Origin of the sequence: Proteus sp. G3927, from assembly GCF_963894685.1 — a bacterium.
In the GTDB taxonomy this organism is placed as follows: Bacteria; Pseudomonadota; Gammaproteobacteria; order Enterobacterales; family Enterobacteriaceae; genus Proteus; species Proteus mirabilis.
Map to the genome: position 1 here is coordinate 1 of NZ_CAWQGX010000027.1, position 57,671 is coordinate 57,671.

General features: G+C 39.1%; 49 protein-coding genes and 1 riboswitch (1 of these 50 running past the window's edge). Of the genes, 27 read left to right on the forward strand and 22 right to left on the reverse strand.

Features of this window, described 5'->3' with window-relative positions; all coding sequences use genetic code 11:
• Positions 1 to 381: RNA-guided endonuclease InsQ/TnpB family protein (locus AACV00_RS09500; protein WP_161680441.1), on the forward strand; the 381-nt coding region annotated here is incomplete at its 5' end.
• Between the two features lie 48 nt (positions 382 to 429).
• On the opposite strand, the gene AACV00_RS09505 is transcribed toward AACV00_RS09500, so the two are convergent.
• Entirely contained in the window at positions 430 to 804 is a 375-nt protein-coding gene (locus AACV00_RS09505; protein ID WP_004248280.1) for a DUF454 family protein, read from the reverse strand.
• 97 nt (positions 805 to 901) lie between these two features.
• Here AACV00_RS09505 and AACV00_RS09510 point away from each other — a divergent pair, with 97 nt between their 5' ends.
• Positions 902 to 1,099, forward strand: coding sequence for a YpfN family protein (locus tag AACV00_RS09510; protein ID WP_004243408.1), 198 nt, complete (start codon positions 902 to 904; stop codon positions 1,097 to 1,099).
• Here AACV00_RS09510 and AACV00_RS09515 read toward each other — a convergent pair.
• The 6 genes from AACV00_RS09515 to dapA form a co-directional block, all read right to left on the reverse strand.
• Positions 1,041 to 3,092 (reverse strand): tRNA(Met) cytidine acetyltransferase TmcA, encoded by a 2,052-nt coding sequence (locus AACV00_RS09515; RefSeq protein ID WP_161680439.1) that lies wholly within the window; start codon positions 3,090 to 3,092, stop codon positions 1,041 to 1,043. The two genes, AACV00_RS09510 and AACV00_RS09515, sit on opposite strands and share 59 nt — an antisense overlap.
• A gap of 2 nt (positions 3,093 to 3,094) precedes the next feature.
• Positions 3,095 to 3,547, reverse strand: a complete 453-nt coding sequence (locus tag AACV00_RS09520) for a DUF441 domain-containing protein (RefSeq protein WP_004243411.1) — start codon at positions 3,545 to 3,547, stop codon at positions 3,095 to 3,097.
• A 62-nt stretch (positions 3,548 to 3,609) separates the two neighbouring features.
• Complete coding sequence (gene ypfJ, locus AACV00_RS09525; protein WP_004243412.1) at positions 3,610 to 4,494, reverse strand: KPN_02809 family neutral zinc metallopeptidase; 885 nt, start codon at positions 4,492 to 4,494, stop codon at positions 3,610 to 3,612.
• Between the two features lie 246 nt (positions 4,495 to 4,740).
• Positions 4,741 to 5,454: a phosphoribosylaminoimidazolesuccinocarboxamide synthase gene (purC, locus tag AACV00_RS09530; protein ID WP_004243413.1), complete on the reverse strand. Its 714-nt coding sequence runs from the start codon at positions 5,452 to 5,454 to the stop codon at positions 4,741 to 4,743.
• Between the two features lie 223 nt (positions 5,455 to 5,677).
• Positions 5,678 to 6,724, reverse strand: coding sequence for an outer membrane protein assembly factor BamC (bamC, locus tag AACV00_RS09535; RefSeq protein WP_004243414.1), 1,047 nt, complete (start codon positions 6,722 to 6,724; stop codon positions 5,678 to 5,680).
• A 16-nt stretch (positions 6,725 to 6,740) separates the two neighbouring features.
• Complete coding sequence (gene dapA / locus AACV00_RS09540) at positions 6,741 to 7,640, reverse strand: 4-hydroxy-tetrahydrodipicolinate synthase (protein ID WP_161680437.1); 900 nt, start codon at positions 7,638 to 7,640, stop codon at positions 6,741 to 6,743.
• A 216-nt stretch (positions 7,641 to 7,856) separates the two neighbouring features.
• Here dapA and AACV00_RS09545 point away from each other — a divergent pair, with 216 nt between their 5' ends.
• On the forward strand, positions 7,857 to 8,414 hold the full coding sequence (locus tag AACV00_RS09545) for a glycine cleavage system transcriptional repressor (protein WP_004248283.1): 558 nt from the start codon (positions 7,857 to 7,859) through the stop codon (positions 8,412 to 8,414).
• A 19-nt stretch (positions 8,415 to 8,433) separates the two neighbouring features.
• Positions 8,434 to 8,904 carry a thioredoxin-dependent thiol peroxidase gene (bcp, locus tag AACV00_RS09550; RefSeq protein ID WP_004243417.1) on the forward strand — a complete coding sequence of 157 codons (471 nt, stop codon included), beginning with the start codon at positions 8,434 to 8,436 and terminating at the stop codon, positions 8,902 to 8,904.
• Positions 8,905 to 9,044: 140 nt separating this feature from the next.
• Here bcp and AACV00_RS09555 read toward each other — a convergent pair whose 3' ends face one another.
• Positions 9,045 to 10,121 (reverse strand): AI-2E family transporter, encoded by a 1,077-nt coding sequence (locus AACV00_RS09555; protein ID WP_113977075.1) that lies wholly within the window; start codon positions 10,119 to 10,121, stop codon positions 9,045 to 9,047.
• Between the two features lie 154 nt (positions 10,122 to 10,275).
• Between AACV00_RS09555 and AACV00_RS09560 the strand changes: the two genes are divergently transcribed.
• From AACV00_RS09560 to AACV00_RS09570, 3 genes are all read left to right on the forward strand, one after another.
• Positions 10,276 to 11,748 carry a beta-barrel assembly-enhancing protease gene (locus AACV00_RS09560; protein WP_004243422.1) on the forward strand — a complete coding sequence of 491 codons (1,473 nt, stop codon included), beginning with the start codon at positions 10,276 to 10,278 and terminating at the stop codon, positions 11,746 to 11,748.
• Between the two features lie 8 nt (positions 11,749 to 11,756).
• On the forward strand, positions 11,757 to 12,113 hold the full coding sequence (arsC, locus tag AACV00_RS09565; RefSeq protein WP_004243423.1) for an arsenate reductase (glutaredoxin): 357 nt from the start codon (positions 11,757 to 11,759) through the stop codon (positions 12,111 to 12,113).
• 846 nt (positions 12,114 to 12,959) lie between these two features.
• Positions 12,960 to 14,210: an MFS transporter gene (locus AACV00_RS09570; protein ID WP_004248286.1), complete on the forward strand. Its 1,251-nt coding sequence runs from the start codon at positions 12,960 to 12,962 to the stop codon at positions 14,208 to 14,210.
• 109 nt (positions 14,211 to 14,319) lie between these two features.
• Here the strand turns inward: AACV00_RS09570 and hda are convergent, their stop codons facing one another.
• From hda to upp, 4 genes are all read right to left on the reverse strand, one after another.
• Positions 14,320 to 15,027 carry a DnaA inactivator Hda gene (gene hda, locus AACV00_RS09575; protein ID WP_036896130.1) on the reverse strand — a complete coding sequence of 236 codons (708 nt, stop codon included), beginning with the start codon at positions 15,025 to 15,027 and terminating at the stop codon, positions 14,320 to 14,322.
• Between the two features lie 162 nt (positions 15,028 to 15,189).
• Positions 15,190 to 16,395 (reverse strand): mechanosensitive ion channel family protein, encoded by a 1,206-nt coding sequence (locus AACV00_RS09580; protein WP_004243426.1) that lies wholly within the window; start codon positions 16,393 to 16,395, stop codon positions 15,190 to 15,192.
• Between the two features lie 295 nt (positions 16,396 to 16,690).
• Positions 16,691 to 17,992: a uracil permease gene (gene uraA, locus AACV00_RS09585; protein WP_004243429.1), complete on the reverse strand. Its 1,302-nt coding sequence runs from the start codon at positions 17,990 to 17,992 to the stop codon at positions 16,691 to 16,693.
• A 108-nt stretch (positions 17,993 to 18,100) separates the two neighbouring features.
• The gene (gene upp, locus AACV00_RS09590; RefSeq protein ID WP_004248287.1) at positions 18,101 to 18,727 is read right to left on the reverse strand and encodes a uracil phosphoribosyltransferase; all 627 of its coding nucleotides are present in this window, start codon (positions 18,725 to 18,727) and stop codon (positions 18,101 to 18,103) included.
• A gap of 231 nt (positions 18,728 to 18,958) precedes the next feature.
• Here upp and purM point away from each other — a divergent pair, with 231 nt between their 5' ends.
• The 6 genes from purM (at position 18,959) to mgtE (ending at position 26,705) form a co-directional block, all read left to right on the forward strand.
• On the forward strand, positions 18,959 to 19,999 hold the full coding sequence (gene purM, locus AACV00_RS09595) for a phosphoribosylformylglycinamidine cyclo-ligase (protein WP_143475612.1): 1,041 nt from the start codon (positions 18,959 to 18,961) through the stop codon (positions 19,997 to 19,999).
• Between the two features lie 12 nt (positions 20,000 to 20,011).
• Entirely contained in the window at positions 20,012 to 20,641 is a 630-nt protein-coding gene (purN, locus tag AACV00_RS09600; protein ID WP_049210118.1) for a phosphoribosylglycinamide formyltransferase, read from the forward strand.
• Positions 20,642 to 20,750: 109 nt separating this feature from the next.
• Positions 20,751 to 21,341 carry a spermidine N1-acetyltransferase gene (gene speG / locus AACV00_RS09605; protein WP_004243436.1) on the forward strand — a complete coding sequence of 197 codons (591 nt, stop codon included), beginning with the start codon at positions 20,751 to 20,753 and terminating at the stop codon, positions 21,339 to 21,341.
• 46 nt (positions 21,342 to 21,387) lie between these two features.
• Complete coding sequence (ppk1, locus tag AACV00_RS09610) at positions 21,388 to 23,469, forward strand: polyphosphate kinase 1 (protein WP_004243437.1); 2,082 nt, start codon at positions 21,388 to 21,390, stop codon at positions 23,467 to 23,469.
• Between the two features lie 3 nt (positions 23,470 to 23,472).
• The gene (gene ppx / locus AACV00_RS09615; protein ID WP_004243438.1) at positions 23,473 to 25,008 is read left to right on the forward strand and encodes an exopolyphosphatase; all 1,536 of its coding nucleotides are present in this window, start codon (positions 23,473 to 23,475) and stop codon (positions 25,006 to 25,008) included.
• A gap of 233 nt (positions 25,009 to 25,241) precedes the next feature.
• On the forward strand, positions 25,242 to 26,705 hold the full coding sequence (mgtE, locus tag AACV00_RS09620; protein WP_012368037.1) for a magnesium transporter: 1,464 nt from the start codon (positions 25,242 to 25,244) through the stop codon (positions 26,703 to 26,705).
• A 64-nt stretch (positions 26,706 to 26,769) separates the two neighbouring features.
• Here the strand turns inward: mgtE and AACV00_RS09625 are convergent, their stop codons facing one another.
• The gene (locus AACV00_RS09625; protein ID WP_232504911.1) at positions 26,770 to 26,994 is read right to left on the reverse strand and encodes a hypothetical protein; all 225 of its coding nucleotides are present in this window, start codon (positions 26,992 to 26,994) and stop codon (positions 26,770 to 26,772) included.
• A gap of 764 nt (positions 26,995 to 27,758) precedes the next feature.
• On the opposite strand from AACV00_RS09625, the gene AACV00_RS09630 reads away from it, so the two are divergent.
• Positions 27,759 to 29,132, forward strand: coding sequence for an MFS transporter (locus tag AACV00_RS09630; protein ID WP_004248292.1), 1,374 nt, complete (start codon positions 27,759 to 27,761; stop codon positions 29,130 to 29,132).
• A 262-nt stretch (positions 29,133 to 29,394) separates the two neighbouring features.
• On the opposite strand, the gene AACV00_RS09635 is transcribed toward AACV00_RS09630, so the two are convergent.
• Positions 29,395 to 30,024, reverse strand: a complete 630-nt coding sequence (locus AACV00_RS09635; protein WP_004248294.1) for a helix-turn-helix domain-containing protein — start codon at positions 30,022 to 30,024, stop codon at positions 29,395 to 29,397.
• A 184-nt stretch (positions 30,025 to 30,208) separates the two neighbouring features.
• Entirely contained in the window at positions 30,209 to 31,675 is a 1,467-nt protein-coding gene (gene dtpA / locus AACV00_RS09640; RefSeq protein WP_004243443.1) for a dipeptide/tripeptide permease DtpA, read from the reverse strand.
• Positions 31,676 to 32,239: 564 nt separating this feature from the next.
• On the opposite strand from dtpA, the gene AACV00_RS09645 reads away from it, so the two are divergent.
• The 8 genes from AACV00_RS09645 to fbaB all read left to right on the forward strand — a co-directional run bounded on the left by AACV00_RS09645 (position 32,240) and on the right by fbaB (position 45,631).
• Positions 32,240 to 33,475 (forward strand): MdtA/MuxA family multidrug efflux RND transporter periplasmic adaptor subunit, encoded by a 1,236-nt coding sequence (locus AACV00_RS09645; RefSeq protein ID WP_063108388.1) that lies wholly within the window; start codon positions 32,240 to 32,242, stop codon positions 33,473 to 33,475.
• The gene (locus AACV00_RS09650) at positions 33,475 to 36,606 is read left to right on the forward strand and encodes an MdtB/MuxB family multidrug efflux RND transporter permease subunit (protein ID WP_004243446.1); all 3,132 of its coding nucleotides are present in this window, start codon (positions 33,475 to 33,477) and stop codon (positions 36,604 to 36,606) included. Before AACV00_RS09645 ends, AACV00_RS09650 begins: the two co-directional genes overlap by 1 nt.
• Positions 36,603 to 39,686 carry a multidrug efflux RND transporter permease subunit MdtC gene (mdtC, locus tag AACV00_RS09655; protein WP_104459745.1) on the forward strand — a complete coding sequence of 1,028 codons (3,084 nt, stop codon included), beginning with the start codon at positions 36,603 to 36,605 and terminating at the stop codon, positions 39,684 to 39,686. Before AACV00_RS09650 ends, mdtC begins: the two co-directional genes overlap by 4 nt.
• A complete protein-coding gene (gene baeS / locus AACV00_RS09660) occupies positions 39,683 to 41,059 on the forward strand; it encodes a two-component system sensor histidine kinase BaeS (protein ID WP_004243448.1) in 1,377 nt (458 codons plus the stop codon). The genes mdtC and baeS overlap by 4 nt, the downstream gene beginning before the upstream one ends.
• Positions 41,060 to 41,124: 65 nt before the next feature.
• Positions 41,125 to 41,832: a two-component system response regulator BaeR gene (gene baeR, locus AACV00_RS09665; RefSeq protein WP_004243449.1), complete on the forward strand. Its 708-nt coding sequence runs from the start codon at positions 41,125 to 41,127 to the stop codon at positions 41,830 to 41,832.
• A 119-nt stretch (positions 41,833 to 41,951) separates the two neighbouring features.
• Complete coding sequence (gene trhP, locus AACV00_RS09670; RefSeq protein ID WP_004243450.1) at positions 41,952 to 43,331, forward strand: prephenate-dependent tRNA uridine(34) hydroxylase TrhP; 1,380 nt, start codon at positions 41,952 to 41,954, stop codon at positions 43,329 to 43,331.
• Positions 43,332 to 43,638: 307 nt separating this feature from the next.
• The gene (yegS, locus tag AACV00_RS09675; protein WP_004243451.1) at positions 43,639 to 44,532 is read left to right on the forward strand and encodes a lipid kinase YegS; all 894 of its coding nucleotides are present in this window, start codon (positions 43,639 to 43,641) and stop codon (positions 44,530 to 44,532) included.
• 49 nt (positions 44,533 to 44,581) lie between these two features.
• Positions 44,582 to 45,631, forward strand: coding sequence for a class I fructose-bisphosphate aldolase (gene fbaB / locus AACV00_RS09680; protein WP_004243453.1), 1,050 nt, complete (start codon positions 44,582 to 44,584; stop codon positions 45,629 to 45,631).
• Between the two features lie 53 nt (positions 45,632 to 45,684).
• On the opposite strand, the gene thiD is transcribed toward fbaB, so the two are convergent.
• A complete protein-coding gene (gene thiD, locus AACV00_RS09685; protein WP_004248297.1) occupies positions 45,685 to 46,482 on the reverse strand; it encodes a bifunctional hydroxymethylpyrimidine kinase/phosphomethylpyrimidine kinase in 798 nt (265 codons plus the stop codon).
• A gap of 50 nt (positions 46,483 to 46,532) precedes the next feature.
• Positions 46,533 to 46,621, reverse strand: a riboswitch (TPP riboswitch).
• 519 nt (positions 46,622 to 47,140) lie between these two features.
• Between thiD and pagP the strand changes: the two genes are divergently transcribed.
• Positions 47,141 to 47,779: a lipid IV(A) palmitoyltransferase PagP gene (gene pagP / locus AACV00_RS09690; protein WP_004243456.1), complete on the forward strand. Its 639-nt coding sequence runs from the start codon at positions 47,141 to 47,143 to the stop codon at positions 47,777 to 47,779.
• 101 nt (positions 47,780 to 47,880) lie between these two features.
• On the opposite strand, the gene AACV00_RS09695 is transcribed toward pagP, so the two are convergent.
• A complete protein-coding gene (locus tag AACV00_RS09695) occupies positions 47,881 to 49,263 on the reverse strand; it encodes an amino acid permease (RefSeq protein WP_004248300.1) in 1,383 nt (460 codons plus the stop codon).
• Between the two features lie 146 nt (positions 49,264 to 49,409).
• Positions 49,410 to 49,706, reverse strand: coding sequence for a PhoP/PhoQ regulator MgrB (gene mgrB / locus AACV00_RS09700; RefSeq protein ID WP_004243459.1), 297 nt, complete (start codon positions 49,704 to 49,706; stop codon positions 49,410 to 49,412).
• A 217-nt stretch (positions 49,707 to 49,923) separates the two neighbouring features.
• On the opposite strand from mgrB, the gene AACV00_RS09705 reads away from it, so the two are divergent.
• The 3 genes from AACV00_RS09705 to brnQ all read left to right on the forward strand — a co-directional run bounded on the left by AACV00_RS09705 (position 49,924) and on the right by brnQ (position 52,894).
• Positions 49,924 to 50,310, forward strand: a complete 387-nt coding sequence (locus AACV00_RS09705) for a helix-turn-helix domain-containing protein (protein WP_020945857.1) — start codon at positions 49,924 to 49,926, stop codon at positions 50,308 to 50,310.
• A 123-nt stretch (positions 50,311 to 50,433) separates the two neighbouring features.
• Positions 50,434 to 51,240: a sugar-phosphatase gene (gene yidA / locus AACV00_RS09710; RefSeq protein ID WP_004248301.1), complete on the forward strand. Its 807-nt coding sequence runs from the start codon at positions 50,434 to 50,436 to the stop codon at positions 51,238 to 51,240.
• 301 nt (positions 51,241 to 51,541) lie between these two features.
• The gene (gene brnQ / locus AACV00_RS09715) at positions 51,542 to 52,894 is read left to right on the forward strand and encodes a branched-chain amino acid transport system II carrier protein (RefSeq protein ID WP_004243464.1); all 1,353 of its coding nucleotides are present in this window, start codon (positions 51,542 to 51,544) and stop codon (positions 52,892 to 52,894) included.
• 67 nt (positions 52,895 to 52,961) lie between these two features.
• Here the strand turns inward: brnQ and AACV00_RS09720 are convergent, their stop codons facing one another.
• On the reverse strand, positions 52,962 to 53,846 hold the full coding sequence (locus AACV00_RS09720; RefSeq protein ID WP_004250813.1) for a peptidoglycan recognition protein family protein: 885 nt from the start codon (positions 53,844 to 53,846) through the stop codon (positions 52,962 to 52,964).
• A 130-nt stretch (positions 53,847 to 53,976) separates the two neighbouring features.
• On the reverse strand, positions 53,977 to 55,446 hold the full coding sequence (locus AACV00_RS09725; RefSeq protein WP_004243466.1) for an alanine/glycine:cation symporter family protein: 1,470 nt from the start codon (positions 55,444 to 55,446) through the stop codon (positions 53,977 to 53,979).
• 1,356 nt (positions 55,447 to 56,802) lie between these two features.
• On the opposite strand from AACV00_RS09725, the gene AACV00_RS09730 reads away from it, so the two are divergent.
• Complete coding sequence (locus tag AACV00_RS09730; RefSeq protein WP_004243467.1) at positions 56,803 to 57,027, forward strand: DNA polymerase III subunit theta; 225 nt, start codon at positions 56,803 to 56,805, stop codon at positions 57,025 to 57,027.
• Between the two features lie 116 nt (positions 57,028 to 57,143).
• Here AACV00_RS09730 and yebF read toward each other — a convergent pair whose 3' ends face one another.
• Both yebF and AACV00_RS09740 read right to left on the reverse strand, forming a co-directional pair.
• A complete protein-coding gene (gene yebF / locus AACV00_RS09735; RefSeq protein WP_004248304.1) occupies positions 57,144 to 57,539 on the reverse strand; it encodes a protein YebF in 396 nt (131 codons plus the stop codon).
• 97 nt (positions 57,540 to 57,636) lie between these two features.
• Positions 57,637 to 57,671: the 3' end of a YoaH family protein gene (locus tag AACV00_RS09740; protein WP_004243469.1), read on the reverse strand. Its footprint extends 148 nt past the window's final position; 35 of the gene's 183 nt are visible here — the last part of the coding sequence; the start codon falls outside the window, past its right edge — the gene reads right to left on this strand; its stop codon occupies positions 57,637 to 57,639.

Consider the following 57,671-nt stretch of genomic DNA (forward strand, 5'->3'; position numbering starts at 1 on the left):
TCGGCAAAAGGTACGACAGAACGGCATGGACGGAACGTAAAAGCTAAATCTGGTTTAAACCGCGCAATACTGGAGCAGGGCTGGTATGAAATGCGCCGTCAGCTTGAGTACAAGCAGCTCTGGCGAGGTGGTCAGGTACTGGCAATACCCCCTGCCTACACCAGTCAGAAGTGCGCTTACTGTGGTCATACAGCAAAGGAAAACCGACAGTCACAAAGTCAATTCGAGTGCCTTGAATGTGGATATACAGCGAATGCTGATATCAACGGGGCACGTAACATTTTAGCGGCAGGACATGCCGTGCTTGCCTGTGGAGGGAGGGTGCAGTCAGACCGCCCGTCGAATCAGGAACCCGCCGAGGTGATTCAGACATCAGTCTGAACGCAGTAGGGATCCACGTCCTTTAGGGCGTGGAGGATGTCAATTATCTCAGGAGACATCTTGTTTATCTATTACAGGAAGTCTCCACATAAATATCAACAGACAGGCTAAAATTATCAGCAATAAAATTCTCACCCACCACATTGAGACCAACCACAGCGAGATAGCAAAAGTTACTAAAATGACTAAAATAGCTTTCGGCTTAGCCCCCTTAGGCATGGCGCGATAAGTTTGCCAATAACGCAAATAACCACCAAACCAAGAGCGATATAGCAACCAGTGATGAAAGCGTGTTGATGAGCGAGAAAAACACCATGCCGCTAATAACAAAAATGGTGTAGTGGGTAACACGGGTAAAACAACACCTAATGTGGCTAATCCAACACATAACCACCCTGCTATAATCAATAATATCCGTTTCATGTTATGCTTTCCAAATTATGCTTGGTCGCTCTAGGGTAAAGAGTAAATAAAAAAGCTCCTCATTCTCAATAACAATTTTAAAACATAAGGCGGGTTTATGCACTGGATCACTGACTATTGGTGGGTTATTTTAATTCTTTTAGTTGGAATAATTATTAATGCCATAAAAGATATGAATAAAATAGATCCAAAACAGTTTCTAAAAAATAAACGGAAACTGCCTCCCCATCGCGATTTTAATGATAAATGGGATGATGAGGACGATTGGCCCAACAAAAATGACCAGAAGAAGTAGTCGTTAACCAATGTTGGTAAGCCTGTGCTAATTGCTCATCTTTTTCTGCCATCAGTTGTTGGCATTGCCGACGTAGTGTCGTGACAAGGGCTTTCTTGCCCGATAACGAAAATTGTTTTACACAGGCCTCTACAGATTGCTTATCAATAAAAAATGCCACTAATAACGGGTAGCGTGATCTATCACCTTGCAGAAAATAACCAACACTTTGATATACCGTTAATATAGAGCGATGGGCGAAAGCAAAACCTGCCATCATCAGCCAGTGATCTGCTTCACTGGCGCTAGGCAATGCAGTAGCAAGAGAGATACCTGTTTGCTGAGTGATATAATCACTTTGTAATGCGAGTGATTGTTGTGCAACTTGTAATAATTGCTGCCCCTGAGCACTGATTGGGTAAATAGCCATAGCAGTATAACAGCCACTACTGGCTTCTTTATGAACGCCTAATCTCACCAGATAAAAACCACATTGTTGCCAAAAATTGGCTAATGCGTCGGTATAGCCAAAACTGACAGAAAGGTAATCAATATTCTGTTTCTGGCACTGCTTAGCAATATCCGCAACTAATTTTGCAGCGACTTTTTGACGTCGATATGCTGGCAATACCGCAATTCGGCTGATGCGTAATGAAGTTAAACACATTGCCTCAATGGATAAGCCGTAAGTGACTAACGATTGGGCAACAAGATTACCTCTTGGTCGACGTATACCTCGCCAAACATCTTGTGCTAAGGCTTTCGCTAGTCCCCCTTCTTCAATACACCACACCGCCCCAACAAGATGCCGATGAATAAATGCAGACCAATAGTGCTGTTTTTGTCCATCGAATAAACGTCGAAGATCTAAAGGCGTGGTTCGATAATGAGCACTGGTTAAAAGTTGATAAAAATTGGCTCGTTGTTCACTATCGAAATGCTGGCATGAGGTGATCACCACCTCGCCAGATTGGTTAGCATGATGAAAAGAAGGCTCATCAAGTAACAACAGTTGATTAAGCCAATTTTCGAGTGGATCGTCCTGCGCCCAGCGAATAGGTACGGTAAGTTGATAATTTTGTAACGTTGGAATGCTATCACCCAGTTTTAAAATAAAGCCGCGCCCTGTTCCTTCATAGCCTTGTACCGTGGTAGTCATTAACACTCGAGGGAAGTGCTGACAAAGAGCTATCAGTTGAGCAATGGGTATAGTCGCCGCTTCATCAATAATTAACCAATCTCGACACAAATGCTCTGTATGACAAAGGGCTAACAAATTATCCGGTGAGTAGAACTCGATGGTTTTATGTGTATGAGATAATAGCACTTCAATACTGTTTCTCGCAGGGGCACAAACCGTCACTGAGCCAGGCCACTGCTCTATCAACATTCCTGCTAACGCTGATTTTCCTCTGCCTCGTGGTGCCGTGATACTCCATACGCCAGATTTTGCCTGTAAAAGATGCGCTAATAACTGTTGCTGTTGTATGGTTGGCATCCCTTGAGGCAACGCCCACTGTTGGCCTGTATTTTTTATTTCAGGTAGAACAAGGGGCTGCGATGCTTGCCAAATAATGGCCTGTTTATCTGCTAGTGTAATTTTTGCTAACCAAGCCATAAAATGGGGAGTAGATATAACCCCTTGCGCATCATTCCAGCGCTGACTATCGTTATCAATATAATGTTGCCACTGAACAATATCGGGTAAACATAAGATAAGCCAACTTCCGGCTTTCAACGTTCCCGTTAGCATCGCTAGTGCATCAGCATTAAAAGCATGGTTAGCGTCAAATACAGCGTGAAGATATTCACGGCCTAATAGTTGATGAGCATGTTCTGGTTTTATCGCCTCAGACATCTCTGACGAGAGTATTAGCCAATCGCCTTTACACTGCTGTTGGATAGCTCGAAGTTGTTCCCTTTGCCATGTATAGCTCCCCGCTAAAAGGAGTAATCGCCGCTGGCCTAGTCGAGCGAAGGCTTGTTGATAGCGCAATAAATCTAAAGATGGCACTACTATGACTTACCTATCAATAACGAAAGGATCCCCGCAGCAATCAGTGGACCTACTGGAACCCCCCTAAATAGGGCGACGCCAATAACGGTTCCTACGAGTAAACCCGCTACCGTTGACGGTTGGTTATTCATAAGTGACACCCCTCGTGCCCCTAACCAAGAGACGATGATACCAATTGCAATCGCTAGTAATGATTTCCAATTTAAAAAAGAATTGAAAACTTCTTGTGCGGAAATGCGGCCTGTGGCAATCGGTGTCATAACACCTACGGTGAGGATCAAGATCCCAATGGTCATACCGTATTTTTCGACTAATGGAAAATATTGGTTTAACGGTGTGATTTTAATAACCAATAAAAAGATCATTGCTAAAGTGACAGTCATATTATGACTAATAATGCCCAGGCCTGCGAGTACCAGCAAAATTAGCAATGAGGGATCAACATTACTCATCTATTTTTATAATCCTTCTCTTTCTCTGAATCATTCTAATATCATTTAAGCGTGAGATGGTATTAGTTCAATGACGAAGAAGCAAATGTATCACAAGATTTAATATCGCCACTATTGTAGCCGCGCATAAACCATGTCTTACGTTGTTCTGCAGTGCCGTGAGTAAAGCTATCCGGTACAGCGTAACCCTGTTGTTGGCGTTGCAGCCTATCATCACCGATAGCTTGTGCGGTTTTAATGGCCGTCAGTAAGTCCGCTTCATCAACACGGCCTTCACCGGCAATAAAGCGCCCCCACATACCCGCAAAACAATCAGCTTGCAGTTCTAGTCTTACTGATAAGCGATTTGCTTCCACTTTTGAACGTGCCATTTGCTGTTTTTCACGCATTTGTGTGGTGATACCAAGTAGATGCTGAACATGATGTCCCACTTCATGAGAAATCACATAACCTTGAGCAAACTCTCCACCCCCACCAAGGCTGTTTTTCATTTCATTATAAAAAGAGAGATCGAGATAAATTTTTTGATCTGCAGGGCAATAAAAAGGCCCCATCATTTTAGTGCCGGTACCGCATTGCGTTGTGGTACTGTTGGTATATAGCACTAATTTAGGATCACGATATTGTTCGCCGGCTTTGGCAAACATCCCTTGCCAAAAATCTTCCGTACTGGCTAATACAACACTGCTAAAATCTGCCGCTTCATTATAAAGGGCGGATTGTTGTTGGCTATTTTGTGTTGGTTGTGATGTTTGCCCTGTAAGCGAATTAAAATCAAACCCCATAAAGCTTGCGATCACCAAAATAATAATGATCACAAAGCCATATTTTGTACGCAATAATAGTGCAATTAATCCTAATGGGAGATTACCACCACCGGATGCAGAAGAAGGCTGCCCTCTTCTATCTTCAACATTATTGCTTCTTCGGCGATCATTCCAACGCATAACCCTTCCCCATTATGTAATTCACTTAATTTTAATTGCTAGGTCATTTTGATGACAACTTATCTTAGATAATAACAAAAATTATCTCATCGCTATTGCCTATTTTTTAAGAGCAAAATAATAGCACCCATTAGTCACTTTCAATTCATCTTAGTTAATTTTTCTTTATAGCATATTAAAAAGGTCAGTTTTTAAGCTGACCTTTTTCTTTTATGGATAATATTGCTGACGTAATCGATTGCGCAGTTAGTCTAAAGAAACACCAATTCGACGTGCAACTTCTTCATAAGCTTCAATTAATCCACCTAAACTTTGACGGAAGCGATCTTTATCCATTTTATCTAAGGTGTTTTTATCCCATAAACGGCTACCATCTGGTGAGAATTCATCCCCCAGCACAACTTTACCGTTAAAGAGGCCAAACTCTAATTTAAAGTCAACGAGGATCAGACCGGCTTTATCAAATAGTTCACTGAGGACATCGTTTGCTTTATAACTAAGACGTTTCATTTCTGCGAGGTTTTCTTTTGATACCCAACCAAAAGTTTCACAGTAAGATTCATTAACCATCGGATCATGACGGGCATCGTCTTTTAAGAAGAGATCAAAAATAGGTGGGTTTAAGACAGTACCTTCTTCAATACCTAAACGTTTAACCAGTGATCCAGCCGCTCGGTTACGAATAACACATTCAACAGGCACCATATCGAGTTTTTTTACTAGCACTTCATTATCAGAGAGCAAACGTTCCATCTGCGTTGGGATACCCGCTTCTTCCAATTTGTTCATAATGAAATAATTGAACTTATTGTTCACCATTCCTTTACGATCAAACTGTTCAATACGTTGGCCATCTAACGCTGATGTATCGTTTCTGAATTCAAGAATAAGATAATCAGAAGACTCAGTGGTATAAACCGTTTTCGCTTTACCACGATACAACTCAGCTTTTTTTTGCATCTGACACACTCCAAAGATGTGATAGGTTTAACAAGAAACTTGCTTTCCATACTCTACTCTAGATTGGATAAAAAAGCTTTTAAAACGTGGAGGGGATCACTAAAAAATATCACTGTCGACTATTTTTTAGCGGCTCTAATCAATAAGAGAAATAAGTGAATTGAGTGATAAAAAGGCCGTACATTTTCTGTACGGCCTGATATTTAATAGATAAAAAGAGCTTTTATTTTATTGGCTTACTAAAGGCCGCTTTCATTGCAGCAACCATCTGATCATTTTCAGACTGTGTAAGAGGTTTACCTTTATCACTGATAAATTGCAAACTACTGCGGTTATTTAAGTCACCGACTTGTAGTTTGTAATCGCCTTCATTAATTGTTGGTTTATCAACCCCTAACGTGCTCCAACTTGCACTACTTAAGCCTTTATAAGTCACTTCAATTGAACCTTTCGAACGAGTACGATCGCCCATTTTCATACCCACGCTTTCTAGCGCGATAGGTAATCTATCCCACACAACATCAAATGGTGCTCGAACAATAATGACAGGCAGTCCGGCATTATCACTTCCCGTTTGTACGTCGATAATACCTTGCAAATTACTCGTTGCGCTATTTTCACTTAAGTTACGCATGCGGTTTAAACCGTCAACCACTTCATTTAATAGTAAGGTGTTATAACGCTTCACTTCCATTGGATCGGAAATCTCGTTTTCACCTTGGCGTAACCCAGTATTCGTAATCGTTAATATCACAACATTACCTGACTGGCTTATCGCTAAATTATGGCGACTTTGGAAAGGCACATTTTCATCAGCACGAGTCCAAGTGATCCAATCAGTGACAATCTGTTTTTGTCCTGCATCACTTTTAGCCAGTGCCACACCTTTATCCGCTAAAACAGCAGAAACTTGCTCGTATAAGGTGGTATTTTCGGGCGTGTTGGGTAATAACAGTCGGCTATTATCCGCATTATTCTCACTACGTGAGCCACTTAATAAGTTTAAAGCCTGTGTTGGTGGGCGAATATCTAATGCTAAACCCACAGGCTCACTCTTTTTAGGCGTAGGAATATCATATTCCCCATTTTGCAAAGGCAACACCATACCCGCTGGGACAACTAAATTTTTTAGCGCTGCTGACTCTAAATACGACTCGTCACCACTGACTTGACGTTTATAGCGCTGATCACTGGAACAGGCTGCCAATAAAACCACCAGCGACAGACCCGCGACTTTCATAATCTTTGATTTATGCAATAGTGTTGCCATTAAAATTCCCTAAGTTTTACAGTATTCCCGCTGTTAACAGCGCTTTCTCTACGATATCCTGACCCGCTGATGTTAATGGAGTCATCGGTAAGCGCAATGTGGCGTCTTCAATCAATCCAATACGTTGACACGCCCATTTAGCTGGGATTGGGTTAGGTTCAACAAATAACTGATGATGTAAGTCCATCAGGCGTCGATTAAGTTCACGTGCTTTTGCAAACTCACCCGCTTTTGCCAATCGACATAATTCTACCATTTCTAACGCAGCAACGTTAGCAGTAACCGAAATAACACCATGACCGCCAAGTTGCATAAAGTCTAATGAGGATGCGTCATCTCCACTTAATAAGATAAAACTATCATCATTAACTAACTGTTGGATTTGACTAACACGACTTAAGTTCCCTGTCGCCTCTTTAATTGCCACAATATTATCCAACTGAGCTAAACGTGCAACTGTTACTGGCAATAAATCACATCCTGTACGGCCGGGCACATTATACAAGATTTGGGGTAAAGCCGTGCTTTCAGAAATCGCTTTAAAATGTTGATAAAGCCCTTCTTGGGAAGGTTTATTATAGTATGGAGTAACCGTTAAGCACCCTACAATACCTTTATTTTCAAACTGTTGTGTAAACCAAATAGCTTCAGAAGTTGCATTAGCCCCCGTGCCTGCAATCACAGGAATACGACCATCAGCCATATCCAGAGTCATTAATACGACATCAACATGCTCATCATGGCTTAATGTTGCCGATTCTCCCGTTGTTCCCACAGAGACAATAGCATCTGTACCCGCTTTAACATGATAATCGACCAACTTGCGTAAACTAACTCGGTCAACATTGCCTTTCGCATCCATAGGGGTGACTAATGCCACCATACTGCCTGTAAAATCAAAATTGTTACTTACCATAATTCATTGCTCCGAGATAGACTTATACACAATGGTACTCATTCATTGCTCTATTGAAAACTACTTAACTCTAGGTTTCTAATGAAATTTGCTAATATTCTTTGATTTGAATTAAAGAGAGATAATAATGAAAGATAGTGCGCTTCTGATCTTGGCAGAAATCAAATTTTGTGTTTACCTGTTAGGAATAAACTGAAAGTCAAAAGGAAGCCTATTTTGCCTATACCTGATAAACATTTTCTCGTACTCACTGCATTAGGGACTGACCGTCCTGGTATCGTTGATACCATTACGCAATTAGTTAGCCAATGCGGATGTAATATCGAAGACAGCCGGCTTGCGATGTTCGGTCAAGAATTTACGTTTATCATGCTACTTTCTGGTGGTTGGAATGCGATTGCCCAACTTGAAGCATTACTGCCGATAAAAAGTGCAGAACTTGATTTATTGACTGTGATGAAAAGAACCAAAATGGGTGCGCCAGTCTCTTACCCATCAACCATTACTGCAAAAGTAGATATAGAAGATGCCCCCGGCATTGTTGAACGTTTTACCAATTTATTTAGTCAACATCACTTTAATCTTGCAGAATTAGTTTCTAAAACTCATCCTTCTGAGGATGGTACTCCTGCTCGTTTAGAAATTCAGATCACGGCCCATAATCCGTTAGATGATCATGGTCTCGTTATTCATGAGAAATTCAATCAATTATGTACAGAGTTAAACGCTCAAGGCACAATAAGTATCGTAAATAGTCTGATGATGAAACAATAAAAGAATGGAGAATTAGGTAATGAACCCATTAAAAGCCGGTGATAAGGCACCTCAATTCAGTCTGCCTGATCAAGATGGAGAAATCATTAATCTGTCTGATTTTGCTGGCCAACGTGTGCTCGTTTATTTTTATCCAAAAGCGATGACACCAGGCTGTACAACGCAAGCTTGTGGCTTACGTGATGAGATGGATACACTAAAAAAAGCCAACGTCGAGGTATTGGGAATTAGTACTGATAAGTCAGAAAAACTTTCCCGTTTTGCCGAAAAAGAGATGTTAAACTTCACCTTACTTTCTGATGAAGATCATAAAGTTGCAGAGCAATTTGGCATTTGGGGTGAAAAACAATTTATGGGGAAAACTTACGATGGCATTCATCGTACGACGTTCCTAATTGACAAAAACGGTGTGATTGAACATGTGTTTGATAATTTTAAAACCAGCAATCACCACCAAGTGGTTATCGATTATTTAGCTGCACACCCATAGTTTATGATCACAGCTTAATGCTGATAAATAAAACAGACAGCCATTAACTATCGCTGTCTGTTTTTTTATTATCAATAAGTTGATGATAAATCGCGTCTATGATTACTTTATTACTTTTGATTACTTTATTACTTTTTCTTTTATAATGTTTCTAAAGGTGGCTCATTGGCAATTTCATCAGGCAGCGCATGTAATACTGCTTTGATTAACGTCGCTAAAGGAATGGCGAAAAACACCCCCCAAAAGCCCCACATACCACCAAATATAATCACAGATAAGATAATGACTAAGGGGTGCATATTGACAGCTTCAGAGAATAATATCGGTACTAATAAGTTGCTATCTAAACCTTGAACCACTAAGTAAGCGATAAATAGCGCCCAAAAATCAGAGCCTAATCCCCATTGAGAAAGTGCAATTACAATGACTGGAATAGTCGCGAGCACCGCCCCTACATAAGGAACTAAAACCGAAACGCCAACTAAAACCGCTAATAAGACTGAATAACGCAAATCAAAAAAAGCAAAGACAAAATAGGTAAATACACCAACAATCACCATTTCGGTAACCTTACCACGAATATAGTTGGTGATTTGCTGATTAACCTCAATCCACACTTGTGCTGCAAGAATTCTATTTTTGGGTAATACTCGACGGACAGCATTGAGCATTTGTTGCTTATCTTTTAATAAAAAGAACGTCATTAATGGCACAAGGATCAGATAAATAGAGAGCGTGATAACGCCGATTAAAGAGGCTAAAGAGACTTTTAACACTGACTCTGCCACCGTTGAAAATTTACTGCGCAAGTTTTCCGCCATCATATCCACGATGCCAACATCCATTAATGCGGGGAATCGCTCAGGTAATTCTCGAGCAAATGCATTGAATTTATTGATCATATTAGGGATATCTGAAATTAGCGTCATGGCTTGTTGCCATACCGTTGGCGCTAAAATCAAAATAACAATGGCACTAATACCTATAAATAGTGTCAGAACGATTGATACAGCCCAAATTCGTGCACATCCTAGCTTCTCAAGTAAGTGTGTTGGCCATTCCAGCAAATAAGCTAATACAATGGCGACTAATAATGGTGCAAGTATGCCACTGAAAAAGTAGATAATTGAAAAACCGGCAATTAAGATCACCACCAGCGCGATAACTTGGGGATCAGCAAATCGACGTTTATACCATTGAACAAGCAAGTCCAGCATGAAAATAGAGGTCCTTTATAATAACAAGTCAAATATATCTATATGTATTGATTTACATAATCAATAATCTTTTGACGGATTTTACGTTAGCTTTTGCTATGATACATCATTAATTATAAATTTTTCGTTAAGATAGCTATCAGGATGTTGTTGTATGAAACTCAGACTTAAAAAACCATTGGTCGCGCTTCTTGTTTCTACTTTGCTATCAACATCAGTGTTGCCTGCTCACGCTGCGATTGATATTGAAGATACCCTGCCCGATATGGGAACGACAGCAGGCTCAACATTGAGTATCAATCAAGAAATCGCTATGGGTGATTACTATACTCGCCAATTAAGAAATAGTGCACCATTAGTTTTTGACCCTCTACTTTCTAATTACATCAATAATTTAGGTCAAAGATTAGTCTCTAATGCCAGTTCGGTAAAAACCCCCTTTCACTTTTATTTAGTGAATAACCCCAATATTAATGCCTTTGCTTATTTTGGTGGCAATATCGTATTGCACTCAGCACTATTTAGATACAGTCGCAATGAAAGTGAATTAGCTTCTGTTATCGCCCACGAAATTTCTCACGTTACCCAGCGTCATCTTGCAAGAATGTTAGAAGATCAGTCTAAAACCACGCCACTGGCTATGGCTGGAATATTAGGTTCTATTTTAATATTTATGGCTAACCCCAATGCCGGTTTAGCCACCTTTACGGGAAGTATGGCTGGGATGCAACAAAACATGATCACCTTCACGCAAATGAACGAACAAGAAGCTGATCGGATAGGAATACAAACTCTTTATCGTGCAGGGTTTGATCCACAAGGTATGCCTAATTTTATGCAGATCTTAGCAGACCAAGTGCGCTATAGTTCTAAGCCGCCTGAAATGCTATTAACGCACCCCTTACCTGACAGCCGTTTATCTGATGCACGTAGCCGTGCAGCGCAATATGCTCCGCGCAAAGTGCCACAATCGGCTAATTTTCTCTATGCTAAAATGCGGGTATTAACTATGCTTGAGAAAAACCCCACATCAAGTAACGCCTTGCAAACCACACTGGATCAGTTTAGGCAAGGAACGGAATTAGAAAAATCAGCCGCCAATTATGCACAAGCCTTACTCTATTCTCGTGATCGTAAATTTAATGACGCGAGAAAAATACTCGCCCCTATGCTGGCAAAAGAGCCAAATAATATCTGGCTTATTGATGCCATTACCGATATTGACGTAGAGCAAAACCGTGCTGCAGAAGCGATAACACGTTTACAACAAGCGCTTAAGCAATCACCTAATAACAAAGTACTGACGGTTAATTTAGCTAATGCTTATATGCAAAATAAGCAATATAACGAAGCTAATCGATTATTATATCGCTATACCTTTGACAACCCTGACGATCCTATTGGTTGGCAGTTGGTGGCGGAAAATGCGGCAAAACAAGGTAATCGAGCCCAAGAGCTTGCAGCTTACGCTGAAGATTTGGCATTACGAGGAGATTTTGAAACTGCCATTCGTTATCTTGGTGATGCGAGTCGTCAAGTAAAATTAGGCAGTAATGAGCAAGCTCGTTTTGATGCACGTATTGATCAATTGCGTAAACTTCAACATAAAGACAGTCAATTTAAATAAGGGATAATATGACCAACAAAGTAACGATTTATCATAATCCGCGCTGTTCTAAAAGCCGTGAAACCTTACATTTATTAGAAGAGATGCATATCACCCCTGACGTTATTCATTATTTAGATACGCCGCCTTCTGTCGATGAGTTAAAAGCATTACTCAAAGCGCTAGATTTTGACGATGCAAGAAAATTAATGCGCACCAAAGAAGAAATTTATAAAACCCTAAAGCTTGCTGATGAGAGCTCACAAGAAGCATTAATTCAGGCCATGCATAATCACCCTAAATTAATTGAACGTCCTATTGTGGTCGTTGGCAATAAAGCGCGTTTAGGTCGTCCACCTGAGCAAGTTACCGCCCTTTTTAAGTAGGCTAAATTGGCAATTGCCGACATTGACGGTATGGCGCATCACTAAACGTAATCTGAATGATTTCAGAGCATTGAGACGAGAAACCTTACGGCTGTTTTCAAAGATCGGTGGTGCGCCCTAATAACTCATTATCTGCAGTGCGCTCAAAATGACAGAAAACCAACACGTTATACCTATTAACTTACTTCACTCCTCTTCATATCAATAACACAATTCTCTACTGCTTTATTACCACATCACAACGATGTTACCGCCATCTGTATATTCTAAAGGCCACTAATGTTAATTTTATGTTACAAGCACTAAGGAAACACGATAGTTATTTCCATTAGTAGAATAAGGTAGTTTATTGCTTGCTTTCAAAATATTTCATCTTAATTTCATTTTTTTTATAGTGAATATTTTACCAAGATCAAAAATATCTATCACGATCACATTATCCTGTTACAAATAACAACCAACAGAAAAAATTTATGAAACGTTTCATTTGTATTGTGACAAAAGTCTCTTTACACGAGTGAATTCCTACTTATTATGGTCTTCAGAAAATATGATGGCAGATTTGATTTGCGATACACTTCGAACCATTTTTATTTTCGTTATCATCCAATTCAGAAATTAATATTAGAGATACAATTTAAACAATACTGCAACATAGCAAAATACGTTAATTCGCCACTTCTTTTACACATGCCTACTCGCTATCTCACTAGAGATAGTGCGTTATGTTTTTTTTAAAAGTGTATAGATATCGGCAAACTAACTGAAAATATAGCCAACATATGGGCGACTAAAACTAATCAATCATCAAAATACCAGATGATTGCCAGGCTAATAGGAAATTTAATGAACATCGTACATAGACTCAAACTTGTTTCATTCCTCCAATTTTTTATTTGGGGCTCTTGGCTTGTTACGTTTGCTTCATATCTATTTGATAAATTACATTTTAAAGGTACTGACGTTGGGCTAATTTTTAGTGCTTTAGGATTAGCATCACTGATCGCACCGGTGATCATGGGATTTATTGCGGACAAGATAAATAACCGTAAGCTGGTCTTTATTATTCTGCATATTTTATCCGCGTTTGCTTTAGTGCTGATGTCCCAAATGACCACAGTGACTACCCTCTTCTTTGCGACACTTCTGCATTTATTGTTCTTTATGCCAAGCATTTCTATGGCAAACAGTATTATTTTTGAGTTACTAGAGCAAAAACACCTAGAGCCAAATGACTATTTCCCCAAAATCCGTGTTTATGGCACCGTGGGTTTTATTGCTGCAATGTGGGTTATTAGCTTCTTAGGTTTCGGTAATAGCTACGATCAACTGTTTGTTGCTGCAATAGCCTCTATTATCTTAGCGGTATTTGCGATGTTTTTACCGGCGACAAAAGCGACAGATAAAACAGAAGCAAAAGAAGAAGTGGCCGCTTTTAGCTTATCGAATACCTTACAAGTGTTTAAAAAGAAAAATGTGGTTATTTTCCTTTTCTTTGCCACATTGTTAGGTTCAGTATTGCAAATTACCAATACATTTGGGGTTCCATTCTTACAAGATATGGCCAAAGCACCTAATGCTGATGACTCTTTCTTGGCTCATTATCCTTCTGTTTTCTTATCCATTTCTCAAATTTCTGAAGTGGTCTTTATTCTATTTTTACCCCTGTTATTAAAACGAGTTAGAATAGAAACTATCGTATTATTTAGTATGATTGCATGGATCTTACGTTTTGGTTTCTTCGCTTACGGTGACTATTCATCATTAGGCCAAATCGTTCTGTTGTTATCCATGATTGTCTATGGTTGTGCTTTCGATTTCTTTAATATCTCCGGCTCGCTATTCCTAGAAAAAGAGATCCCATTACAATATCGCTCTACCGCACAAGGTATGTTTATGACCTTAGTGAATGGTTTTGGTACTTATTTAGGTGCGATGCTAAGTGGCTGGGTTATTGATTTGTATACCACAGATGGTGTTATTGATTGGCAGTCATTCTGGTTGATCTTTACGGGTTACACTGTGGCTATCACCGCACTTTATCTGATTTACTTAGTGGTTCCGCAGAAGAAAACAAAAGTTGTAGAAGCACATTAATTATTTCCCCCATTCTTTATTTGTTGCACTCACCGCTTATCTTTCGAGATAAGCGGTTTTTTATTACTGGTTATCTATTGCATAATGCGTTGTTTTAAATAGCTTGCGATTAAAGCTTAAGAATATCTTTTACGAAAGGAATGGTCAGCTTACGTTGAGCCACAATAGAGGCGTGATCGAGTTCATCTAGCATTTCAAATAATGTGCGCATTTTTCTATCTAAGCGCTTTAATACAAAACGACCCACATCTTCGGGTAATTCAAATCCACGCAGTTTCGCTCTTAATTGTAGTGCTTGAATTTTTTCTTCATCGCTTAGCGGTTGTAAGCGATAAATTTGCCCCCAATCTAGGCGAGAAGCGAGATCAGGAAGTTGTAAATCAATTTGACGGGGAGGTCTATCCCCTGTGATTAATAGACAGGTGCGACCAAGTTCTAATACGCGATTATACAGATTAAACAGAGCAAGTTCCCACTCTTCATCACCCGCAATACATTGAACGTTATCGATACAAACTAATGAAAGATGCTCCATACCTTCAAGCACATCTGGTACGAAATAAGCCCGTTTATCAAGAGGAACATAACCAACTGCATCTCCGGCTAAAGAAAGCTCTGCACAAGCTGCATGCAACAAGTGGCTTTTTCCGCCCCCATCACGAGACCAGAAATAGATATAACTGCCATGTGATTGGTGAATAGCAGTTTGGATCGCTGCAACGAGTGATGCATTTTCCCCTGCGTAAAAGCTATCGAATGTCTCATCATCGGGCAGAGATAGTGGTAATGATAGCTGTGATGGCGTATTCAGAAGCACCTCACCTGAATAGTTTAATAAACGTCGTGATTCTAACACAAATTCTATCAATGACAGAATCAATATTAAAAAAGCAAGACGAGCTGCTTAAGATGACAGCAATAAATAGCGAAACTGTTTATTTTGACATCAATATAAGATCAGTTTAGCCATTCTATTTCACTATTTAAACGTTATCTTAGAGAGATCGTGACCTGAGGGTTGCTGGTAAATATCTAATTTAAAATACTTAGCACAAGCATTTATATACTCAAAAATTTCTGATTGCGTCTCTTCATATTCCACCCATGTGGTAGCACGAGTGAAACAATATAATTCAACGGGTAATCCCATTGGTGTGGGGGGCATTGTTCTTATCACCAAATACATATCCGGCCTCACATCACCACGCATTTTGATCCAATTTAACATATACTTTCTAAAAAGTTGTAGATTGGTCACCCCGTTGGTTTCTAACCAAGTATTAATATCGCCTATCTCTTCTTCTTTACCTTCTAACATCGCTTCAATGCTTTTTTTAAGTGGCGCAGTATTTTTTAGCTCCTGCACTAACTGTTCTGTAGCAAATGAAATAGAGGATTGATCAATATAGAAACTACGCTTGATACGACGGCCTCCTGAAGAGAACATCGGTTGCCAGTTAGTGTATTTTTCGGTTAAAAAGTCCTTTGTGGGTATACGAGAAATCGTGTTATCCCAATTACGTACTGTAATTGTGTGCAGTGCGATATCAATCACTTCACCACTAATATTACTGCTGGGTAATTCAATCCAATCATATAGTTTTAACACTTTACCATTTGAGATCAGAATATTAGCGACGAATGAGATAAGGGTATGTTGGAAAACAAACATCAATACCGCAGCGATCGCACCAAAGCTGGAAATAATAATCAGTGGGGATTGTTCAGTAAATAGCGCGATAATAAGAATAAAGGCGATGATCCACACCACTATCTTAGCAATTTCAATATAACCTTTAATCGAATTGTTACGGTGCCACGATTTTTTAGCATGCCTGATATTGAAAATATCTAACGCGTTATTAAGAAGAGAAGCAATATTGATGACGATAAAAGCACGACAAACCGTTTCAAAGATAATATTCATCTGTGCTGAAAAAGAAGGCAATAACTGGTTTATATAGAGAACCAGAGTGACTGCAACAATAGAGGCACTTTTTTTCGCAATATCTTCTATCGTCTCTTCATCTGAGAGTTCGGTGAATAAAAACAATAGACGCTTGGCTATACGACGAAAGATCATCTTTGCCAGAAACCACACCACCAGCAACGTGATCACTAAAAACAGCGTGGTGAAAATCTGCTTAGATACGATAAAGTCGTATATATCAACAAGTTTTTCCATAACTAGCGTCGTCACCCTTTTAAAAGCTTTGTTACAACCTTAAAACAACTTTTAGCTCAATAATAGCTAAAAAGTATCGCTATCACTAAACCGCTAATAATTTCATTGTCTCATTTATTTGCGTTAAATAAATATTATTATTAAGTTTATTTTCTTTTTCTAAGTTTTAAACGCTTTTTATAACAAAAGAGTTCTTGTTTATCTTATAAGAATAAAAAATAACTAATAAAAAAAGCAGTCTATGACTGCTTTTTAGTTCAATGACGAAATATTAGCGAAAAAAGCTCATCAATGATTACTTGGTGTTTGTATGTTCGTTAATTGACTCCAGAGTATCATCCACTAACTCAGTTTCTGGGCGAATAATACTCACCAACTTAAATACTAAACTTAAAACAATACCGACTATCGTTGCTAAAGCCATGCCTTTTAGTTCAGCTGCGCCAATTTGAATTGATGCACCACTTACACCGACAATTAAAATGATCGCTGTTAATATCAAGTTTTGTGGTTTGTTATAATCAACTTTCGAATCTAATAATACGCGAATACCGGACGCCCCTATTACACCATACAGTAATAAAGAGACACCGCCCATTACCGGTACGGGAACCGCTGCAATCGCGGCTGCCAATTTACCAACACAAGAAAGTAAGATAGCGATAATTGCTGCACCACCAATGACCCAAGTGCTATACACTTTAGTAATAGCCATAACACCGATATTTTCACCGTAAGTCGTGTTAGGTGTAGAGCCAAAAAATCCGGAGATAATGGTTGAAAAACCATTTGCAAACATAGAGCGATGTAAGCCTGGGTTTTTCATGAGATCACGTTGAACAATATTCGCGGTTACCACAAGGTGCCCTACGTGTTCGGCAATAACCACTAATGCCGCCGGCAAGATAATAAAAATAGCACTCCACTCAAAACGCGGCGAATAAAAGGTAGGCAGAGCAAACCAATTGGCTTCTTTAATCGGTGTCACATCAACCACGCCCATAAAGAAAGAGAGTGCGTAACCGGCTAACACGCCAATAAGAATAGGAATAATAGCCAAAAATCCCCTAAACATCACTGAGCCTAAAATAGTCACACCCAGTGTCACCATAGAGATTATCAATGTTTGACTATCAACGGGATTATCTGCGCTAGGTAATAATCCAGCCATATTAGCGGCGGTTCCGGCCAACTCAAGACCTATTACGGCAACGATTGCGCCCATTGCCGCAGGAGGAAACATCACATTAATCCATCCTCGTCCGGCGATTTTCACAATGCCAGCAACAAGGCAAAATAGCACCCCACAGACAATAAACCCGCCCAATGCTAATTCATAGCCTAAAGGAAGTAGCAATAACACCGGAGAGATAAAGGCGAAACTTGAACCTAAATAAGCAGGAATACGACCTTTACAGATAAAGAGATAAAGCAGAGTACCGATACCGTTAAACAATAATATGGTGGCCGGATTAACCTTAAACAAAATCGGCACAAGTACAGTAGCACCAAACATGGCAAACAGATGTTGAAAACTCAATGGGATTGTTTGTAATAATGGTGGGCGCTCTTCTACCCCGATTGCACGACGAGTCATGCTTACGACCTCTCTTTAAAATAGATATAAATGGAATTTAAATTTCAGCGATAAAACAAACCAATAAGTGATCCAAAAAAAAGCCGACTATCAAAGTCGGCTTAATCATTATTTTGTACCAAATATCTTATCACCCGCATCACCAAGGCCTGGGACAATGTACCCATGCTCATTAAGATGCTTATCAATCGATGCAGTATATAACTCAACATCAGGATGAGCTTCTTCTAATGCTTTGATCCCCTCAGGCGCAGCCACTAACACTAAAACTTTAATTGAAGTACAGCCTGAATTTTTTAATAAATCAATTGTGGCAATCATAGAGCCACCAGTTGCTAACATTGGGTCAACAACAAGTGCCATACGTTCTTCAATATGAGAGGCTAGTTTCTGGAAGTAAGGGACGGGCTTTAAGGTTTCTTCATCGCGGTAAACACCAACTACACTGATCCGGGCGCTAGGAATATTTTCTAATACTCCATCCATCATCCCAAGACCGGCACGGAGGATAGGTACAACAGTAATTTTTTTTCCTTTAATCTGTTCTATCTCAACCGGGCCACACCAACCTTCAATTGTTACCGTCTCTGTTTCTAAATCGGCGGTAGCTTCATACGTCAGTAGACTGGAAACTTCTGAAGCCAATTCACGAAAGCGTTTAGTGCTTATATCATGATCTCGCATCAGCCCCAATTTATGTTGAATGAGTGGGTGTTTTACCTCAACGATCTTCATAATTTCTCCTAATGTACGACGCAGCCAGACAAAAAAATCGCGAGATTATACCGCTTTTTTAGTGACTTTCCATCGTTTTTCTATTGATATTGATCAATCGCACAGCTTTTAACCACACTAACATGAATAATTGTGATCTAAAAAGAAGATCCTCGCAAACGTTTGCTTTGCCTGTTAGAATAGCCACCGCACACATTTTTTCTTAACAGCAACTTGCCGTGAGGGCTAGACGTGACTAACAAATCCTCTCTCAGCTATAAAGATGCCGGTGTCGATATTGATGCAGGTAATGCTTTAGTCGATCGTATTAAAAGTGTAGTAAAAGAAACTCGCCGTCCTGAAGTTATGGGGGGTTTAGGTGGTTTTGGTGCATTATGCGCTATTCCCACTAAATACCGCGAACCTATTTTAGTGTCAGGCACTGACGGTGTCGGTACTAAACTTCGCCTTGCGATGGACTTAAATCGCCACGATGATATTGGTATCGATTTAGTCGCAATGTGTGTTAACGATTTAATCGTTCAAGGTGCTGAGCCTCTCTTCTTTCTTGACTACTATGCCACAGGCAAGTTAGATGTCGATACTGCCGCACGGGTTGTAACGGGTATCGCTGAAGGTTGTAAGCAATCCGGCTGTGCCTTAGTGGGTGGCGAAACAGCGGAAATGCCCGGCATGTATCATGGTAACGATTATGATATCGCCGGTTTTTGTGTTGGTGTCGTTGAAAAATCACAGATTATCGATGGTAGCAAAGTTAAAGCGGGTGATGCATTAATTGCTCTCGCTTCAAGTGGCCCTCATTCTAATGGCTATTCACTGATCAGAAAAATTCTTGAAGTCAGTGGTACCTGTGCTGAAACTACCCCATTAGGTGATACATCACTGGCTGATAAACTCTTAGCGCCAACCCGTATTTATGTAAAATCACTGCTTTCATTAATTGAAAACGTTGATATTCACGCAGTGGCACATATTACTGGCGGTGGATTTTGGGAAAATATTCCGCGCGTGCTACCTGAAAATACGCAAGCTCGTATTAATAGCCAAAGTTGGCAGTGGCCTGAGGTCTTTAACTGGCTACAACAGGCAGGTAATGTCAGCACTCATGAAATGTATCGTACCTTTAACTGTGGTGTCGGCTTATTAATCGCTGTGAGCCAAGCTGATGTTGAAAAAACGCTATCACATCTTAATGCCTGTGGTGAAAAGGCATGGTTAATTGGTGATATTGCCCCGCAAGCAGCGGGTGATGCACAAGTGGTTATCAATTAGTAAAGTACCCCCATGAAAAATATAGTGGTCCTGATCTCAGGAAATGGTAGCAACCTACAGGCGATTATTGACGCCTGTAGGGCGCATAAAATCGCAGGCCAAGTTGTAGCTGTTTTCAGCAATAAAGCACAAGCTTATGGGCTTGAACGAGCGAGGCAAGCGGATATCCCTGCTTACTTTATCGATCCGGCTGATTATCCTGATAGAGAAGCTTATGATAAAGCGTTAATCACTCAAATTGATGGCTATCAGCCTGATATTGTGGTTCTTGCTGGCTTTATGCGTATTTTATCGCCGTTATTTGTCAACCATTATCAGCATAAGTTATTAAATATTCATCCCTCTTTACTTCCCAAATATCCCGGTCTGCATACACATAAACAAGTTATTGAGAATAAAGATGCTTTTCATGGTACTACCGTACACTTTGTCACGGAAGAATTAGACGGTGGTCCGATGATCATTCAAGCGCGTATTCCCGTCTCGCCTGATGATACCGAACAAAGTTTGCAAGCAAAAATACAAACACAAGAGTATCGCATTTATCCTCTCGCAATTAGTTGGTTAGCAGAAGAGAGATTAAAAATGATAGATAATCGGGCGCTACTTGATGGTAATGTTCTGTTTGACAATCTTGATTAACGGTTTCACTTAAGATAAAAAGTCACTTTGTGCTACACTGTAGCCCGCGGTGACTTTTATTGTGTCACCCTTTTCTCTTTTTATTCAATGCATTTTCACCGAGGTGCTTATGTCCGGTGGTAAGAAAGTTCCACCTATAAAATTACGTCCTCTCGAAAGAGAAGACCTTCCTTTTGTCCATAAACTTGATAATAATGCTAGCGTTATGCGCTACTGGTTTGAAGAGCCTTATGAAGCTTTTATTGAGTTAAGCGACCTATATGAAAAACATATTCACGACCAAAGCGAACGACGTTTTATTGCTGAAAGTGAAGGCACAAAAGTCGGTTTAGTTGAGCTGGTTGAAATTGATTATGTTCATCGTCGTGCTGAGTTTCAAATCATTATCGCCCCTGCTCATCAAGGCCATGGTTATGCAGCCCGCGCGGCAAAGTTAGCGATGGACTACGCTTTTTCTGTACTTAATTTATACAAACTCTATTTAATCGTCGATAAAGAGAATGCTAAAGCGATTCATATTTATGAAAAGCTTGGCTTTAAGAAAGAAGGTGATTTAATAGATGAGTTTTTTGTTAATGGCTCTTACCGTTCTGCGATTAGAATGTGTACATTCCAAGCCCCTTATTTTGAACAAAAAGCCAAAGCAGCAAGACCGGAAAATTTTGTTAAACCGGGTGCAACGATAAAACAATATGTCTGATTAATTCAGATAATAAGATTTAACTTTAACCCATGTTGGAGTTCAGATGTCCCAAGAACGACTCTATATTGATAAAGAGATCAGCTGGCTTGCGTTTAACGAGCGAGTATTGCAAGAGGCGGCAGATAAACGTAACCCGCTAATCGAAAGGGTCAGGTTTTTGGGGATCTATTCAAATAATCTTGATGAGTTTTATAAAGTTCGCTTTGCGGATGTAAAACGGCGTATTTTAATTAATGAGGAGCGCGGCTCACGCTCTGGCTCTAGTCACGCTCGTCATTTAATCAAAAAAATCCAATCTAAAGTTGCCAAAGCCGACCAAGAATTCGACGCACTGTATAACGACTTGCTTTTAGAAATGGCGCGTAATCAGATTTTTTTAATCAATGAACGGCAAATCTCACCTAATCAACAAATTTGGTTACGCCAATATTTTCGCCAAAACTTAAGAAAACATATCACGCCGATCCTTATCAACCCTGAAACTAATTTGGTTGAGTTTTTAAAAGATGACTACACATATTTAGCCGTTGAAATTGCTCAGGGGCAAACTATTCACTACGCTTTGTTAGAGATCCCCTCAGATAAAGTCCCTCGTTTTGTTATTTTGCCCACAGAACAAGGCCGAGGTAAGAAAAAGTCAATGATCTTGCTGGATAATATCTTACGCTATTGTCTTGATGAGATTTTTAAAGGCTTCTTTGACTATGATTCTTTAAATGCTTATTCCATGAAAATGACACGTGATGCTGAATATGATTTAGCCACGGAAATGGAATCCAGCTTATTAGAAATGATGTCATCTACCTTAAAACAACGTCTTACCGCTGAGCCTGTTCGTTTTGTCTATCAACGTGATATGCCCGATGAAATGGTTGCTTTACTGCGTAGCAAATTAGGTTTATCTAATAATGACTCGGTCATTGCTGGTGGGCGTTATCACAACTTTAAAGACTTTATTAATTTTCCTAATGAGGGTAGTAAGTTTCTATTAAATAAACCTATTCCTCGTTTACGCCATGTTTGGTTTGATAATTTCCGTAATGGCTTTGATGCAATTCGTGAACGTGATGTGTTACTTTATTATCCTTATCATACCTTTGAGCATGTATTAGAATTATTACGCCAAGCGTCTTTTGATCCCAGTGTCATTTCAATAAAAATCAATATCTATCGCGTAGCAAAAGACTCTCGGATTATCGATTCGATGATCCACGCCGCCCACAATGGTAAGCGTGTCACTGTGGTCGTTGAATTACAAGCTCGCTTTGATGAAGCCGCGAATATACATTGGGCTAAACGCTTAACCGAAGCTGGCGTCCACGTTATCTTTTCAGCACCCGGCTTAAAAATTCATGCGAAATTATTTATTATTTCTCGTTTGGAAGAAGGCGAAATCATTCGCTATGCGCATATTGGTACTGGGAATTTTAATGAAAAAACTGCACGCCTTTATACCGACTATTCTCTGTTAACCGCGAATACAGAAATTAATAATGAAGTACGTCGAGTGTTCAATTTTATTGAAAACCCTTATCGTCCGGTGACTTTTGAACATTTAATGGTATCACCGCAAAACTCACGTATTTTGTTAAACCAGTTGATCACAAATGAAATTCACAATGCTCAAGCGGGGCACCCTGCGGGTATTACCTTAAAAGTTAACAATTTAGTCGATGAAGAGTTAGTTAATCGTCTTTATGATGCCTCACAAGCAGGTGTTAAAATCCGCCTATTAGTACGCGGTATGTGCTCTTTAGTCCCTAATCAGCCCGATTTTAGTGAAAATATTCAGGTCACCAGTATTGTTGACCGCTTTTTAGAGCATGATCGTGTTTATGTCTTTACCAATAAAGGGGATGAGAAAATTTTCCTATCATCCGCAGACTGGATGACTCGTAACCTTGATTATCGTATTGAAGTTGCCGTACCACTACTCGACCCTCAGCTAAAACAGCGTATTTTGGATATTCTTGAGATCCAGTTTAATGATACTGTAAAAGCACGATATTTAGATAAAGATCTAACAAATAGCTATGTTCCTCGAGGAAATAAACGTAAGATCCGCGCCCAACTTGCTGTATATGAATACCTTAAATCATTAGAACAACCAGGATCACGAGCGTAATCAATGCCTTTATTACAAGATGACTCTTCTTCACCACGTCCTTTAGAAATTGCGGCTATAGACCTTGGTTCTAATAGTTTTCATATGATCATAGCCCGTGTTGTCAATGGTGCCTTACAGGTATTAAGTCGTTTAAAACAACGGGTATATCTTGCCGATGGCCTTGATGATAATGATAAACTCAGTGAAGAAGCAATGTTGCGGGGGCTTTCTGCACTTTCCCTTTTTGCTGAAAGGTTACAGGGATTTCCAGCAGAAAATGTCACTGTGGTCGGTACACATACGTTACGGGTTGCTAGCAATGCCAAAGTCTTTTTGCAACGCGCAAAAGAGGTGATGCCCTATCCTATTGAAATTATTTCTGGTCACGAAGAAGCACGCCTGATCTTTATGGGCGTTGAGCATACGCAATCTGAAAAAGGGCGTAAGCTAGTGATTGATATTGGTGGAGGCTCTACCGAATTAGTGATCGGAGAAAATTTTGAACCCATCTTGATCGAAAGCCAGCGTATGGGGTGTGTCAGCTTTAGCCGCCAATTTTTCCCGAACCAAAAAATTAGCGAATCCGCTTTTCGTAAAGCTCGCGAAAAAGCAGCACGTAAAATGGAAAAAATTGCTTGGCAATATAAAATGACCGGCTGGGATGTCGCATTAGGCGCATCGGGTACTATCAAGGCTGCACATGAAATTTTGGTTGAATTTGGTGAAAAAGATGGTGTGATCACCCCTGAACGCCTATTAATGTTGACCAAACAGGTACTACGGTTTAAAAAATTTAAGGATATCACCCTACCGGGATTATCCGATGAACGTAAACACAGTTTTGTACCTGGTTTAGCCATTTTATGCGGTATTTTCGATACCCTAGGCTTAAAGGCTCTCCATTTATCTGATGGTGCATTACGTGAAGGTGTATTGTATGAAATGGAAGGCCGTTTTCGTCATCAAGATATTCGCCAGCGTACCGCCAAAAGCCTTGCTGAACACTATAATATCGATCGTGAACAAGCTAAGCGCGTCCTCACCACAATGCAATCACTGTATGCTCAGTGGGCGGAACAAAATCCTAAACTGGTTCGTCCTGATCTAGAAGCGATTTTAGTATGGGCGGTGATGTTGCATGAAGTGGGATTAAGTATCAATTTAAGTGGTTTGCATCGTCATTCTGCTTATATTCTTTCGAATACAGATCTACCCGGTTTTAATCAAGAACAACAACAATTATTAACTACATTAGTTCGTTATCATCGCAAAGCAATTAAGTTTGATGAGTTACCTAAATTTAATCTATATAAAAAGAAACAGTATTATCCATTAGTACAAATACTTAGGTTAGCAACACTACTTAATAATCAGCGTCAATCAACCACTAAACCGGTTTCTTTACGTTTAGTGACCGATGATAATCACTGGACACTCTATTTTCCTAAAAATTATCTTGCCGATAACACATTGATGGAATTGGATTTAGAAAAAGAACAGGAGCATTGGCAGGCCGTTCCAGGCTGGAAACTGGATATAAAAGAGGAATCTGCTTAACAATATGATATTATACAGAAAAAGACGCGGTATAATGCGTCTTTTGTTGCATTTATCATACAACAACTATCACATAACAACGTAAGGTTTGATTTGTGACGATAATATGAAAATACCCAATGTAATATTTTCAAGATCGCTATTTTTTTATATGGAGAAGACCGATAATCATCCTAAAATGGAATAATGAATACTAATGGTTATCTCCCTCGTAAGAATTAAAAAGGAATAACATGTCTCAATCAGCTATCAATAATGATACTGCGGCTGCCATCAATCCATATTCACAAAAAGTGGCACACCTGCGTCAACAAATTCTGAACATCTTTCTTGAAGATGACCGTTTTGTTGAAACAGTGTTAGGTGAAGCAAGTGAAAGTGATAGGCTGAGCCACCATGAACTTCATGAAAAAATCACCACTGTTAGAGAATTACTACAAGATCTACACGCGGCAGATATTGCAGATATTCTTGAAGCCCTTCCCTATGATGAACGTTTAGCCCTATGGCATTTGGTTGATAATAATGAGCGTGGTGCGGTTTTAGTCGAAGCCTCTGTCGCCGTTTGGGACAGCCTAATTAAAGATATGACGGATCGTGAATTATTACGCTCAGTCGCTTCTTTGCATGTGGATGAACAGGCCTATATTGCGGAGCATTTACCCCGTGATACCATGCGTCGTCTTTTGACCTATTTAGAACCAAGTCTGCGTAATAGGATCAGAGAAGTCCTGCAATATCCGAAGGATAGTGTTGGACAGATGATGGATTTTGAGTTTGTCACCGTGCGTGGCAACGTAACATTAAAAACGGTTCAACGTTATTTACGCCAACGTGGCTCTATTCCTGAAGCCACGGATAAAATTTTCGTTATTGATAATGCCAATCATCTGTTAGGTGAATTACCCTTAACCACAGTATTAACCCAGTCGCCGGATAAACGGGTCTCTGATGTCATGAAAACCGATACTGTCAGCTTTATGCCCGAAGAGAAAGGCGAAGATGCAGCGGGTGCGTTCGAACGTTATGACTTAATTTCGGCTGCAGTTGTTGATAGTAATGGCCTGTTAATGGGACGTTTAACCGTTGAAGATATCGTCGATAATATGCATGAAGAGAGCGATACCAACATTCGTCGTATGGGGGGGTTAAGCCCAGAAGAGGATGTATTCGCCCCTGTCGGGCAAGCGGTTAAAACACGTTGGACATGGCTTGCTATCAACTTATGTACTGCTTTTGTCGCTTCTCGTGTTATCGGTGTGTTTGAGCATACCATTTCCCAATTAGTCGCCTTAGCAACTTTAATGCCCATTGTTGCAGGTATTGGGGGAAATACCGGTAACCAAACCATTACTATGATTGTGCGTGCATTAGCACTACATCAAATTCAGACTGGTAGTTTCTCGTTCTTAATTTTAAGAGAGTTAGGTGTTGCCCTTATCAACGGTATTGTTTGGGGGGGAATAATGGGAGTTGTAACTTACTTCCTTTATGGTGATGTTGCGATGGGCGCCGTAATGACAATGGCCATGGTACTCAACCTATTAATGGCTGCCTTGATGGGAGTATTAATACCGATGACCATGATAAAACTGGGTAAAGATCCGGCTATTGGCTCAAGTGTGATGATCACCGCGATCACCGATACTGGTGGCTTCTTTATTTTCTTAGGCCTAGCCACTATTTTCTTAGTTTAACAAAACAGATAAAAACGCCACTGTAGAGTACATCACAGTGGCGTTTTTGTTTTTATAGACTTTTTTAGGCTGTTGTTGAAAGAAAGTAATAGACCAGTAGTAATGCGACAACAAGCGATACCATAAACGTTCTTCTTACCGCAACACTGACTGATAAATTATCTTGTTGCAGACTCCCATACAGCGTTTTTTTTAGTAGCAGACTACTAGCTAAAGCGACAACAAACACAGATGCAAATAGCACAATCGCGGCTAACAACACCGCACTTATCGAAATTGAATTCATCATTCCCCCCCTGCTATATCCACCGACATCTGATGTAATTATAACCAGATAATGACGCTTTGAGATGATTTTTGCTGTTTTTCCCTATTTATCATTTAACTATTTAAAATCTATATTTTAAATAAAAATGCGTAACCACGCTTACAATAACCATATTGATTGACATTTAATATCAATAATTTTCAATTTTAAGAAATTTAAAACCAACGAATAGCTAGGTTTATTTTAGATGAATACCCTAAAAATAATGCCAATAACAGGTTATATTGCTACAAAACATCAATGTTTATTAATTAATAATCTAATTATTATTTAATTAACAAGAAATAATAAATTAAAATAACGCTAATTTTATTATTTAATTCAATTTAGAAAAATTGAAATGATATTCAATAAATAGTTTTTTTAACCATAACTAATAAATGAAAATAAAGGTAAGAACAAAACCTCTAATTTTATTAAAAAACTACACAAGAAAATAAAAACCGTCCTAAAAATCACAAAACAAACAAAACTTAGCATTAAAAACTACAGATGCTCACAATGACAACTTATCGAATTGTTTTATTTTATGCTCTTTACTTCATAAAGAGCTTCCTGATATAACTATTTACATCATTACAATATTATTCTTTCTTGTATAAAAGACGATAAATAACTTTTTAACGTTATTTATTGCCACCTTTGTGATCAACTTTTTTAAGAATTTTATTGATGGTTTGGTTATTTACTCTTTTTTATCACGATGATTAATATAGGTTGTTATTATGACATCACAATCACACTCCACTCAGCCGTTGAGTCAACCTACGGCAAGACCTTTAAACCGCAACGACTATAAAACGTTGGGTTTATCCTCACTAGGAGGAACATTGGAGTTCTATGATTTCGTGATCTTCGTGTTCTTTACGAAAACATTGAGCCATTTATTCTTTCCTGGTGATAACGCTTTTATCGCTCAGATGCAGACATTAGGTATTTTTGCTGCCGGTTATCTTGCTCGTCCTTTAGGTGGCATCATTATGGCTCACTATGGCGATATTATCGGCCGTAAACGTATGTTTACCTTAAGTATCTTTTTAATGGCTGTACCTACTTTGGTGATTGGCTTATTACCTACCTATGCCAGCATCGGTGTGGCTGCACCGTTATTACTGTTATTGATGCGTATTATGCAAGGAGCGGCTATCGGTGGTGAAATGCCCGGGGCTTGGGTATTTATTGCCGAACACACCCCGAAACAGCGTTATGGCTTAGGGGTGGGTACCTTAACATCCGGTATTACTGGTGGCATCTTATTAGGCTCTATCGTCGCTATTATTGTACAACGCAGCTATAGCGCTCAAGAAGTGAATGATTTTGCATGGCGAATTCCCTTTATTTTAGGTGGCATATTTGGCTTGATCTCGGTTTATTTACGTCGTTTTTTACAAGAAACACCTATCTTTAAAGAGATGGCGGCTAAAAAAGCCTTAGCACAAGAAATGCCTGTGGTTTCGGTTATCAAAAACCATAAACAAGCCTGCTTAATTACTGCAGCATTAACATGGTCTTTATCTACAGCTATTGTTGTTACTATTTTGATGACACCCAGTGTCATTGTTGAAGGGATCTACAAAATAGACAGAACAACATCGTTAGAAGCTAACTGTGTTGCCACCTTAACGCTGACCTTAGGATGTATCTTCTGGGGCTGGTTGGGTGATAAATTAGGAACCCGTGCATCCATGACCTTATCATGGGGTGGATTAATTGTTACTGCATTCCATTTTTATGGAAGCTTAGATGCCAATATGTCTGGTATCCAATTAGCATTTAACTATGGTTTGATGGGCTTTTTTGTCGGTGCAATTGCCACAACGCCAATTGTGAGTACTAGAGCATTTCCTCCTTCAATTCGTTTTTCTGGCCTCTCTTTTGCTTATAATATGGCCTATGCCGTATTTGGTGGCTTAACGCCAATGTTAACGGGCGCTTGGTTGGAAAAAACGGCAATGGCAGGAGCTTATTATGTTGCAGCTGTTTCTGCATTAGCCATTGTTATCGCATTCTTACCTTTAGCTTATAAAGGCTGGATCGCGGTAAACACCAGCTCACGGGAAAAAGAGATAGCGTTGCAAGTTGATAAAGTCGCTAGTTAATCGTTGCTAGCAAGAAATATTTTACTCTCCTTAGAATTTATTATTCACAACAACACCACCCTAATAGGTGGTGTTGTTGCATCAATATAATTAATCTAATCACTGTAGTTTATCTGAATTTAATCTTGTTATATATCAATCAATTGATAAGATTGTAAAAAAGAAAATTTTCCGCAAAATTGGCCCTATCAAGACATTACAGGACTTGAGATCATTACTGAAACATTACATTTTAAGATCAACGATAATGAGTAGATTTTTATTAGTTTGAAATATGTTTTCCAAAAAGTTTAGCTTGATGAATAATTTCTTGCATTTGTTCACTCATGCGTCCATATTTTTTAAGCGCATCAATAACATTAATATCTTGTTCATCCTCAAAAAAATACATACTCGTTAAAAATGATACTTTTGTTGTTGAGCTTAAACTATCCAATAAAATTAAGATCTCATCTAATCCATCCACTAATCGATTACCATCAAATTGAAAAATAGGTAATCGATATTCTCCTCCCACTTTAACCGCTAATAGTTTATTAGCCTTTAACCGATTATTAATCGTTTGACGTTTTACTCCCAAAATAGCTGCAGCTTGGCTAGCTCTACATGTGCCTCCAAGCTCTTTTAGCCGTTCAGAAAACTTAATAGCGCCTTCGTTTAAACGGGCTATTTTACGTTGTTCTCTTGGTGAAATTGCAGACGAACGTATCAGTTGAGTTTCAAAAATTAACTGAGCCAATTCGTTATCACTCATTTTTAAAGCACTTGCTAAACTTTTCTTCTCTGCTAATTCATTAACCAATTCTTTTGTAAGAACAGTCATTCTTTCTAGAACAGCCACTCTCTCTACCGATAATTGTTGTGATGTTCGTTTTTGTATTACGCTGTTCATACCCACCTCTCTTTTACATTTTATTCATTATATAGTGAGTAAAGTGTATAAAACAAGTATAAATAAAAAACAACATTATCAAGTACTATAGATATTTTTTGTTAAAATTAACTTTATTTTTAAATAGATATAAAAAAGGATGCCCTAGAGCATCCTTTTATTGTCAGACAATAAATTTCACATATTACTGTGTCATTTTACTCAGCATAGGGGCAGTAAATAGCATTAACAGTGCAATAACACCTGTTACGATACCTATTTGTAAAAATACACTGCTATATATTTCTAATGAAGCGTGTGCATTTTGTACGTCTTCAGGAACAGCCATTAAGCTTGCCACTTTACCAGCAATAATTGCAGCTGCCGCAGATGTTAAGAACCATGCGCCCATAATAAAGCCCATTAAACGCTGTGGCACTAGTTGGGCCACCATCGCAAGACCTAATCCTGAGATCATCAGCTCACCAATACTTTGAAAGCCATAACTGGCAACAAGCCACCATGATGAAACGATACCGGCTTCATTTGCCATACTCGCCCCCAATGGTAATACTAAGAATGCAGTTGCACTCAAAAACATTCCCACTGTGAATTTATAAGGCATGGGTAATTTATCACCCATAAAGTTATATATAGCAGCCAATAATGGACTAGCTAGCATGATCCAAAATGGGTTAAGTGATTGAAATTGCTCTGGCTCAACACTAAAGCCTAAAATAGCGTGTTCAACATTATGGATCGCAAAAAAGTTTAATGATGTTGGCATTTGATCATAAAGAACAAAAAATACCACGGCTTCCACCATCAGTAAGAAAGCGACGATCATTTTACGCCGTGCAACCCCTTTCATCATAAAAGTTTCACGGGCAAAAATCAGGATAATACCTAATGAAATAATCGCTAAAGACCATGTTGCCACTTCATTATTATGTAATAACCACGTTGATACTGCCGTTAAAGCAACAATCCCCACCAGCGTTAATAACAGTTTCAGGTAGTTTAGTGGCTCAAAGTCAGGCCTAGAGCCTTTATCTTTGATCCAACCGCGACATAGCATAAAGTTTGCCAGTGTGATCAACATCCCCACCACACTTAATGCGAAAGCGACATCCCAACCATAATTCGCCGCTAACCATGGTGTCGCTAACATGGATAAAAATGATCCCACATTAATCGACATATAGTACATGGTAAATGCACCATCTAATTGTGGATCATCTTTCTCATAACAGGTGGCTAATAAAGAGGAAGGGTTGGCTTTAAATAAACCATTACCCACCGCAATAGTGGCTAAACCCCAGTAAATCATATCTTTATCATGATCGGAGAAAGCAACCATGGCATAACCAATTGCCAGCACAATAGCCCCTAGGACAATAACCCTTTTTGTCCCGAGAATTTTATCGCCAAGCCAGCCACCAATTGCCACAAAGCCATAAACTAATGCGGTAAATGCGGCAAAAACAGTGATAGCTTCCGCCTCACTCATACCCAGCATTTTAACCAGATAAACGGCCATGATCCCTTGTAAGCCGTAATATCCAAAACGTTCCCATAATTCGATTGAGAAGATGAGATAAAATGCACGAGGCTGTTTAAACGCATTCAGACTCGGTTTCTGTTCATCTTCAGGTGTGTTTGCAGTTGACACTAAAAACCTCTAGTTATTCTATTATGCCCTTATTTTTGGGCTGCTTTTACCAAAAACATTATGATTCAAGACAGAGTTAAAGCGCGGTGTTATTCATACTGAATTGTTATTCTTAATAAAGAGTTCAATACAGAGAAAAACAAGGTTGGCATTCTATCACCGGAAAGAATAATTATCTAAGAATTATAACTAACTATTGCGTTTTATCATAGTTGACGCCATTTGTACAAAATAGTTATGCGTTCAAAAAATCAACAAACAAAATAACTCACTGATTATTAATCATTTATTTTATGCTGGTTTATTCATCATCACTATATAAAAATAAAGTGCGCCGAGATAGCTAGCTAGAAATCGTTTTTCTCTTTATAAAAAAGAGATAACTCCAGCATATTATTGCTAAGTGACAACAACTGATTAGAATATAATCAATAAACACATTCCTTGACTCAATTTTCATATTTCCTCCATTTTTACCCCTAAAGAAATAGGTAGAATGTCATAATTGATTGTGTCATTTCATTTTTTCTCAATTAGCGAGTTGTCAGTAGGATCACCAACGCAATGAATAACAACAAAAAGACCAAAAAAAGATTTTCTCTTATTATCACCCTGCTTATTGTTATCGCTGGCGCTATCGCCTATTGGCAATACTCTTCAAACAACAGCGCACCTCCTGTGAGTAAAGATACCCCTACTGCGAATACACCAAATAGAAGTACAGCTGGCTCAAGACGACCACCGATGCCACCTGTACAAGTGGCGACATCTACACAAGAAGATGTGCCGCAATTTTTAACCGCTTTAGGCACAGTGAAAGCCGTCAATAGTGTGACCGTGACAAGCCGTGTGGAAGGGCAATTAATGGCGTTGCATTTCACCGAAGGCCAACAAGTGAATCAAGGCGATTTGTTAGCAGAAATCGACCCACGCCCTTTTGAAGTGCAATTAGCGCAAGCTAAAGGGCAATTGGCAAAAGATCAGGCCACACTGGCGAATGCGCGCCTTGATTTAGCTCGCTACCAAAAACTGGCAAAGACCCATTTGGTTTCACAACAAGAATTAGACAACCAAGCGGCTTTAGTCAAACAGTCTGAAGCCAGTATTAGTATCGATAAAGCAGCAATTAATAATGCACAATTACAATTAACCTATAGCAAAATAACGGCCCCTATTTCAGGACGGGTGGGATTAAAGCAGGTTGATGTCGGTAACTATATTTCTGGTGGCTCATCTACGCCAATTGTCGTTATTAATCAGATGGATCCTGTTGATGTGCTCTTTACATTACCAGAGCAAGATCTATCACAGGTTATCTTAGCCCGTAAAAATAGCCCTACATTACCTGTTGTTGCATTAGACAGAAATAATAAAATTGAATTAGCACAAGGGACACTATTTAGTGTTGATAATCAAATTGATGCCACTACAGGGACTATCAAATTAAAAGCCCGTTTTCCTCAACAAGAAAGTACGCTATTTCCCAATCAATTTGTCAATATTCGTTTATATGTCACTACATTAGAAAAAGCGGTAGTGATCCCCAATGCAGCATTACAAATGGGAAATGAAGGACACTTTGTTTGGGTTGTTGATGAGGAAAACAAAGTCAGCAAACTCGCTGTTGAGGTTGCATCACAAAATGCAGATAAAGTTGTCATTGCCTCAGGGTTATCCGCTAATCAACGTGTTGTCACCGATGGTGTGGATAGATTAACGCAAGGTGCCAAAGTCGAGATTGTAACACCGCTGGCACCTAAAGCTAAAACCACAGATCCCGTTGTTGCGGAGAAAGCATAATGAGCGAAAAAATCCCCGCTACAGGTGGTGGGCCATCTCGTTTATTTATTTTACGTCCAGTGGCAACAACGCTGTTTATGGTCGCGATTTTATTAGCAGGAATTGTCGGTTATCGTATGCTGCCAGTGTCTGCATTACCTGAAGTTGATTATCCGACCATTCAAGTCGTCACACTCTATCCTGGGGCAAACCCCGAGGTGATGACCTCTGCGGTAACAGCACCGTTAGAGCGTCAATTTGGACAGATGTCAGGCTTAAAACAGATGTCCTCACAAAGTTCAGGTGGGGCATCAGTCATTACATTGATGTTCCAACTCACATTACCGTTAGATGTCGCAGAGCAAGAAGTACAAGCGGCCATTAATGCAGCAACTAACTTATTACCTACTGATTTACCTTATCCGCCCATTTACAGCAAAGTAAATCCGGCTGATCCGCCAGTGTTAACCTTAGCCGTCACCAGCTCTGTATTGCCGATGACACAGCTACAGGATATGGTAGAAACGCGAATATCGCAGAAAATATCGCAAGTTAACGGCGTTGGTTTAGTCTCTTTAGCCGGCGGACAACGCCCTGCTGTGCGCGTAAAATTGAATGCCCAAGCAGCCGCCTCTTATGGGTTAGATAGTGAAACAATCCGCGTGGCTATTAATAATGCCAATGTTAACTCTGCCAAAGGTAGCCTTGATGGCCCCACTCGCTCGGTAACGTTATCCGCCAACGATCAAATGAAATCATTAGATGATTATCGCAAACTGATTGTTAGCTATAAAAATGGCGCCCCCATCCGCCTTGCCGATATTGCCACCATTGAACAAGCCCCAGAAAATAACCAGCTTGGTGCTTGGGCCAATAATCAACAAGCCATTATTATCAATGTGCAACGCCAACCGGGTGTTAATGTTATTGAAACAACGGATAATATTCGTAATTTATTACCGGATTTAGTGTCTAATTTGCCTAAGTCGGTAAATGTTGAGATCTTAACCGATAGAACCACAACCATTCGGGCATCAGTGAAAGATGTCCAGTTTGAACTGGGCTTGGCGATTGCACTTGTGGTCATGGTTATCTATCTATTTTTACGTAATGGTGTTGCCACTCTTATTCCTAGCATTGCCGTCCCCCTCTCCTTAGTGGGTACTTTTGCGGTGATGTATTTTTGCGGTTTTTCTGTCAATAACCTCACCTTAATGGCACTTACCATTGCGACAGGCTTTGTGGTTGATGACGCCATTGTGGTGATAGAAAATATCTCCCGTTATCTAGAGCGAGGAGATAAGCCGTTAACCGCAGCCTTAAAAGGGGCGGGAGAAATCGGCTTTACTATTATCTCACTGACTTTTTCTTTAATTGCCGTACTGATCCCGCTGTTATTTATGGGAGATATTGTTGGTCGTTTATTTAGAGAGTTTGCCATTACCTTAGCCGTGGCGATTTTAATTTCCGCGGTAGTCTCTTTAACCTTAACGCCGATGATGTGCGCACGCTTACTTAAACCAGAAAGTCAAATTAAGCACAATCGTTTTGAAATGGCTTGTGAGCGCTTTTTTGAAAAGATGATCGCCGTGTATGCGGTTTGGCTAAAACGTGTATTAAATCATCAATGGATAACATTAGGTGTTGCCCTCAGTACATTAGCACTAACAGTTTTGCTCTATCTATTTATCCCTAAAGGCTTTTTCCCTTTACAAGATAATGGGTTACTACAAGGTACAATAGAAACCTCACAATCCATTTCTTATCAAGCGATGGTTGAAAAACAGCAACAAGTGGTTGAGAAACTGATTGACGATCCGGCTGTTGAAAATATTGCGAGCTTTGTGGGTATCGATGGCAGTAATGCCACCCTCAATACAGGTCGCTTGCAAATTACCTTAAAACCCCTCGATCAACGTGATTCACGCATTGATGAAATTATTCCTCGTTTACAAGCACGAGTCGCCTCTATTGCAGGAATTACACTCTATTTACAACCCACACAAGACTTAACTATTGATACACAAGTTTCCCGTACTCAATATCAATTTACCTTGCAAGCAACCTCGCTCGATGAGCTTGCCTATTGGGTGCCTAAATTATCACAGGCACTACAAGAGAGTCCGGAACTTACCGACATCAGCAGTGATTGGCAAGCTGATGGGATGATGGCCTATATCAATGTAGATAGAGATTCAGCCAGTCGCTTAGGAATATCAATGAGTGCCATTGATAATGCGCTGTATAATGCCTTTGGACAGCGACTTATTTCAACGATTTACACCCAAGCAAATCAGTATCGTGTTGTCTTAGAACAAAATATGCACAATAGTGAAGGACTACAGGCACTTTCTGCTGTTCATTTAACCGGCAAAGAGGGTGCTATGGTGCCACTCTTATCTATTGCCTCTGTGGAGCAACGTCTCGCGCCTTTATCTATCAATCACCAAGAGCAGTTTCCTGCTACCACATTCTCATTTAATGTCGCGAAAGACGCATCTCTTGAAGCCGCTGTTAATGCCGTTAAGCAAGCAGAAGAGCAAATTGCGATGCCAAAAGATATTACGACACAGTTTCAAGGGGCTACATTAGCTTTTGAAAGCGCCCTTTCCAGCACGCTGTGGCTTATCATTGCGGCCATCGTTGCTATGTATATTGTATTAGGCGTGTTATACGAAAGTTTTATTCACCCAATTACTATTTTATCTACCCTACCTACTGCGGGTGTCGGTGCTTTATTGGCACTGATGGCAGCCGGTAATGAGCTAGATATTATTGCGATTATTGGCATCATTTTGTTGATTGGTATTGTTAAGAAAAATGCCATCATGATGATCGATTTCGCACTGGCCGCTGAAAGAGAACAAGGACTATCTCCTTACGAAGCAATTTATCAAGCTTGTCTGCTACGTTTTCGCCCTATTTTAATGACCACTATGGCTGCGTTATTAGGTGCATTGCCTTTAATGCTAAGCACTGGCGTAGGGGCTGAATTACGCCAACCATTAGGTGTATGTATGGTGGGGGGCTTAATTATGAGTCAAATACTCACCTTATTTACCACCCCTGTTATCTATTTGCTGTTTGATAAGTTATCACTTTACCTTAATCGCCATAAACGCGTTGAACATGATAATGGAGCGGTGTCATGAAGCTGTTTGCTCTATTTATTCAACGACCTGTTGCTACTACACTACTTAGCCTAGCCATTTCTCTTTGTGGTGCGTTAGGTTTTATGTTGTTACCTGTCGCACCACTGCCACAAGTTGATTATCCGGTCATTAATATTTATGCCTCATTACCGGGGGCATCACCTGAAACGATGGCTTCTTCTGTTGCCACTCCCCTTGAACGCTCCTTAGGGCGTATTGCGGGGATTGATGAGATGACGTCAAGCAGTGCTTTAGGTAGTACCAGTATCACATTAGTTTTTGACTTAAATAAAGATATTAATACCGCAGCTAGAGATGTACAGGCTGCGTTAAATGCCTCACAAAGCCTATTACCTTCAGGGATGCCAAGTCGCCCACGTTATTACAAATCAAATCCTTCTGATGCACCGATTATGATCTTAACGCTGACCTCTGAAACACAAAATACTGGTGAGCTTTATGATCTCGCATCAACACGCTTGGCACAAAAAATCTCGCAAATTGAAGGAGTGAGTGAAGTTTCCGTAGGGGGGGGTTCACTGCCGGCTGTGCGTGTTGCACTCAATCCTGATGCGCTATTTAATCAAAATGTCAGTCTTGATGATGTACGCAAAGCCATTAGTCAATCCAATGTCAGAAGACCACAAGGCTTTATTCATAATGATGAAAATCGTTGGCAGATACAAACTAACGATGAGTTAAGCAAAGCTCAAGATTATCGCCCAATTATTGTGCATTATAATCAAGATGCTATCGTGCGTTTAAGTGATGTTGCCCAAGTGACAGACTCTGTACAAAACGCACGGGCGGCAGGAATGAGTGGTGGTGAACCGGCTATTTTACTGGTTATTCGCCGTGAAGCAGGCGCCAATATCATCGAAACTGTCAACCGCATTCGTGATGAACTCCCCGAATTACGTGAGCTACTCCCTGCCAGTGTCAATTTAAAGGTAGCTCAAGATAGAACCCCCACTATTCGTGCCTCATTAGCAGAAGTTGAACGCGCATTAGCGATTGCCGTGGCACTGGTTATTTTAGTGGTATTCTTATTTCTACGTTCAGGGCGTGCTACCTTGATCCCCGCTGTTGCCGTACCCGTTTCATTAATTGGTACTTTTTCAGCCATGTATTTATGTGGCTTTAGCTTAAACAATCTATCATTAATGGCATTAACGGTTGCAACCGGCTTTGTCGTGGATGATGCGATTGTCGTACTCGAAAATATCTCTCGCCATATCGAAAATGGCTTAAAACCTAAACAAGCCGCCCTAAAAGGGGTTAGCGAAGTGGGCTTTACGGTACTTTCAATGAGTATTTCATTGGTGGCGGTATTTATTCCTCTCTTGTTAATGGATGGCCTTGTCGGACGACTTTTTAAAGAGTTTGCCATTACCTTAACCACCGCGATTGGGATCTCTTTATTTGTCTCCTTAACATTAACCCCAATGATGTGTGCCCATTTATTAAAAGGCATAAAACCCAAAGCACAGTCACATTTACGCGGATTTGGTAAGTTAATTTTTCGCTTACAACAAGGTTACAGTGTCACACTACAAGCGGCATTACGGCATAAACGCTGGATCATGGCTATTTTTATTACCACCTTAGGACTGAATGCTTATTTATATATCAGTGCGCCGAAAACCTTCTTTCCAGATCAAGATACCGGTCGTTTAATGGGATTTGTACGTGCAGACCAAAGTATTTCATTCCAATCGATGAAAGAAAAAATGACCCGTTTTATGCAGGAGATTAATGCAGATAAAGATGTTGATAGCGTCACGGGATTTACGGGGGGAGGACGTATTAATAGTGGATTTATGTTTATTTCACTTAATCCGCTCTCAGAGCGCACAGATAGTGCAAATCAAGTGATCAATCGCCTTCGTATCAAACTGGCTAATGAACCCGGTGCAACACTATTTTTAATGCCTGTACAAGATGTACGTGCTGGAGGACGCCAAGCTAATGCCAGTTATCAGTTTACTTTACTCGCTGATGATTTAAGTGAATTACGTAAATGGGAGCCATTAATACGTAAAGCGTTAGGCGAATTACCTGAGCTGGTTGATGTCAACTCAGATAAAGAAGATAAAGGTGCCGAAATGGCACTCACTTATGATCGCGATACTATGTCGCAATTAGGCATTAATGTCAGTGATGCCAATAATTTATTAAATAACGCCTTTGGGCAGCGGCAGATCTCTACCATTTATGCCCCGCTAAATCAGTATAAAGTCGTGATGGAAGTATCTGAACAATATACGCAAGATGTCTCTGCACTAGATAAAATGTATGTGATGAATACACAAGGTGAACGTATTCCATTATCTGCATTTGCCAGTTGGTATCCCGCTAATGCACCTTTAAGTGTTAATCACCAAGGGTTATCTGCCGCCTCTACCATCGCTTTTAATGTGCCAGAGGGCTATACCTTATCTGATGCCATTAACGCCATTGAGCGAACCATGACAGAGTTAGGTGTGCCTAACACGGTACGAGGCACCTTTGCGGGTACAGCACAAATTTTTCAAGAAACCATTAAGTCACAGCTTATCTTGATCTTAGCGGCTATTGTCACCGTCTATATTGTCCTTGGTGTGCTTTATGAGAGCTATATTCATCCATTGACTATTTTATCCACATTGCCTTCTGCCGGTGTTGGCGCATTATTAGCACTGCGCTTGTTTGATACCCCCTTTAGCTTAATTGCTCTTATTGGCATTATGTTGTTAATTGGTATTGTGAAGAAAAATGCCATTATTATGGTGGATTTTGCGATTACGGCTCAACGAGAAGGAAAACTATCCGCTCAAGAAGCGATTATTCAAGCCAGTTTATTGCGTTTCCGCCCTATTATTATGACTACCTTAGCCGCGCTCTTTGGCGCTTTACCTCTGATGCTAAGTAGTGGTGATGGTGCGGAATTAAGGCAACCATTAGGCATTACCATTGTGGGTGGCTTGCTTATGAGCCAATTATTAACCCTGTATACCACTCCGATTATCTATCTGTTTTTTGATGGTGTTCGCCAACGTTGGCAACAGCGACGCCATAACAGAAAAGAGGCAAATGCATGAAACTAAGAAGTAAGCTATTTTTGGTGATCTTCGCGACTTGCATGATAGTGGTATTTGCTATGCATATCGGTATTCGTAGTAGCTTCCAGCAGGGGTTTATTGGCTATATCAAGAAGAACAGTGAACAGCGGGCAACCTTGTTAGCCGAAGCATTAAGCGATCAATATCAATTAACCGGAGATTGGCGTTTTCTTAATCGAGATGATCGCTCTATTTATCAGATACTACGAACCATTGACCAAATAAGTCAAAGTGGTGAAGGCCCTGCCCCTCGAGGATGGCGTACTCAGTTTTGGATCGTCGATAAACAGATGAAACGCTTATTTGGCCATGATAATCAATTTCCCGCAGAAACCTTTAAAAAACCTATTACTTATCATGATGAAATTGTCGGCTGGGTGATTGTCAGTGCAGCGGACAAAATCAGCAACGAAGCAGATATTAGCTTTGATAAGCAACAGTTACGCACCAGTTGGATCATTGCCGGCTTAACGGTGCTTTTTGCGCTATTAATTACGTTAATACTGTCACGCAGCATGATCCGCCCAGTAAAGCGATTAGTGGAGGCAACCCATAAATTAGCCGCTGGCGATTTTGCTGTTCGCGTGACCCCAACCAATAAAGATGAAATCAGCCAGCTAGCAACGGATTTTAATCAACTTGCCAGTACACTGGAAAAAAATGAGCAAATTCGCCGTGATTATATGGCAGATATCTCCCATGAGTTACGTACGCCATTGGCTATCTTAAAAGGAGAGCTTGAAGCGTTACAAGATGGTGTAAGAAAGCCAACAGCAGAAACGTTAAATTCATTACTCTTTGAAGTAACAAATTTAACTAAACTGGTAAACGATCTACATCAGCTATCATTATCTGATAGAGGCTCTTTGACCTATCGTAAGGATTTTATTGATATTAATGAAATTATTTTGTTAGCTGTCGCCTCTTATCGGCATATTTATCAAGCCAAAGAGATTGCTTTACAGACTGATTTAGATGATAACGTCAAACTGATTGTACAAGCTGATCCGGATAGGTTGATCCAACTTTTTCATAATCTATTAGAAAACAGTGTTCGTTATACCAATTCTGGTGGTCAATTGCATATTAGTAGCAAAAGAGAACATAATAATGTGTTGATTGTGTGGGAAGATAGTGCCCCGGGGCTAGATAAAGCACAATATGAAGCGGTATTCCAACGTTTTTATCGGGCCGAAAGCTCTCGTAATCGTTCCAGCGGTGGCTCTGGTTTGGGGCTTGCGATTTGCGAAAATATTGTCGAAGCTCATAATGGTAAAATCACGGCTATGCCATCCGCTATCGGTGGAGTAAAAATACTTATCGTATTACCTGTCTATTCTGAAGATAATTAAATTTTGCTCTATTGATTATACTGAATATTATTGTCCTAATTGATAACTATTGAGCCATATAGACAATGACCACGACCACATCTACATATTCAATTTTAATCGTTGAAGATGAGCCGAAATTGGCACAATTACTTATTGATTATCTTCAAGCATCTGATTATCAAACGCAGTGGCTGGCAGATGGTACTGAGGTTATACAACATATCAAACAATCTCATTACGATTTAGTACTGCTTGATCTGATGCTACCGGGTAAAGATGGCATTACCCTATGCAAAGAGTTACGTCAGTTCTCCGATATTCCTATTATTATGGTCACCGCAAAAACAGAAGAAGTAGACCGACTATTAGGGTTGGAAATTGGTGCTGATGACTATATTTGCAAACCTTATAGCCCTCGGGAAGTGGTTGCCCGTGTAAAAACATTATTGCGTCGCTATTATCGGCCACAGGATATTGTGCAAAATAGCGCCTTAGTTATTATTGATGAGCAGGCTTACCAAATTCAATATCATAATAAAATTCTTGATTTAACTACCGCTGAATTTCGTCTTATTAAAGCATTAGCTACACAACCGGGCAAAGTGTTAAGCCGTGACCAGTTAATGGATCATCTGTATGATGATTATCGCATCGTAACCGACCGTACTATTGATAGCCATATAAAAAACTTACGACGCAAACTTGAGCAACTTAACGATCAAATTGAATTTATTCGTTCAATTTATGGACAAGGCTATCGTTGGGAAACCGCAGCCTATCGTTTTCGATGATATTTTTTCAGGAATACATTGAACCTCGCTACAGTTAAGCGCTAGAATCCTCCCCTTTATGATATACCCTTACCTTTTGTGTAGGGGACTGACTTGAAATCAGAACCAGGAAATTAATCATGTTTACACCCGAATTGCTCTCTCCTGCAGGCTCATTAAAAAATATGCGCTATGCATTCGCTTATGGCGCAGACGCGGTCTATGCAGGTCAGCCTCGCTATAGTTTACGCGTACGTAATAATGAGTTTAATCACGAAAACCTTGCTAAAGGAATACAAGAAGCGCATGAATTAGGTAAACGCTTCTATGTTGTGGTTAACATCGCCCCCCATAATGCAAAATTAAAAACCTTTATCCGTGACTTAAAACCAGTTATTGATATGGGGCCTGATGCGCTGATTATGTCTGATCCGGGTTTGATCATGATGGTGCGTGAAGCTTTCCCTGATATGGATATCCACCTTTCAGTACAAGCTAACGCCGTTAACTGGGCTACCGTAAAATTCTGGCGTCAAATGGGCTTAACTCGCGTTATTCTTTCTCGTGAGCTATCTATTGACGAAATTGCAGAAATTCGTAAACAAGTCCCTGATATGGAGCTTGAAGTCTTCGTTCACGGGGCCTTGTGTATGGCTTATTCGGGTCGTTGCTTATTATCAGGCTATATCAATAAACGTGACCCAAACCAAGGTACATGCACAAATGCCTGCCGTTGGGAATACAAAGTTGAAGAAGGCAAAGAAGATGAAGTGGGGAATATTGTCGAGAAGTACCAACCTATCCCGGTAAAAAATGTTGAGCCAACGTTAGGTGTAGGTGCCCCCACTGATAAAGTGTTCTTAATTGAAGAAGCTAAACGTCCGGGTGAATATATGACGGCGTTCGAAGACGAACACGGTACTTATATTATGAACTCAAAAGATCTGCGCGCTATCGAACACGTTGAGCAGTTAACTAAGATGGGTGTACATTCACTGAAAATTGAAGGTCGTACTAAATCTTTCTATTATTGCGCACGCACAGCACAGATGTATCGCCGTGCTATTGATGATGCTGTTGCAGGTAAGCCTTTCGATCCAACACTGCTGACAACGCTAGAAGGTTTGGCACACCGCGGTTATACCGAAGGTTTTTTACGTCGCCATACCCATGATGCCTACCAAACCTATGAATACGGCTATTCTGTATCAGATACACAACAATTTGTAGGGGAATTTACAGGTAAACGTGTTAACGGTTTAGCTGAAGTGGATGTTAAAAATAAATTTATCTTAGGTGATAGCTTAGAGCTAATGACACCAACAGGAAATATTCAATTCACTTTAGATGCGTTATTTAATAAAAAACAACAGCCGACAGATGTTGCTCCGGGTAATGGCCATGTGGTTTATTTACCTGTTCCTGACGATGTTGATTTAAACTTTGCACTGCTTATTCGTAATCTGCCAGGAACGACAACCCGTCAACCTCATAAAATTGATGCGGTAGAAGTGAAGTAAATCATCATTATCTGATTTGATGTGGTCAATTTCAAAGATAGATCACATCAATACCTATTCATTTGCCGTATTATCTATTTCGAAAAATAAAGAACTAGAATGAATACAGTAAGACTAGGAACCACCTCCTTGGCAAATCCAATCTCCCTTGGATTTGCCTTTTCTTTTTTTATCCCCCGCTATTTTTATTATATTTTTTGAGTAACGTAAATTGCTTTTGGCTTTGGTGATACTTTGTAAAAAAAATGGTAATTCGCCTAATATCCATTATCTTTAAATAAGTCATATTAATTAAGGAGTCATATTGATGGGCCAAATCAGTTTGCTGATTATCAATGGAAAAAACTCAGGCAATGAGGCTCTGCGACAAGCGGTTTATCAACAACGCAAGGAAGGTAATGATATCCAAGTCAGAGTGACATGGGAATCAAGTGATATTCAACGCTTTGTGCAAGAAGCACTACATATTCAAGCGCAAACCATTATCGCCGCAGGGGGTGATGGTACGATCAACAATGTCGCCTCTGAGCTGGTTCGTTTAGCCCCCTCTTCGCCCCCCGCGTTAGGCATTATCCCTTTAGGGACTGCAAATGATTTTGCCACCAGTGCACAAATCCCATTAGAGATGGACAAAGCGCTCAGTTTAGCGATTAAAGGTCGCGCCGTTCCTGTCGATATTATTAATGTGAACAAAACACATTACTTTATCAATATGGCCTCAGGTGGCTTTGGTACCAAGATCACCACTGAAACCCCTGAAGCACTAAAATCCGCCTTAGGTGGTGCTGCATATTTTATTAATGGTTTATTGCGTATTGATACCTTAAAAGCGGATCAATGCACCGTTGAAGCTGAAAATTTTCATTGGAAAGGTGAAGCTTTAATTATCGGTATTGGTAATGGACGCCAAGCGGGAGGTGGACAACAACTTTGCCCCGAAGCACTGATTAATGACAATAAACTCAATATTACCCTTGTTGAAGCCCGTGAATTGCTTCCTTCTCTATTAACCAGTCTGTTCGATCGTAAGAAAAATGACAAAATTATTGAGCGAGAAAGTGATTGGGTCACTATTAGTGCGGCTCATGAAATGGTATTTAATTTAGATGGTGAACCCCTTTTAGGGGATAAATTTGAATTTATTGTACTACCTGAAGCGATCCACTGCCGGTTACCGCCCCAATGTGACTTGTTATCTTAATGTAGATAAATGACAATCACTGTCATCTCATCGTGAACTGGAGTAAGTAATGACTGATATAGTAAGTTTGTTAGGTGCTGATGCTAACTCATTATTGGAACATCGCTGCCAAACCATCCCAAGCGAAAATCTCTACCTGCCAGGTTCTGACTTTGTTGATCGTGTGATGATTGATAACAATCGCCCTAATACCGTATTGCGTTCTATGCAAACCCTGTTTAACCATGGTCGTTTAGCAGGAACGGGTTATCTTTCTATTTTACCTGTCGATCAGGGTGTTGAACACTCTGCCGCTGCCTCATTTGCCGCGAACCCACTCTATTTTGATCCCAAAAATATTGTTGAGCTTGCCATTGAAGCCGGATGTAACTGTGTTGCTTCCACCTATGGTGTTCTAGCTTCTGTTTCTCGTCGTTATGCACACAAAATCCCATTTTTGGTAAAACTTAATCATAACGAAACATTAAGCTATCCAACTCAATACGACCAAACGCTGTATGCCAGTGTTGAACAAGCCTTTGAAATGGGGGCTGTTGCTGTAGGTGCGACTATCTATTTTGGTTCTCCAGAAAGCCGCCGCCAAATCGAAGAGATCTCGATGGCATTTGAACGTGCCCATGAATTAGGCATGGTTACCGTATTATGGGCATATTTACGTAATCCAGCCTTTAAGAAAGATGGGGTTGATTACCATGCAAGTGCTGATTTAACAGGTCAAGCCAACCATTTAGCATCAACCATTGGTGCCGATATTGTTAAACAGAAAATGGCTGAAAATAACGGTGGCTTTAAAGCGATTGGTTTTGGTCATACTGATGAGCGTGTTTACACTAAACTGACGAGCGAAAACCCCATTGATTTAGTGCGTTACCAATTAGCTAACTGCTATATGGGACGTGCAGGATTAATTAACTCAGGTGGAGCATCGGGTAATAATGATCTTGCTGATGCAGTACGTACTGCAGTCATTAATAAACGTGCTGGGGGCATGGGGCTTATCTTAGGTCGTAAAGCCTTTAAGAAATCCATGAAAGACGGTGTTGCTCTAATTAATGCCGTACAAGATGTCTATTTAGATAAATCTGTGACTATTGCTTAATTTTTTACGATTAAATTACGCATTGAAGCCCCTTTAATAGGGGCTTTTTGATATCACCACCAGCGATGAAAATGATGTACAGGGCCGAAACCTTGTCCCACCTCTAAACTGTCTGCCTGTTCTAACGCTTGCTGTAAATAGGCTTTTGCTTGTTCAACACAACTTTGCCAATCAGAAACTTGAGGACGAATAGCAGCTAAAGCGGCTGAAAGTGTGCATCCCGTACCGTGAGTATTTTTTGTATTGATGCGCGGTGAAGTAAATCGCCATTGCCCATCTTGGGTCAATAACCAATCAGGACTTTCTTTCTCGCTTAAATGGCCCCCTTTCATCAATACCGCCTGACAACCTTGATAAAGTAATGCTTCACCTTGTTGTTTCATAGTTGTTTCATCTGTCGCGATATCACAACCTAATAGTGCTGCCGCCTCAGGCAGATTTGGCGTGATCAAATCAACGCGGGGTAATAACTGAGTGAACATTTTATCAATAGCATCAGGTTGTAACAGTGGATCGCCACTTTTGGCAAGCATAACAGTATCAAGTACGACAAAAGGAATGGGATATTGCTGCAGTTTATCGCAAACGACATCAATAATACTGGCATTAGAAAGCATACCAATTTTAGCGCTATCTATTCTGACATCAGAAAGTACCGCATCTAATTGTGCTGCGACAAAATCAGGGGATAAATCATAGACAGAGTGTACACCACAGGTATTTTGCGCTACCAGTGCAGTCATGACTGTTGTGCCATATACACCCAGTGCGGAAAATGTTTTCAGATCAGCCTGTATCCCCGCCCCACCACTCGGATCGGTGCCGGCGATAGACAACGCGTTATATCTCACTAATTAACTCCTCCTTTACCAGTTACAGAAAAGTCGGGCTCTGTTAATCAGCACAGTGACCTTGACTTCCCTACGCTGGCATTATCCAGATCAGGTTATACGGGTTCATCTCAGCCAATAGGCGCCCCGAGCCAAAGCTTATATGATATAAGCCACAAGAGTATCGCATGCAGAAGATAAAGAAGCTAGCTTGATAATGACAACCTTTATCAGCTCACTTAACGTGCTTTAAGTTAACTTTTCTATTTTTGCCCATATAACAAACACTATTCATTATTAACGTTATATTAATATTTCAATATGCGATAAAAAAACCGATGGATATGTAATCGTTATATTATGTTATAATGTTTTTTAGATAATATTTAATCGTTATTATCTTACTTAGTTTTTTTTATTCTAAAATCTAATAAATTATGTATCATTATTAAGCTTAATAAATCCTCAATTATATTAACTAATACTATAAATAATTATCTTTTAAATGGGAGCAACTGAGATGCATCTCTTTGTAACCATTTGAAATTAAATATAATGTTATTAAAATAGTTCAATTTCGGATAGCTCTTATCTGAATATTTCACTAATTAAATAACACTATGACACAAATTTTTTTAACATTACCAGAACCACCGCAATGCCGTATTCGGAGTTATATATGTCATCTACCTATTTTCACTCTAGCCTATTAGCAGCTACACTGTTTTCAGTTACGTTAACAGCACCTGCTTTTGCTTCTGAAAATACGCAAAACACACCTCAGACTATTACGACAAAAAAACCTCAGCCAGCAGAGAACACTTTCTCAGAAAAAAATGAGGAAAGCTATTGGGGAAAATTTAAACGTAATCTTACCCAAACTTGGGATAATGACCAATATAACTACTATTTACCGGTATGGACTTGGCATAACCGTTTTACTTACGATAAAGAAAAAACCAATCGTTATAACGAAACGCCTTGGGGATTTGGTATGGGTAAATATCGTTATGATAATGAGGGTGATTGGCATGGCTTATATGCTATGGCCTTTATGGATTCCAATAATCGTGTACAACCTATTATGGGCTATGGTTTTGAAAAAATGTGGTATCCCGGTGGAGATAGAGAGGGTTTTCGCATGGGGGCGGGCTTTACCTTAAGTGTGACTGCTCGTCATGAGTATAACTATATTCCTATGCCATTACCTCTACCGCTAGTGTCAGTCGGTTATGGACACTTATCATTACAGGCGACTTATGTACCAGGAACCTATAATAACGGTAATGTTTTATTTGCTTGGTTACGTTGGCAGTGATCGATTGCCCTAATAAAAAAATAAAGTGACCCTTTTTAGAGTCACTTTTTTAATATCGCGTTTTTCTTATCTTTCGCTTAGGCTAACTTAGCCAAGATAATTTAACTATCTTGCCTTGCTTGTGTGGTTGTCAGCGATTTTTTAGTTCTTGAGATCTTAAAACCTATCCAGAGCAAGCCTACCCAAAATGGCATCAAAATAACGGAAATATTAATTTTTGGCATCATTAGAATAATGACCAAAATCATACATAAAAAGGCTAAACACAGATAGTTACCATAAGGATACCAAAGTGCTTTAAATGAAGGCTCTACACCCTCTTTAATTTTAGCTGCACGGAATTTTAAGTTTGCTAAACAGATCATGATCCAGTTAAGCACTAATGTTGTTACCACTAATGCCATTAATAGCTCTAAAGCTTGATCAGGGAGTAAATAGTTAACCAAAATCCCGAGTGATGTGGCTATCGCAGATAACCCCAAAGAAATAACAGGTACACCACGTTTATTAACCTTAGATAATGAATGCGGTGCATTGCCTTGTTTGGCTAAACCGTACAGCATCCGGCTATTAGAATAAACGCCACTGTTATAGACAGATAATGCCGCGGTTAAAACCACCGCATTTAAAATATGGGCAACAACAAAATTATCTAAATTATGGAAAATAAGTACGAAAGGACTTTCTCCTTTCACCACTTGGGTCCAAGGATAAAGAGAAAGCAGTACAATCAATGAACCAATATAGAAAATCAAAATACGATAAACAACTTGGTTAGTTGCTTTGGGAATACTTACTTTAGGATTTTCTGCTTCTGCGGCGGTGATCCCCACCAGCTCAAGTCCCCCAAATGAGAACATCACAATAGCTAATGCAGACATAAACCCAGTAAAGCCATGAGGGAAGAAACCTAGCTCCCATAAATTGCTCACAGAAGCTTGTGGACCACCATTACCACTGACCAATAAATAGCTACCAAATAAAATCATACCAACGATCGCCAAAACTTTTATAATGGCAAACCAAAACTCGGTTTCACCATACATTCTGACATTAATTAGGTTAATTAAATTAATAGCAACAAAAAACACCGCTACCGAAACCCACACCGGAATATCAGGTAACCAATAATTAATATATTTTCCTGCGGCGGTTAATTCAGCCATACCGACAAGAATAAACATAACCCAGTAGTTCCAACCTGATAAAAAGCCAGCAAATGGCCCCCAATACTTATTGGCAAAGTGACTAAATGAACCCGCAACCGGCTCTTCGGCAACCATTTCACCAAGTTGGCGCATGATCATAAACGCAATAAAACCACCAATCGCATAGCCTAATATAACTGATGGCCCAGTCATATTAATGGTTTGCGCGATACCAAGAAACAGACCAGCGCCGACAGCCCCACCCAGCGCAATCAGCTGGATATGTCGATTTTTAAGACCGCGCTTTAATTCTGCTTGTTGCGACTCTTTCGCCATACATCCTCTTTTCTTCATCTATCAGGTAAAAGTGTAAATCAATGTTTACGATTTTGTTTATTTCAAGCCACCATTAAAACACTAATCTGACTTGAATAACAAATACATTTTGTGATAGAGGGGAAAAAGCATAGAAAGCGGGTTTTTTACGGCTGCTTAGAGGGAAATAAGATGGTAAAGCGACAGATACCTTGCTGAAAATCTTCGCCTTGATCGCAAAAATTATCTAACGCCACAAGGTACAACCCCAAGCTGATAGCTAATATAATTATTAAGCTAATAATTATTTTCTTTGCGTTCAAATTAAAATCCTTTAAATACATTTTGTTTATAGTACTTATTACAAAATAGGCATTCGCTTTAATACGATAACAACGCCTATCACTGTTGTTATAAAATTCGCAATAAGTTATCTCTAAGATTAAATTTAGCATAGTTTTCATAAAGAAAGTTAAATGCTTCCTCGACAGAAAACAGATAATTGGCACTATTTTTTCTTAATTGTACGCAAAATAGGCATTTTTATTTTAATTACACATTTTGCCAACACATAGAAACAGCAATCAACTAATATGGATTTCTCTGTTTGCCACTTTTTGTATAATATTAAGGAGTTAATTTTGTTTTTTACCTTAACTTCATCGATAGAATGGAACTGTAATGCCACAAGATAATCATCTCGCATTAGTTTGCGCGCTAAGTAAATGGATTGAGGAGCATTTAGGTCGCGTAATACACCTTGAAGAGCTAGCGGCTTACTCCGGCTATTCCCTTTGGCATATGCAGAAAATTTTTAAAGAAGTCACGGGCACCTCTTTAGGAAAGTATATTCGCCAACGCCGTTTAGCGGGGGCTATCCATCTTTTACGCACCAGTGACCGCTCAATATTTGATATTGCATTAGATTTCGGCTTTGGCTCGCAATCACACTTTACTTATATGTTTCGTAAAGAGTATGGCATCACTCCATTTGACTTTAGGCAAAATCAAGATATCGAGTTAGAGACAAAACAGCCCTTACATTTGCAATCACTTTGTTGTGATTAGACTGACTTTTATGTGGCATAGAGATATTCTCTTTCGTGTCACATAAATAAAGCCCCAGTTATGTGATGATAATGCCTCGCCCTTACCAACCATTAACTGCTTTACTTTAATATGGGGATGATAATGAGTATTAAGCTTATCGTTATTGATTTAGATGGAACGTTACTAAACGAACAACATGAGATCACACCTGAAGTACATCAAGCGATCCAACATGCTAAAAATTCTGGAGTGCACATTGTTCTTGCATCTGGGCGATCTTTTAACGGCATCTCTCCCTACTTAAAAGCACTTAATCTTGATACATCTGATAACTTTTGCATTAGCAATAATGGTAGCCAAATTCACCAAGCAGAAAATGGTGAAATTATCACCGAAGACTTGCTCAATTTTGAAGATTACCTCTATTTTGAAGATCTCTCCCGTGAGATAGGTGTTCACTTTCATGTTTTAAGTGATAATAAAATTTATACCACCAATCGCCATATTAGCCATTTTACTTGTCGTGAAGCATTCTTAACGTGGACACCTCTCTATTATCGCCCCTTAAGCGAAATGCAAAGAGATATGCGCTTTAGTAAATTTATGATCGTTGGTACACCTACGGTATTAGATAACGCAATGCAATATTTACCTGCTAATATCTATCAACAATACAGCATATTACGTAGTGCTCCTTATTTTATTGAGATATTAAATACCGATGTCAATAAAGGAAACGCGGTACAAAAAATAGCAGAACATTTAAAAATCACTCCAGAGAAAATAATGTGTATTGGCGATCAAGATAATGATTTAGCGATGTTACAGTATGCAGGATTGGGTGTTGCGATGGGAAACGCCCCTGAAGAGATCAAAAAAGTGGCGAAATTTATTACATTATCTAATAAAGAACACGGTGTTGCCGTCGCTATCAATAAATTTATTTAAACACGATATTTTTTGTGTTTTATCACTAATGTCTACAAAATTATATAGCAATTGTGATCCTAGCTAGAGGATCACACTGCTTGCCCCCCTGCTTTATAGCCATTTATTATGCTCCTTTTCCTGCTGGATCAGGATTAAACACCTATTTCTTCTTACATCTCCGTCAGAATTTGTTACTATCAATTCTCTTTTCGTTATTCAAACACTATTTTTACAAGATAATTACCTAGTAATTAGGCTAAATATAGAATAACAAGTATAAATTATTAATATATTCTCTCTCAGACAGGTAGTATTAGTTATGCTTTCAACAAAAGACATGCTAGTCCTTGGAATGATGGTTTTTGCTCTTTTCCTTGGCGCTGGTAATATTATTTTCCCTCCAATGGCAGGTTTCCAATCTGGAAACCAATGGTTTAGTACGTCATTAGGATTTTTGGTTACGGGTGTCTTACTCCCTTTTTTAACCTTAGTCACCGTAGCTATTCGTGGACGTGGTGAACGCCTTTCTATCGACTTGCCATCATGGTTTGCGGTGTTATTTTGGATTGCACTTTACCTGATTGTCGGTTCTACCTTTGCAATGCCTCGGGTCACGAACACCGCCTATGAGATGGGATTTTTACCTCTTGGTCTTATTGAAAAAAATACTACGACCCATCTGACTTTCGCATTAATATTTAACCTATTAAGTATGTTCTTTATGCTTAAACAAGGTACGATGATCAGTGCCATCGGTAAATTCATGACCCCAGCGCTCTTAATACTCCTGGTTGTCGTTGGTATTGCTGTGGTGGCTAAACCGCTTTCCCCTATTGAAGAGCCTACCGGCCTTTATGCGGTAAATGGCTTCTTCTCCGGTATTATTGACGGTTATCAAACCATGGATGTGCTATCTGCTATGGCTTTTGGCGGGATCGTCGCTCGTGCGTTATATACCAAAGGGATCACCAATCCTAAACAAATTGGTTTTATCACCATAAAAGCGGGGATGATTTCGGTTTTACTCTTAGCCGCCCTTTATTTATGTTTATTCTATTTAGGTGCCACAAGTCACGCGGTATCTGTTTTTGCTGATCCAGCACTAAATGCCACTAACGGTGGCCAAATCTTCTCACGTTACGTAGACGCTTTATTTGGCTCTGTCGGTACTTGGTTGATGGGCGGGATTGTTTTATTAGCCAGTATGACAACCTTAGTCGGGGTTACTAGTGCTGCGGCAGACTACTTTGCGACATTCCATCATCGTTTAGGCTATCGCTTCTGGGTTGTAGTATTTACACTGTTAACGACGTTAGTCTCTACTTTTGGTCTTGATACCTTATTACGTGTCACTATTCCTGCATTATTAATGATTTATCCAACATCGGTGACACTAGTCTTACTACAATTTGTTCGCCATAAACTAAAATCACCGCGTTTTACTTACCGCTTTACAATCTGTGTCATTGTTTTAATGAGCCTACTTGACACATTAAAACAGTTAAAATGGCTAAATGGAGATTTATTACAACTATTTAGTTACATTCCACTGTCTGAGTATGGCCTAGGTTGGTTATTACCGGGTATTATTGCATTCGCAATTTCATTACTAATTAGTCTCAGTTTTAAAGAAACCGACACAGAAATTGCTACACCTAATACAGTAAAATAAATCTATTATTGCAACTAGCCCCAAAGTAAATAGTCACTTTGGGGCTAGTTTTTATCCTTAATAACTATCAATTATCTGAATGTTTTATTGACTCAGTTGATGGCTGTATCCACTTAGTTCGATATTTATCAATTAACGCCATTAAAATAGCTTCTGACTGCGCATCAGGAATACCTTTAATATCACTTGGTCTAAAATGCATTTGAAATGCGCTAACCACTTTTTGCGTTTCAGGATCTAATATCCCTGTTGTTGGTGTTTGATAACCATACTTCGCTAACAAGGTTTGAAAATTAGCAATATCAACAGGCTCCGATGCAGCTCTTCCCGCTAAATAGAAAGTAACTGTTTCATCATCTGGCCAAGCGCCTATTCCTTGTTTCGCTAATTCAGCCCATGGGAAAAGTGGTCCCGGATCAACTTTGCGTTGTGGAGCAATATCACTATGCCCGACTACATTTTGTGGTTCAATACCATAGCGTTGAATAATATCTTTCATCATCATAGTAATGGTTGAGAGTTGTTCTGCGGTATAAGGTAACCACTCTCTTAATGTACCCTGATCTTTATAACCATAATTCACTATCTCAATACCAATTGAACCATCATTTAAACCTGCACTATTTCCCCACTGACTTAGCCCCGCATGCCATGCTCTTTTATCTTCACTCACTAAAGCAAACACAACCGGCTTACCATCAACATAATTTGGTTTGGTAGGAATTAAATAATGACTGCTTACATTTCCCGAAGTTAACGTTTTTAACGATTCTTTATCGTCAACGGCGGTGTAGTGCATAACTAAAAATTTTACGCGATTATCTTGCCCAGGATTATTGGGAACAACTTGTGCAAAATAATCCCCCCTATCAATAAGCTGAGGTTGCTGAACACAACCTGAAAGCAACCCCAAAGTAACAAGTAAAAAGAGACTGTAGCGACTAAAGATCATTATCCATCCTGAATACATTAGACTATAAATTTAAGGCTAAATTGTAGACAAAAAACCCATATTAAAAAATATGGGTTTTGTATTTTGGTTTTTTTTTAATAATTTTTTAATGAATACCGTACTTGCTCAATTATTGCCTCACCTTTTCACAGCGGACTAACGGTTCATTAGGTAAAGGCTCTTTATCCCAAATACCTTGCTCTATATCATTTTGTAATTCAGGGTATTGGCGAATATTGAAAGTGGGTAATACACCAGCTTGTCGCTGTTGGTTATAATCTTTAATTAACTTCAAAGCGACGCCTGAAAGTAAAATAATGGCAATTAAGTTAGTGACAGCCATCAATCCCATCGAGAGATCAGCCATTTTCCACACTAACGGCATTTCAGCCAAAGCACCAAACATCACCATCGCCAGTACGGCTGATCTGAGTAAGAATAGCCCTGTCATATGATTGCGGCCTAAAAAAATCATATTACTTTCAGCATAGGCATAATTTGCAATAATCGATGTAAAGGCAAAGAAAAAAATCGCAACAGCAATAAAAGTACTCCCCCAACCACCGACAGTTGACGATAATGCTAGCTGGGTTAACTGAATACCATTAATACCATCTTGATAATTATCTAACACACCTGAGGATAAAATAATCACTGCAGTCGCACTACAAATCACCAAGGTATCCATAAATACCCCTAACATCTGAATATAACCTTGCGATGCTGGATGAGGTGGGTAAGGTGTTGCAGAAGCGGCGGCATTAGGTGCAGAGCCCATACCTGCTTCATTAGAAAATAGGCCGCGTTGAATACCTTGGGTCATCGCTTGACTAATACCATAGCCAATTGCCCCTGCTGCGGCTTCCTGTAAACCAAATGCGCTTTTAAAAATTAGCATAAACACTTCAGGTAAACGTTCAAAATGATCTGCAACAACCCAAAATGCTAATAATAAATAGGCGATAGCCATAATGGGTACAACCAGCTCAGCAACACGCGCAATCCAACGTAGACCGCCAAAAATAATAAAGCCGCTCATCACCACCAGTCCAATACCAACATATAATGGATCGAAATTAAATGCTGATGCAGCTGCTTGCGCTATTGAGTTAGCTTGTACCGCATTAAAAACAAGTCCGAAGGCAATGATGAGGAAAATGGCGAATAATACGCCCATCCAACGCATATTGAGGCCTTTTGTCATATAATAAGCAGGGCCACCGCGATAGTTACCTTCATCATCTTTAGTTTTATACAACTGTGCTAATGTACTTTCTATTAAGGAAGTCGCCATACCTATAATTGCAACTACCCACATCCAAAAAATGGCCCCAGGGCCACCTGCGGTCAGCGCAATTGCTACACCTGTTAAGTTACCCGTTCCAACACGTGCAGCTAAACTGGTACATAAAGCTTGGAATGAAGAGATACCTGATTTATCTGACTTATGACTATTTTTTAAAATAGAAAACATATGACCAAAATGGCGGATTTGAATAAATCCTGTTCGAATAGTGAAATAAATACCCACGCCAAGGAGTAAGTAAATAAGTACATATCCCCATAAAATGTTATTTGCAAAGTTAATTAGCCCTGTCAAATTAATCCCCTTATGTAATAACGTATATAACCTATCCTTACATCGCTATTGAAATAAAAAACAGATAAACACCTATAATTGAACCAATAAATGGCTTATGTATGTCTTTATCTCATATCAAAAATGATTGTCTAAAAAGCGACTTAAATGTAACACAAGATTATACGATATGTATATTTTTTGTTTATTTTTTTATTATTTAATCATTCTATTTAATTATCTTATTAACTAGAAACTTTAGCATAACAAAATAAAAAACCTATAAATATCATTTAGATAAATAATTAAAACATTCTATATTATAGAATAAAATAAATTTACTGATCTACAAAATATTGTTAATTGATTATTTAACAACATGCTAAAAGATGAAAAAAACACCAATAAGAATTGATTGTCAAATATACAATTTCCATTTTAAAGTGAGATTTAAATCAAATAAGTGGATTTATTAATTAAATATTCTCTTAGTAGTAATGCTAATAAGAATTTGAAAAGCGCATTATAAGAAATGCATAGTGAAAAAATAATATAACTTTAACGAACGAAATTATTATTTTTTAACAAAATATTAATAACTTTACTTTAGGGACAGGACTATTACGAACTCTATTAATAATAAATGTTTTAAAGTACTCCGTTTTTCTTCTCTATCTTCTTTGTTTTTACTTAAATTTTATTTTACTTATTTCCATTTTCTGCTTATTTATTATCGCCTTTTCCCTTTTGTTTCCATAACAATTTAATGTTGATTATTTTTTGATTAATAAAAAAATCAATATTCACGTAAATTTACTTATTAACCATTTAGTTAATTTTATTTATAATACATTTTTCCCTGGTGTTGTATTATTTTTTGCCCTGTTTCCCCAACAGGGCTTTTTTTTATCCTTATTTTTCATTCTGTTAGTGATTACTCAATCGTTTTTATAAAAATTAACTTAAAAAATAAAACATAAAATAGACAATATTAACATTTTATTAAAATTTAATTATTACTTTATCTATAATGTAAAAATAATTTATATAAATAAAATTGATCTAGATCAAATATAAAACTCGTCAAAATTGGTTACTGACTCTGAGAAACATTAAAAAAACTAATTTTAAATATAATTAATTCAATATAATAAACATGTTACCTTGGCTAGCTAAAAAATGTACCAGTAGAATAATTTATTTAAAGGCAATATTATTTACTACTAATAACTATTAGTAATAAAGTTTTTTATCCATTATCTATACAATTGCTTTCTATTTCTTTTTTTAAAATTTTTTAAAATAATTTCTTTTAGTTACTTGCATTACTCATCGCTCTCTTTTACTTTACTCTCATATAACAAGGGAGAAAGTACCATGGGTTATAACCTTGCTGAACTTACACAAGAAGAAAAAGATAAAATTAATGTCAACCTAGCCGCTTCAGGGGTTGCCTTTAAAGAGCGTTATAATATGCCAGTAGTGGCTGATGCGATAGCAAGAGAGCAACCTCAAGCTTTACAAAGCTATTTTCAAGAAAGAGTGACCTTTTATCGAGCACGAAGCCAACACTATTCTCGCTTACCTTTTGAGTCGAAATAAATACCGTGCTCAGTATTAAAAAAAGAGATAAACATTTACGTTTATCTCTTTTTTATTTTCAAGTAATGATATAAAAAATGGGCGAAAAATCGCTATTTTTTATCAGTTAAATGATACTATTTACTTGATATATAGGTAATTTTATTCTCATCACAATTAACTTCAACATTGTAACGTAGATCGGTACGAGCACCTCTTACATCCAAGATAACATGATAGCTATTATCTCTTTTGATAACATCGTTCGCATTAATATTCGCCACAGGTTTTGGTCCTAGTGCTTTTTTATCATCCTGCCAGCGAGGTAATCGATTGAGTAAATAATCATTTTTCACTCTAGTGGCAAGTTGTTCTTTATCAAGATTAACACAACTAGCAAAAGGGGCTGAGCGCACAACATTATTATCATTATTCACATTTGTGACACTTTCTGCAGAGGCTCCAAAAGAAACCGCAAGAAAAAGACCTGCACCAAGTATCCCTGTTTGACCAACTAATTTGCTTAATTTCATAATAACCTCCCGAAAATATCCCTTAAAGCAGGACGAGTTTCTATTAAGCATAGCATAAGCAAAACAGGGTATTTGTGACATTTGTTAAAAAAATGTTTTAATCATTGTCATCGTCAAACACAATAGAGACTG

Excerpts from the sequence above, each read along its gene's own strand:
- AACV00_RS09555 (WP_113977075.1), bottom strand. The coding sequence starts at position 10,121 with ATGCTGGACTTGCTTGTTCAATGGTATAAACGTCGATTTGCTGATCCC.
- ppx (WP_004243438.1), top strand. The coding sequence starts at position 23,473 with ATGCCTTTATTACAAGATGACTCTTCTTCACCACGTCCTTTAGAAATT.
- mgtE (WP_012368037.1), top strand. The coding sequence starts at position 25,242 with ATGTCTCAATCAGCTATCAATAATGATACTGCGGCTGCCATCAATCCA.
- bcp (WP_004243417.1), top strand. The coding sequence starts at position 8,434 with ATGAACCCATTAAAAGCCGGTGATAAGGCACCTCAATTCAGTCTGCCT.
- purN (WP_049210118.1), top strand. The coding sequence starts at position 20,012 with ATGAAAAATATAGTGGTCCTGATCTCAGGAAATGGTAGCAACCTACAG.
- purC (WP_004243413.1), bottom strand. The coding sequence starts at position 5,454 with ATGCAAAAAAAAGCTGAGTTGTATCGTGGTAAAGCGAAAACGGTTTAT.
- AACV00_RS09635 (WP_004248294.1), bottom strand. The coding sequence starts at position 30,024 with ATGAACAGCGTAATACAAAAACGAACATCACAACAATTATCGGTAGAG.
- mgrB (WP_004243459.1), bottom strand. The coding sequence starts at position 49,706 with ATGAAAACTATGCTAAATTTAATCTTAGAGATAACTTATTGCGAATTT.
- bamC (WP_004243414.1), bottom strand. The coding sequence starts at position 6,724 with ATGGCAACACTATTGCATAAATCAAAGATTATGAAAGTCGCGGGTCTG.
- upp (WP_004248287.1), bottom strand. The coding sequence starts at position 18,727 with ATGAAGATCGTTGAGGTAAAACACCCACTCATTCAACATAAATTGGGG.
- yegS (WP_004243451.1), top strand. The coding sequence starts at position 43,639 with ATGGGCCAAATCAGTTTGCTGATTATCAATGGAAAAAACTCAGGCAAT.
- mdtC (WP_104459745.1), top strand. The coding sequence starts at position 36,603 with ATGAAGCTGTTTGCTCTATTTATTCAACGACCTGTTGCTACTACACTA.
- yebF (WP_004248304.1), bottom strand. The coding sequence starts at position 57,539 with ATGAAATTAAGCAAATTAGTTGGTCAAACAGGGATACTTGGTGCAGGT.
- AACV00_RS09650 (WP_004243446.1), top strand. The coding sequence starts at position 33,475 with ATGAGCGAAAAAATCCCCGCTACAGGTGGTGGGCCATCTCGTTTATTT.
- speG (WP_004243436.1), top strand. The coding sequence starts at position 20,751 with ATGTCCGGTGGTAAGAAAGTTCCACCTATAAAATTACGTCCTCTCGAA.
- ypfJ (WP_004243412.1), bottom strand. The coding sequence starts at position 4,494 with ATGCGTTGGAATGATCGCCGAAGAAGCAATAATGTTGAAGATAGAAGA.
- AACV00_RS09520 (WP_004243411.1), bottom strand. The coding sequence starts at position 3,547 with ATGAGTAATGTTGATCCCTCATTGCTAATTTTGCTGGTACTCGCAGGC.
- dapA (WP_161680437.1), bottom strand. The coding sequence starts at position 7,640 with ATGGTAAGTAACAATTTTGATTTTACAGGCAGTATGGTGGCATTAGTC.
- AACV00_RS09630 (WP_004248292.1), top strand. The coding sequence starts at position 27,759 with ATGACATCACAATCACACTCCACTCAGCCGTTGAGTCAACCTACGGCA.
- AACV00_RS09510 (WP_004243408.1), top strand. The coding sequence starts at position 902 with ATGCACTGGATCACTGACTATTGGTGGGTTATTTTAATTCTTTTAGTT.
- AACV00_RS09645 (WP_063108388.1), top strand. The coding sequence starts at position 32,240 with ATGAATAACAACAAAAAGACCAAAAAAAGATTTTCTCTTATTATCACC.
- AACV00_RS09570 (WP_004248286.1), top strand. The coding sequence starts at position 12,960 with ATGAACATCGTACATAGACTCAAACTTGTTTCATTCCTCCAATTTTTT.
- AACV00_RS09560 (WP_004243422.1), top strand. The coding sequence starts at position 10,276 with ATGAAACTCAGACTTAAAAAACCATTGGTCGCGCTTCTTGTTTCTACT.
- AACV00_RS09730 (WP_004243467.1), top strand. The coding sequence starts at position 56,803 with ATGGGTTATAACCTTGCTGAACTTACACAAGAAGAAAAAGATAAAATT.
- AACV00_RS09695 (WP_004248300.1), bottom strand. The coding sequence starts at position 49,263 with ATGGCGAAAGAGTCGCAACAAGCAGAATTAAAGCGCGGTCTTAAAAAT.
- AACV00_RS09705 (WP_020945857.1), top strand. The coding sequence starts at position 49,924 with ATGCCACAAGATAATCATCTCGCATTAGTTTGCGCGCTAAGTAAATGG.
- baeS (WP_004243448.1), top strand. The coding sequence starts at position 39,683 with ATGAAACTAAGAAGTAAGCTATTTTTGGTGATCTTCGCGACTTGCATG.
- pagP (WP_004243456.1), top strand. The coding sequence starts at position 47,141 with ATGTCATCTACCTATTTTCACTCTAGCCTATTAGCAGCTACACTGTTT.
- yidA (WP_004248301.1), top strand. The coding sequence starts at position 50,434 with ATGAGTATTAAGCTTATCGTTATTGATTTAGATGGAACGTTACTAAAC.
- AACV00_RS09580 (WP_004243426.1), bottom strand. The coding sequence starts at position 16,395 with ATGGAAAAACTTGTTGATATATACGACTTTATCGTATCTAAGCAGATT.
- brnQ (WP_004243464.1), top strand. The coding sequence starts at position 51,542 with ATGCTTTCAACAAAAGACATGCTAGTCCTTGGAATGATGGTTTTTGCT.
- trhP (WP_004243450.1), top strand. The coding sequence starts at position 41,952 with ATGTTTACACCCGAATTGCTCTCTCCTGCAGGCTCATTAAAAAATATG.
- baeR (WP_004243449.1), top strand. The coding sequence starts at position 41,125 with ATGACCACGACCACATCTACATATTCAATTTTAATCGTTGAAGATGAG.
- uraA (WP_004243429.1), bottom strand. The coding sequence starts at position 17,992 with ATGACTCGTCGTGCAATCGGGGTAGAAGAGCGCCCACCATTATTACAA.
- AACV00_RS09720 (WP_004250813.1), bottom strand. The coding sequence starts at position 53,846 with ATGATCTTTAGTCGCTACAGTCTCTTTTTACTTGTTACTTTGGGGTTG.
- AACV00_RS09505 (WP_004248280.1), bottom strand. The coding sequence starts at position 804 with ATGAAACGGATATTATTGATTATAGCAGGGTGGTTATGTGTTGGATTA.
- ppk1 (WP_004243437.1), top strand. The coding sequence starts at position 21,388 with ATGTCCCAAGAACGACTCTATATTGATAAAGAGATCAGCTGGCTTGCG.
- AACV00_RS09625 (WP_232504911.1), bottom strand. The coding sequence starts at position 26,994 with ATGATGAATTCAATTTCGATAAGTGCGGTGTTGTTAGCCGCGATTGTG.
- fbaB (WP_004243453.1), top strand. The coding sequence starts at position 44,582 with ATGACTGATATAGTAAGTTTGTTAGGTGCTGATGCTAACTCATTATTG.
- arsC (WP_004243423.1), top strand. The coding sequence starts at position 11,757 with ATGACCAACAAAGTAACGATTTATCATAATCCGCGCTGTTCTAAAAGC.